The sequence below is a fragment of the Streptomyces sp. NPDC048623 genome (assembly GCF_040650755.1).
Lineage (GTDB): Bacteria > Actinomycetota > Actinomycetes > Streptomycetales > Streptomycetaceae > Streptomyces.
The window spans coordinates 53835-110731 of the sequence record NZ_JBEZHV010000023.1 but is presented as its reverse complement, the minus strand read 5'-3'; the positions used below and the strand labels follow the sequence as shown (position 1 = coordinate 110731).

At 71.1% G+C, this 56897-nt stretch carries 52 protein-coding genes (2 of these 52 cut by a window edge); 23 read left to right on the top strand and 29 right to left on the bottom strand.

The genetic code is table 11. From position 1 onward, the window contains the following. The 4 genes from AB0C73_RS28570 to AB0C73_RS28555 all read right to left on the bottom strand — a co-directional run. Positions 1-281, bottom strand: partial view of a hypothetical protein gene (locus AB0C73_RS28570; protein ID WP_362535758.1) — the start only. Its footprint begins 5254 nt before the window's first position; only the first 281 of its 5535 coding nucleotides appear in the window; the start codon lies at positions 279-281; its stop codon lies beyond the left edge, outside the window. 73 nt (positions 282-354) lie between these two features. Then, positions 355-2049, bottom strand: a complete 1695-nt coding sequence (locus AB0C73_RS28565; protein WP_362535756.1) for a hypothetical protein — start codon at positions 2047-2049, stop codon at positions 355-357. Then, a complete protein-coding gene (locus tag AB0C73_RS28560; protein WP_362535754.1) occupies positions 2049-6377 on the bottom strand; it encodes a protein kinase in 4329 nt (1442 codons plus the stop codon). The genes AB0C73_RS28565 and AB0C73_RS28560 overlap by 1 nt, the downstream gene beginning before the upstream one ends. Before the next feature lie 170 nt (positions 6378-6547). Next, positions 6548-6718 carry a hypothetical protein gene (locus AB0C73_RS28555; RefSeq protein WP_362535753.1) on the bottom strand — a complete coding sequence of 57 codons (171 nt, stop codon included), beginning with the start codon at positions 6716-6718 and terminating at the stop codon, positions 6548-6550. A 473-nt stretch (positions 6719-7191) separates the two neighbouring features. Between AB0C73_RS28555 and AB0C73_RS28550 the strand changes: the two genes are divergently transcribed. Together AB0C73_RS28550 and AB0C73_RS28545 are read left to right on the top strand one after the other, a co-directional pair. Then, positions 7192-8040: a helix-turn-helix transcriptional regulator gene (locus tag AB0C73_RS28550; RefSeq protein ID WP_362535751.1), complete on the top strand. Its 849-nt coding sequence runs from the start codon at positions 7192-7194 to the stop codon at positions 8038-8040. After that, entirely contained in the window at positions 8019-8228 is a 210-nt protein-coding gene (locus AB0C73_RS28545; RefSeq protein ID WP_362535749.1) for a DUF397 domain-containing protein, read from the top strand. The genes AB0C73_RS28550 and AB0C73_RS28545 overlap by 22 nt, the downstream gene beginning before the upstream one ends. A gap of 69 nt (positions 8229-8297) precedes the next feature. Here the strand turns inward: AB0C73_RS28545 and AB0C73_RS28540 are convergent, their stop codons facing one another. The 3 genes from AB0C73_RS28540 to AB0C73_RS28530 all read right to left on the bottom strand — a co-directional run bounded on the left by AB0C73_RS28540 (position 8298) and on the right by AB0C73_RS28530 (position 14290). After that, the gene (locus AB0C73_RS28540) at positions 8298-9722 is read right to left on the bottom strand and encodes a restriction endonuclease subunit S (RefSeq protein ID WP_362535747.1); all 1425 of its coding nucleotides are present in this window, start codon (positions 9720-9722) and stop codon (positions 8298-8300) included. Continuing rightward, positions 9719-11989, bottom strand: a complete 2271-nt coding sequence (locus AB0C73_RS28535; RefSeq protein WP_362535745.1) for an N-6 DNA methylase — start codon at positions 11987-11989, stop codon at positions 9719-9721. Before AB0C73_RS28535 ends, AB0C73_RS28540 begins: the two co-directional genes overlap by 4 nt. A 150-nt stretch (positions 11990-12139) precedes the next feature. Then, positions 12140-14290 carry an AIPR family protein gene (locus AB0C73_RS28530; protein WP_362535744.1) on the bottom strand — a complete coding sequence of 717 codons (2151 nt, stop codon included), beginning with the start codon at positions 14288-14290 and terminating at the stop codon, positions 12140-12142. Positions 14291-14490: 200 nt separating this feature from the next. On the opposite strand from AB0C73_RS28530, the gene AB0C73_RS28525 reads away from it, so the two are divergent. Together AB0C73_RS28525 and AB0C73_RS28520 are read left to right on the top strand one after the other, a co-directional pair. After that, positions 14491-14742 carry a type II toxin-antitoxin system Phd/YefM family antitoxin gene (locus AB0C73_RS28525; protein ID WP_362535742.1) on the top strand — a complete coding sequence of 84 codons (252 nt, stop codon included), beginning with the start codon at positions 14491-14493 and terminating at the stop codon, positions 14740-14742. Beyond that, positions 14739-14990 carry a type II toxin-antitoxin system RelE/ParE family toxin gene (locus AB0C73_RS28520; protein ID WP_362535740.1) on the top strand — a complete coding sequence of 84 codons (252 nt, stop codon included), beginning with the start codon at positions 14739-14741 and terminating at the stop codon, positions 14988-14990. The genes AB0C73_RS28525 and AB0C73_RS28520 overlap by 4 nt, the downstream gene beginning before the upstream one ends. Positions 14991-15054: 64 nt before the next feature. On the opposite strand, the gene AB0C73_RS28515 is transcribed toward AB0C73_RS28520, so the two are convergent. From AB0C73_RS28515 to AB0C73_RS28495, 5 genes are all read right to left on the bottom strand, one after another. Then, positions 15055-15951 (bottom strand): LysR family transcriptional regulator, encoded by an 897-nt coding sequence (locus AB0C73_RS28515; protein ID WP_362535738.1) that lies wholly within the window; start codon positions 15949-15951, stop codon positions 15055-15057. Positions 15952-16140: 189 nt separating this feature from the next. Further along, entirely contained in the window at positions 16141-16806 is a 666-nt protein-coding gene (locus AB0C73_RS28510) for a type 1 glutamine amidotransferase domain-containing protein (RefSeq protein ID WP_362535736.1), read from the bottom strand. Between the two features lie 72 nt (positions 16807-16878). Continuing rightward, on the bottom strand, positions 16879-17610 hold the full coding sequence (locus tag AB0C73_RS28505; RefSeq protein ID WP_362535734.1) for an HAD family hydrolase: 732 nt from the start codon (positions 17608-17610) through the stop codon (positions 16879-16881). A 79-nt stretch (positions 17611-17689) separates the two neighbouring features. After that, positions 17690-18235 carry a DJ-1/PfpI family protein gene (locus tag AB0C73_RS28500; protein ID WP_362535732.1) on the bottom strand — a complete coding sequence of 182 codons (546 nt, stop codon included), beginning with the start codon at positions 18233-18235 and terminating at the stop codon, positions 17690-17692. A 93-nt stretch (positions 18236-18328) separates the two neighbouring features. After that, on the bottom strand, positions 18329-19120 hold the full coding sequence (locus tag AB0C73_RS28495) for a hypothetical protein (RefSeq protein ID WP_362535730.1): 792 nt from the start codon (positions 19118-19120) through the stop codon (positions 18329-18331). Between the two features lie 224 nt (positions 19121-19344). Here AB0C73_RS28495 and AB0C73_RS28490 point away from each other — a divergent pair, with 224 nt between their 5' ends. The 6 genes from AB0C73_RS28490 (at position 19345) to AB0C73_RS28465 (ending at position 24950) form a co-directional block, all read left to right on the top strand. Then, positions 19345-20157: a DJ-1/PfpI family protein gene (locus tag AB0C73_RS28490; protein ID WP_362535728.1), complete on the top strand. Its 813-nt coding sequence runs from the start codon at positions 19345-19347 to the stop codon at positions 20155-20157. Between the two features lie 17 nt (positions 20158-20174). Next, entirely contained in the window at positions 20175-21308 is a 1134-nt protein-coding gene (locus AB0C73_RS28485) for a ferritin-like protein (RefSeq protein WP_362535726.1), read from the top strand. 31 nt (positions 21309-21339) lie between these two features. Beyond that, complete coding sequence (locus AB0C73_RS28480) at positions 21340-22764, top strand: MFS transporter (protein ID WP_362535724.1); 1425 nt, start codon at positions 21340-21342, stop codon at positions 22762-22764. 100 nt (positions 22765-22864) lie between these two features. Continuing rightward, positions 22865-23647: an antibiotic biosynthesis monooxygenase gene (locus tag AB0C73_RS28475; RefSeq protein WP_362535722.1), complete on the top strand. Its 783-nt coding sequence runs from the start codon at positions 22865-22867 to the stop codon at positions 23645-23647. A gap of 11 nt (positions 23648-23658) precedes the next feature. Further along, positions 23659-24237: a VOC family protein gene (locus AB0C73_RS28470; protein ID WP_362535720.1), complete on the top strand. Its 579-nt coding sequence runs from the start codon at positions 23659-23661 to the stop codon at positions 24235-24237. Then, positions 24234-24950, top strand: coding sequence for an SDR family oxidoreductase (locus AB0C73_RS28465; RefSeq protein ID WP_362535718.1), 717 nt, complete (start codon positions 24234-24236; stop codon positions 24948-24950). The genes AB0C73_RS28470 and AB0C73_RS28465 overlap by 4 nt, the downstream gene beginning before the upstream one ends. A gap of 71 nt (positions 24951-25021) precedes the next feature. On the opposite strand, the gene AB0C73_RS28460 is transcribed toward AB0C73_RS28465, so the two are convergent. Then, the gene (locus tag AB0C73_RS28460) at positions 25022-25414 is read right to left on the bottom strand and encodes a hypothetical protein (protein ID WP_362535716.1); all 393 of its coding nucleotides are present in this window, start codon (positions 25412-25414) and stop codon (positions 25022-25024) included. Between the two features lie 121 nt (positions 25415-25535). Here AB0C73_RS28460 and AB0C73_RS28455 point away from each other — a divergent pair, with 121 nt between their 5' ends. Beyond that, on the top strand, positions 25536-26165 hold the full coding sequence (locus AB0C73_RS28455) for an ATP-binding protein (protein WP_362535714.1): 630 nt from the start codon (positions 25536-25538) through the stop codon (positions 26163-26165). Between the two features lie 583 nt (positions 26166-26748). Here the strand turns inward: AB0C73_RS28455 and AB0C73_RS28450 are convergent. After that, positions 26749-27468 carry a SigE family RNA polymerase sigma factor gene (locus tag AB0C73_RS28450; RefSeq protein ID WP_362535713.1) on the bottom strand — a complete coding sequence of 240 codons (720 nt, stop codon included), beginning with the start codon at positions 27466-27468 and terminating at the stop codon, positions 26749-26751. A gap of 311 nt (positions 27469-27779) precedes the next feature. On the opposite strand from AB0C73_RS28450, the gene afsQ1 reads away from it, so the two are divergent. The 5 genes from afsQ1 (at position 27780) to AB0C73_RS28425 (ending at position 32008) form a co-directional block, all read left to right on the top strand. Continuing rightward, on the top strand, positions 27780-28457 hold the full coding sequence (afsQ1, locus tag AB0C73_RS28445; RefSeq protein WP_265869013.1) for a two-component system response regulator AfsQ1: 678 nt from the start codon (positions 27780-27782) through the stop codon (positions 28455-28457). Next, complete coding sequence (locus AB0C73_RS28440) at positions 28454-29953, top strand: HAMP domain-containing sensor histidine kinase (RefSeq protein WP_362535711.1); 1500 nt, start codon at positions 28454-28456, stop codon at positions 29951-29953. The genes afsQ1 and AB0C73_RS28440 overlap by 4 nt, the downstream gene beginning before the upstream one ends. Next, a complete protein-coding gene (locus tag AB0C73_RS28435; protein WP_362535709.1) occupies positions 29950-30591 on the top strand; it encodes a hypothetical protein in 642 nt (213 codons plus the stop codon). Before AB0C73_RS28440 ends, AB0C73_RS28435 begins: the two co-directional genes overlap by 4 nt. Positions 30592-31139: 548 nt before the next feature. After that, positions 31140-31715, top strand: a complete 576-nt coding sequence (locus tag AB0C73_RS28430) for a VanZ family protein (RefSeq protein ID WP_362535707.1) — start codon at positions 31140-31142, stop codon at positions 31713-31715. A gap of 92 nt (positions 31716-31807) precedes the next feature. Then, the gene (locus tag AB0C73_RS28425) at positions 31808-32008 is read left to right on the top strand and encodes a PspC domain-containing protein (RefSeq protein WP_362535705.1); all 201 of its coding nucleotides are present in this window, start codon (positions 31808-31810) and stop codon (positions 32006-32008) included. 114 nt (positions 32009-32122) lie between these two features. Here AB0C73_RS28425 and AB0C73_RS28420 read toward each other — a convergent pair whose 3' ends face one another. Both AB0C73_RS28420 and AB0C73_RS28415 read right to left on the bottom strand, forming a co-directional pair. Further along, positions 32123-32557, bottom strand: coding sequence for a hypothetical protein (locus tag AB0C73_RS28420; protein ID WP_362535703.1), 435 nt, complete (start codon positions 32555-32557; stop codon positions 32123-32125). A gap of 205 nt (positions 32558-32762) precedes the next feature. Then, entirely contained in the window at positions 32763-33917 is a 1155-nt protein-coding gene (locus tag AB0C73_RS28415; protein WP_362535701.1) for an adenosine deaminase, read from the bottom strand. Between the two features lie 172 nt (positions 33918-34089). Here AB0C73_RS28415 and AB0C73_RS28410 point away from each other — a divergent pair, with 172 nt between their 5' ends. Both AB0C73_RS28410 and AB0C73_RS28405 read left to right on the top strand, forming a co-directional pair. Beyond that, positions 34090-34854, top strand: coding sequence for a GNAT family N-acetyltransferase (locus AB0C73_RS28410; RefSeq protein ID WP_362535699.1), 765 nt, complete (start codon positions 34090-34092; stop codon positions 34852-34854). Between the two features lie 97 nt (positions 34855-34951). Continuing rightward, entirely contained in the window at positions 34952-35731 is a 780-nt protein-coding gene (locus tag AB0C73_RS28405) for an alpha/beta hydrolase (RefSeq protein WP_362535698.1), read from the top strand. Positions 35732-36088: 357 nt separating this feature from the next. On the opposite strand, the gene AB0C73_RS28400 is transcribed toward AB0C73_RS28405, so the two are convergent. After that, positions 36089-37042 carry a LysR family transcriptional regulator gene (locus AB0C73_RS28400; RefSeq protein ID WP_362535697.1) on the bottom strand — a complete coding sequence of 318 codons (954 nt, stop codon included), beginning with the start codon at positions 37040-37042 and terminating at the stop codon, positions 36089-36091. A gap of 62 nt (positions 37043-37104) precedes the next feature. On the opposite strand from AB0C73_RS28400, the gene AB0C73_RS28395 reads away from it, so the two are divergent. The 3 genes from AB0C73_RS28395 to AB0C73_RS28385 all read left to right on the top strand — a co-directional run bounded on the left by AB0C73_RS28395 (position 37105) and on the right by AB0C73_RS28385 (position 40342). Beyond that, complete coding sequence (locus AB0C73_RS28395) at positions 37105-38412, top strand: MFS transporter (RefSeq protein WP_362535696.1); 1308 nt, start codon at positions 37105-37107, stop codon at positions 38410-38412. A 128-nt stretch (positions 38413-38540) separates the two neighbouring features. Further along, positions 38541-39251 (top strand): L,D-transpeptidase, encoded by a 711-nt coding sequence (locus AB0C73_RS28390; protein WP_362535695.1) that lies wholly within the window; start codon positions 38541-38543, stop codon positions 39249-39251. Positions 39252-39367: 116 nt separating this feature from the next. Then, on the top strand, positions 39368-40342 hold the full coding sequence (locus AB0C73_RS28385; RefSeq protein ID WP_362535694.1) for a sigma-70 family RNA polymerase sigma factor: 975 nt from the start codon (positions 39368-39370) through the stop codon (positions 40340-40342). Between the two features lie 27 nt (positions 40343-40369). Here the strand turns inward: AB0C73_RS28385 and AB0C73_RS28380 are convergent, their stop codons facing one another. From AB0C73_RS28380 to AB0C73_RS28325, 12 genes are all read right to left on the bottom strand, one after another. Beyond that, positions 40370-40639: an STAS domain-containing protein gene (locus AB0C73_RS28380; protein WP_362535692.1), complete on the bottom strand. Its 270-nt coding sequence runs from the start codon at positions 40637-40639 to the stop codon at positions 40370-40372. 77 nt (positions 40640-40716) lie between these two features. Further along, positions 40717-41994, bottom strand: coding sequence for a thymidine phosphorylase (locus AB0C73_RS28375; protein ID WP_362535691.1), 1278 nt, complete (start codon positions 41992-41994; stop codon positions 40717-40719). An 81-nt stretch (positions 41995-42075) separates the two neighbouring features. After that, entirely contained in the window at positions 42076-42480 is a 405-nt protein-coding gene (locus AB0C73_RS28370; RefSeq protein ID WP_362535689.1) for a cytidine deaminase, read from the bottom strand. Continuing rightward, a complete protein-coding gene (locus tag AB0C73_RS28365) occupies positions 42477-43742 on the bottom strand; it encodes an ABC transporter permease (protein ID WP_362535687.1) in 1266 nt (421 codons plus the stop codon). Before AB0C73_RS28365 ends, AB0C73_RS28370 begins: the two co-directional genes overlap by 4 nt. Next, positions 43739-44857, bottom strand: coding sequence for an ABC transporter permease (locus tag AB0C73_RS28360; protein WP_362535685.1), 1119 nt, complete (start codon positions 44855-44857; stop codon positions 43739-43741). The genes AB0C73_RS28365 and AB0C73_RS28360 overlap by 4 nt, the downstream gene beginning before the upstream one ends. Then, on the bottom strand, positions 44854-46569 hold the full coding sequence (locus AB0C73_RS28355) for an ABC transporter ATP-binding protein (RefSeq protein WP_362535683.1): 1716 nt from the start codon (positions 46567-46569) through the stop codon (positions 44854-44856). Before AB0C73_RS28355 ends, AB0C73_RS28360 begins: the two co-directional genes overlap by 4 nt. 314 nt (positions 46570-46883) lie before the next feature. Continuing rightward, a complete protein-coding gene (locus tag AB0C73_RS28350) occupies positions 46884-47942 on the bottom strand; it encodes a BMP family ABC transporter substrate-binding protein (protein WP_362535681.1) in 1059 nt (352 codons plus the stop codon). Positions 47943-48306: 364 nt separating this feature from the next. Continuing rightward, positions 48307-49539 carry an amidohydrolase gene (locus tag AB0C73_RS28345; protein WP_362535679.1) on the bottom strand — a complete coding sequence of 411 codons (1233 nt, stop codon included), beginning with the start codon at positions 49537-49539 and terminating at the stop codon, positions 48307-48309. A 116-nt stretch (positions 49540-49655) separates the two neighbouring features. After that, complete coding sequence (locus AB0C73_RS28340) at positions 49656-50834, bottom strand: hypothetical protein (protein ID WP_362535780.1); 1179 nt, start codon at positions 50832-50834, stop codon at positions 49656-49658. A gap of 323 nt (positions 50835-51157) precedes the next feature. Then, the gene (locus AB0C73_RS28335) at positions 51158-52054 is read right to left on the bottom strand and encodes an N-acetylneuraminate synthase family protein (RefSeq protein WP_362535677.1); all 897 of its coding nucleotides are present in this window, start codon (positions 52052-52054) and stop codon (positions 51158-51160) included. 83 nt (positions 52055-52137) lie between these two features. Continuing rightward, positions 52138-53352, bottom strand: a complete 1215-nt coding sequence (locus AB0C73_RS28330; protein WP_362535675.1) for an acylneuraminate cytidylyltransferase — start codon at positions 53350-53352, stop codon at positions 52138-52140. After that, positions 53352-54683: a DUF6716 putative glycosyltransferase gene (locus AB0C73_RS28325; protein WP_362535673.1), complete on the bottom strand. Its 1332-nt coding sequence runs from the start codon at positions 54681-54683 to the stop codon at positions 53352-53354. Before AB0C73_RS28325 ends, AB0C73_RS28330 begins: the two co-directional genes overlap by 1 nt. A gap of 199 nt (positions 54684-54882) precedes the next feature. Here AB0C73_RS28325 and AB0C73_RS28320 point away from each other — a divergent pair, with 199 nt between their 5' ends. Continuing rightward, complete coding sequence (locus tag AB0C73_RS28320) at positions 54883-55899, top strand: glycosyltransferase family 2 protein (protein WP_362535671.1); 1017 nt, start codon at positions 54883-54885, stop codon at positions 55897-55899. Then, positions 55896-56897 carry the 5' portion of an alpha-2,8-polysialyltransferase family protein gene (locus AB0C73_RS28315; RefSeq protein ID WP_362535669.1) on the top strand. The gene runs 381 nt beyond the window's last position, so only the first 1002 of its 1383 coding nucleotides appear in the window; the start codon lies at positions 55896-55898; its stop codon lies off the right edge, out of view. Before AB0C73_RS28320 ends, AB0C73_RS28315 begins: the two co-directional genes overlap by 4 nt.

Genomic DNA, 56897 nt, shown 5'->3' with positions numbered 1-56897 from the left:
GGCCTGAGGCGCCCCTGCTCATCAGGGTTGCGCAGCTCGACGAGCTTCGTGCTGGTGATGGACGTGTCGTCGCCGCCATCGACAGGGCCGGCTGCAAGAACGTGTACCTGGGCATCGGGCACGGCGTGACGCAGACCGCGAGTGAGGCGTCCGGCAAGTTCGGTGTCGAGCCCGCCGACGCGCATGCAGTGACCCGCCTCTCTCGTGCGCAACAGGTCGGCGAGGCCCGGCAGTGCGACATGCTCGAGTGCGCGCCGCCATTCGGTTTCGGTGATCTCCACCAGTCCGCGTGTCACAGTCTTGTCTCCCCGTCTCCCTCTGGTCTCCCTGCCCCTGCTGCCTGTGCGCTTCCTGTCACCGTCCGCCGGTTGTCACCGTGCCGTCTTCGGTGAGGGAGAACCTTGGGGTGATCACCTGGGTGAGATAGGCATCCGACAGGTCATCGTAGAATCCGATCTCCCGCATACGCCTGGTGAACGCCTCGGCATTGGCTCTGAGGGCTGGTTCCTCCTCCAGGCCCGCCGGCCCGAATCCGTCTGCCGTCGGCAGACGGTCCACGAACAGCCCATAACGATCGCGCAGCAGGGCAAGGAACTCGTCGAGCCGGAGCGAAACGGTGTGGTGGGTGTACGGGGAAGAGCTGCCACGGGAGTTGAGGCGCAGCAACGCCACCTGGACCAGTACCTCCAGCAGAGCACTGTCCAGGACGAAGCGCCTTCGTCCCCCGTGAGGTTGCGCTATGGCCGCGCCAGGGCGGTTCTTGAGGAGCAGGGAGTCGATGGTCTCGATGATGTATTTGTGGTGATAGGGCCCACGGTAGGCCATCAACAGTTCGAGGTACTTCTCGAAGGGGGCGAGGCCCATGGACTCGTCCAGCAGAGGCCTGACCTCCTCAGGCTGCTCCCCGACAGGGGTGTCGTCGAGGATCGCGGTCAGCCGGGAGCTGAAGAACTCGTCCCGCGCCTTGCCGTAGTCCTCTGTGCCGAAACGGAGCAACTCGGGCACGGTGAAGTACCCGATCTGGGGTCGGCGCTCCTTTCCCTGGCCGACGAGGTGCTCGGCGAATTCGTCCAATTTCCGCACTGTGTAGCCGGCACGCACGAAGTCGGGGATGCGGCGCAGCCAATGCTCGGCGCTCTGCTCGGCAAGCGAAGCGGTGGGGGTACCGGGCACCCCGGCGACATCGACGAAGAGCCCGGCACGGAAGGGGCATCCGGCCAGCGGATCCTGCGCGCCGGCGGAGACCGGACAGCGATCGTGCCCGCAGGCGGGGTCGGCCGCCGACCGCGCCACCGCCTGGGGCAGGAGTTTCATCACCTTGAACTGGCCGAGGGAGAGGTGGAACGCAAAGAGGATCTTCAGATACTCGACCATGGTGATGCGCGGCAGGAGATCTTTCAGGGACAACAGCCTTACAACATCGTCGGCGAGGAGATCGGCCTGCCCCACGCACAGTGGAGGTGCGGAATACCAGCCCTTCATCGTGTGTGGGCTGTCCGCCTTCACTTGGCTGTTGAGGTGCAGCACTGCCTGGGTCTCGATATCCACGGGCGTCGTCTGCGCGGGGGTCGAGGCCGCCGTACCGAGTCCGGTGAAGAAGAACGCGCGCAGCTGCTCCAGTGCCAGAGCGCCCAGAGGGCCGCGAGCGTGCCGCAACATCTCGTACAGCTGGGCGTCGGCGCCGTAGGGGCGGGAGTGGTAGCTGCTGCGGAACTTGTACGTGAGTCCGTGCAACGGGCGTAGGCCTGCCACAGCCTGGGTGGGCCTGCCCCTGTTGACAACGTCCAGGAGCTGGGTTTCCACCCAGCGCCGCGCCATGTCTGGATGGTCGGCGAACCCCTGAAAACGGTCGGCGTTGCCGGCGTCGGTGAACTCGGCGGCGAATTCCTTGGCGGACAGATCGTTGCGTCGCACCAGGCGGCTGGTGAGGCCCTTGTGGTTGAGCCGCATGAGGAACCCGGTGAGCACGCGGTCCATCTGCACGCGTTTGAACTCCAGGTAGGAGACACCGAGATGTTTGAACTCGGTATCCCGGCGGCGCAGCGCCATCAGTGTGCTCCTTCCGAGGCCTGGCTCGTTCTCGAATCGGTGCCCGGGAATGTGTCGGATCGTGCGGCGGGGGCCAGGCGAAGAGCGCCGTCCGGCAGCCGGCACAGCCGGTAGGGCGGCGATCCAGGGGCGTGTAGGAGGACTTCCTGATAGGACGTCGCCGCCAGTGCGTTCTTGAACACGGCCAGCGCGAGGTTTTGGCCCTGGCGGTCTTCGATGCCCGGCTGATGGCCTCGATGCAGCCGGTCAAGCAGCTCGTACAGGTCGAGGCGGACCGTCAACTGAGCACGGTGGGCGCGGCCGTCCTCGGGATGGTGGCGTACGACGAGTTCGCGGGGGCTGGTCTCGACGTAAGGCGAGGCGGGCGGGCCGTCAGCGCTGATGGTGAAGTGCTTGGCAGGAAACAGTCGGTGGCTGCGCACAGTACCGCTCTGAACGGCCCGCACCTGAAGCGCGAGGTCTTGACCCGGGGCATGGCCGAGTCCCCGTGGCATGCCCTCGCCACGGCTGACGGCCTCGATGACGTGTTCCAGTTCCTTGCGGCCCGGATGTCCGCCGGCGAGCAAGCGCAGGAAGTGGTCGGCCGCCTGATAGGGCAGGAGGCGTCGCCAGCGGGTGTCGTCGAGGCTTTCGAAGTAGAAGCGACGCCGGGCCGCGGCAAGGTAGGCGCGGTGGGCGTTGATCTGGGCACGGTCGGCCTGGTGAGTGCGAGGCAGGGCATGGAAAGCCTCGGTGAGCAGCTGTTCGTCGAGGTCACCCCGTTGATCGAAGGAGACGAGACTGTGTCCAGCGGCGGGGCCGGTGTAGTCGAGCCGCCGGTCCAGCTGGGGATCGGGCACAGCGGCGACGTCGAGGTCGCGCAACTGGACGAGGAGGCGATCGCGTTCCCCCAGCCGCGAGGGGCCGATGGGCGTTCGCTCAAGGCGGCTGACGGTCCGCAAGCCCGACACACGGGTACTGGTGCGGGCGCCCGCTTCCACACTCGCCTCGCTGCCCGTGTGGATACCGGCCCAGCTGGTGAAGTACAGGCTGTCGAGGATCTCCTGCGCCGCCTCGGGTTCCTCACGTGCGTACAGAGCATGGATCTGTGCACAGTCACGGCCTGAGGTGAGGGTGTAGGCGAGAGCGGAGCGCAAGTCTCGCAGTGTGATGTGGAGACGCCCCCGCAAGTGGGTCATGCGGTAGAGCGTGGCGAGACGGTCGGTGACCTGGGAACCGGCGGTGGGGTGGGAGAAGCTGCGGGCGTTGTGCAGGGCATAGCAGCGCGGTGCAAGCACGCAGGAACCGCATGCCTGCCAGCGGCGTTCGTCGGTGAGAACGGCGACCATGCGGTGCATGATCGATCCGGTGCCGTCCGGGTCGGCGAGAACATCGCGGGCGTTGAGGTTGACCACAGCGACGCCATGGGCGGCACGGCCGGTCGTCAGCCCTTCCCGCACGGTGTCCGCGAGCAGCGGGTAGCGATCCTGGTGCCGGGTGACGAAGTCGACGAGGCGCCCCTCGTTGACGGCGACGAGTCGGGTGACGTCATCGGGCCAGGCCTCCGCGGTGGCACCCTGGTAAGGGGCGAGGAAGGCGTCGAGGACGGTGTCGTTGTCCGTATCGCCCTCGTCCTGGCTTCCGTCGTGGTTGGTATGGAAGGAGTGGCCGTCGAGGGTGAAGTCGTCACCGTTGGCGCGTGCTGCACCGAAGCGAGCGCCGCGTCGACGGGCCTCGTCGGCGAGGTGCTGGAGAAAGGCGGTCTTGCCGTCTCCGGCATTTCCCGTGATGAGAACGAGGCGATGGCGACCCGCTAGGACGTCGGGGCGCAGTCGGTCGTCCAGGGCGGTGGCGACGTAGAGGGGGTAGGCGGCTGGGTCGAGGCCGCGGGTCCCGGCGTTGGTGCGGGCGCTCTGGCTGTAGAGGGTCTGGAGATGGCCGACGAAGGGATTGGCACCGGCCTGCGCCGCACTGCCCTCGGTGGCTGCGGGCCACCGAGACTCCGCCGGTTCCGGGGTGGGCGGCACAAGCCTGACCTCGCGAACGGCGGCGAGGGCGGCCCGGAACTCGTCGGCATCGCGGTAGCGCTCGTAGCGGCGGGGGGCGAGGGCGCGCAGCAGAACAGCCGTGAAGCCGGGGTCGAGGTCGGTGAGACCGGGGAGCAGCCGCGGGTCGAGGGGCTGCCCGCCACGCGGCGGGGTGCCACGGCCCTGCCATGGGTATCCGCCGGTGAGTGCCTCATAGGCGGTGATGCCGAGGGCGAACAGGTCGAGGTCGGTGAGTTCCTCACGGCTCGGACGGCTGAGAACGGTGGCCTCAGGAGCAAGGTAGCGGGGCGAGCCGAGGGTCGGGGTGAGGGTGGAATCGGCGGAGACCGCCGCGTTGAGATCGAGGATGCGGGCGCCTTCAGCGGTCCACAGAAGGTTGCTGGGCTTGATGTCGCAGTGGAAGACGCCACACGCGTGCAGGTGGGCGAGGCCGGCCAGGCAGTCATCGAGCAGCTTGCGCACATCGGCGGGGCCGAGGGGCCGGCCCTGGTCGAGGACACGCTTGAGGTCCTGCCCCTCGACATGCTCCATACGCAGGTAGGGGAAGCCGCCCTTGGGCAGCCACTCGGCGTCGATGAGACGCACCACGTTGGGGTGCGGGGCGATCCTGCGCAGGATGCGGTACTCGCTCTCCAAACGCTCCCGCACGGACTCCCGGTCCCTCGTGATGATCTTCAAGACCTCGTCGGTGTCGTCGAGAGTGTTGAACACCCGGTAGACGACTCCGAACTGTCCTTGCCCGAGCCGGGAACGCACCCGAAACTTCTCCGTGAGGCGGAACCCTTCGGGCAGGTTGGTGTAGCTGTGCGGGGCGTCCCAGTCGAACGGGTCACCGGACTCCTCTCGCCCGCCACTGCGAACCTGGGCGCGGACGCGGCCCGTATCCGCGCGGGAGAGACGGCGGATGGCCTCGCGGGCGGGCGGTCTGGCGGCCGGATCGGCGGACAGCAGGTCCCGGATGACCGCCTTGAGTTCGGGATCGATCCGGTCGGCGTCACCGAGGCTGTCGATTGACGTGCCGCCCGTGCCGAGCGCGGGCTCCTCGCCGGTGTACAGCTCGTGGAACAGCACCCCGGCCGCATACAGGTCGGTGGCCGGGGAGAAGACCCCGGGCCGGTCATGACACTCGGGGGCGAGATAGGCCGGCGACTGGTGCGCGTACGCCTCGATGCCCCGAGACTCCTCACGTGGCCGTCCCGGCCCTGGATGCGCATAGTCGAAGCCGGTGAGCATGGCGGTGCCGTTGCGCCCGATGAGCACGGTCTCCGGGCTGAGGTAGCGGTGCACCACCCGGTGAGCGTGGGCGACAGCGAGACCGCCGAGCACCCCGTCGACCACACGTCGTCTGGCATCGGCGCCCAGCGCGCCCTGTCCCCGCGCATCGAGCCTGACCCGCAGCGCCTCGGCGAGAACATCCTTGAGAACAACGGCGTACCCATCCCCCTCGTCCAGCGGAAAGGATGTCTCACACGGCACGATGTACGGGCTGGGCGGCAGCTTGCTGAGGGCCTGGACCGGGTTGCCGATGCGTGCGTACGCCGTGGACCGCGCGCCGTCGGGCAGCAGCGGGTCGACGGCGTGCGCCTGGAGGATACGGGTCCCCGACCGCGGCTGGTCGGCCAGCCGCACCCGGTACACCGAGACACGGCGGGCCGGATCCCCGTCCAGGTCGGCGAGGTCGCCGGGGGACGCCTCGTACAGGGTCTCCACGACCTCGTAGTGGCCGAACCTGCGAGGCCCGGAGGGCGGTCGCGTCTCCGCTTGGAAAACGCGGGCGATGTCCTCGCGCAGCGCGGAGATGTCCTCGCCCGGTCGTCTCCCCTGTCCGGGCGGGCGGTGCCGCTTGAGGAAGGGCACCAGGTCATCGAGGTGATGTGTGCTCACCTCGTCGCGACCGTCCGGGTCGTGCAGCGTGGCACCCGGATACGGCAGGATCACCAGCCCCTCGCACCACACCGACCCGAGCCCGGCGCTCGCCGCCCGCGACCGCGCCAGCAGGTCGCCGGCGACCCGCGCGTGATTGCGGATCTTGCGCGCCGGGCTCGGGAACGGAGCTCCCTGGGGATACCAGCGCCCGCCGCGCACCTGAACCCGGCCGTGCACACCCTTGGTGTCGGCCAGGTAGACGGCGTGATCCGCGACGATCGCCAGGTCCACCTCGAACATCGGACGCCCCGGCCCGTACGGCAGCTCGAAGTTGGACACGACGATCCAGTCGTCCGGTGCCGCCTCCCGCAGATGACGCAACACCATGCGCTCGGCCTCGTTGGCCGGCTCCCCGACCGGGATGATCCGCGCCATCGCTCCGCCCCCGCTCCCCGTCCCCTACCGTACGTGCCCAGCACGCTCACGTGTCCGGACTTCCGCACGGCATATGCGTCGACTCCTGTGTCGCGGAACACTCTAGGACGCTCCACTGACAACGTGGCGAAAACCGGTCACACAGTGGTGGTCCGCCGGTCACTCGGCGCTCAGAGAAGCTCCCCTCTGCTCCGGGCGTTGGCGCCGGCGACCCGCGCTCGCAGGAGCACCTCCGCCTGCTCGCTGTCTCCGGGCAGCAGCTGTACGTCGACGGGGTGCGCCGTCCACTCCGTGCCGCCGCCGACCGGGCGCAGCCACACATCCCCATCGAGGTGATCCATGACGACCCCGCGCCTCTCCCGCCGCGTGTCGTGCGCGAGTTGACCGACCGGGAGCAGAGCCTCCGCGCGCCCGGCCGTCCTCTCGGCGGCACACTCATCGGCGTGCGCCTGCGCGGCGGCGGTGACGGCCGCACGGTCGGGACGGAGAGTGCGGGCGGCGCTCGTGATGTAGGTGGTCGCGCCGGTCGTTGTGCGTCCTCGGGATACCAAGGGTGCCTCCTGCGTTCACGGCTGGGGGGTACGCCTCGAGCCGCTCGTTCTGGCTGTTCGCGCTCTCAGCGTCACGGCAGGCGGATGGCACGGGACAGGGTGTCGGCGTTCCGAACCCGGTTACGGAACGGCCCCCACCTGCACCATTTCACCGTTCGCACCCACCATGTCACCGACCGCGACTACCGTGGACGAGGTGACGGCGTCCCACCGGGGATACGGAACGGCACGGCACGCTCGTCCGCTTGCAAGGGAGCCCCACCATGACCCAGCCCACCCACTCCCTCGACCCCGCTCGCTCCGCCCGCGAGCTGTACGGCGTGGAGCTGCGTCGCCAACGGCAGCTCGCCGGCCTGTCGCTGGACCGGTTGTCGGACATCGTCAACTACAGCAAGACGCACCTGCACGGGGTCGAGACGGGCGAACGGCTTCCGCTGCCGCCGATCTCCGAGAAGCTGGATGTGGCCTTCGGGACGGGGGAGTTGTTCCAGGGGCTGTGGGGGACGGTGAAGCGGGAGCATACGCCGAGGCGGTTCGATCTCTGCTTGGAGCTGGAGGCGAAGGCGGCGCGGATTCAGGCGTTCGGAGCGAGCCTCATTCCCGGACTGCTCCAGACAGAGGCGTATATGCGCGCGCTGTTCATCGAAGGAGAGCCGGGAATGAACTCCGGGGAGATTGACGGCCTGGTAGCGGCTCGCCTGGGCCGCCAGGAGATCCTGCGGCGGGACTGCCCGCCGGACTTCTGGTGGATCATCGGCGAAGCAGCCCTGCGGCAGGCTGTAGGCGGTCCGGCCGTGATGCGCGAGCAGCTCGCAACACTGTTGCCCCTGGTGCAAACCCGCCACACAACGATCCAGGTGGCTCCGTTCGACGCGGGCGCATGTGCGCTGATGAACGGCACGCTCATCCTGCTCACGCTCCCGGACGGCTCCACCACCGTGTACCAGGAAGGACCTGGGTACGGAGAGATCTTCGATGACCGGGAAACCGTCACGAAGCGCGTACGAGAGTACGATCGCAAAAAGGCTGGCGCCCTCTCACCACGGGAGTCCGCGGCGTTGATCGAAGCGACGTTGGAGAAGTACGAGCCATGCGAGTCACCCCAGACCTGAGCACCGCCCGCTGGCGCAAGTCCTCCTACAGCGACGGCCAGCAGGGGGGTGAGTGCATCGAGGTCGTCGACGGCTTCCCCAATAGGATCCCCGTCCGCGACAGCAAGAATGCGACCGGACCCGTGCTGATGCTGGGCTGGACAGCGTGGCAGCCGTTCATCAAGTGCGTCAAGGACGGCTCTCTGTAAGCCGCCTGCGCGGAACAGGCCTTGTGATGTGCCAGGACCTGTTCCGGAACAGAGAGTTTGGCGCTTCGCTCAGCCCGTCACGGCCTTCTCCAGCTTCGCAAGGGCCAGGTCCTCCTTGCGGTCGGCCTCGTCACGCTTCTTGTAGGCGGCGCGGACGGTCTCAGCAATGCGGTCACGGTCGGGCTGGGTGAGGACGGGGACAGGAATCGTCCGACACAGGTCAAGATGGATGTCCTGCTGCTTTCCGCCCGTCGAGCAGGCACGCAACAGCCTGAACATCGCCTCAGAGCGAAGCAACGCATACAGGTAGGCGCCGGGGTACTTCGAAGCCCCAGAGCGAATCCGCAGGAAGTCCTCCGAATAGGCAAGGTTGGCCCACTCACCCGTCACGAGGATGGAGCGCCCATACACCTCGTTCTCACCGAGCGTCCCACGAGCAGCCACCAGAAGCGTCTCGTCAGCGGCCAGTACCTCATCCGCCGTGAACGCCTTACTGATCCACCGCCCTTCCGGCCGCAACCAGAAAGCTTGCCGCTGCCCAACGAGTCGGTAGCTGTACGTGTTGCCAGGCTCACCGTCGACGCGCTGAAACCGTACGCCCCGGCTCAACTGTCCGCCCTTGCAAACCTCCCCCAAGGTCGCATGCTCCACAGACGTCAACCGCTCCAGAATCTTCCGGGCCCTCGGCTGAAAGTTGAGCGCCCTCAGACTCGTCGTCGTGAGGCCACGCTGCGCGAACCCTAGGTCCCGACCCTGCTGATGCCACCGCAGGTCCAGCAGATCCTCGATCCCGGCCGCGCGGAACAGATCCAGCGTCGCCGCCTCAAGCCCCGCCTGGAACTCCGCCCGCAGGTTGGCCGCCCCCTGGACGAGTTCGTGGATCTCGTTCTCCACAATGTCCCCGAAGCGCGGCACCCGAATGTCACCGACGTGAGCAGGCGAAATGTGCTTGACCGCCGATCCATAAATCCCGCCCCTGACGAGCACTTCGCCAAACCGGCTGGCCAGGAACGCATACAGGTACCCGGGCTGGATCTTGCCCTGGTCAGGAACAACCTTCATGACGTGTTCCGAGGACCAGAAGCCGGCCATGTCCGGGCGCACGTACGAGCGCCGCCCGGCGTTGAAGCCCGACCGTGAGATCAGCGTCATCATGGGCTTGAGCTCCATGTAGCTCAAGCTAGGTGACTCCGCTTCAGCCCTGCTCAGCCGTGGCAGCGCGCTGAAGTCGGCAACGAGCATGTCCTTGCTGCCCACGAACGGCACGCTGTGCTCCGGGTCAGTGAGGTACACGCGCCGCGATTGCGGACCGTCGAAGATACCCCCCGCGTAACCCGCCGTAAGGTCCTTCAGCGCAACCTTTTCCACCGGCAGCCGCTCCAGCAGCCGCTGCGTGGCGAAGGCCCCCGACAGATAGGGCTTCGCGACAAGCTTCAGCCCCTGCCGGTCCAGCCACCCCCGCCGCGCCGGATTCCCGGGTTCGGCGACCTTCACGCCGTCTCCCCCTTCCGCCACGGAAGCTCGCGCCCGTGCTCCTTGAGGAACTTGCGGTACTCGTCGATGACGTTGGGCCGCTCGTAGTCCTCGGGTCGCTCCCGCAGGTCCATCAGGTCGTTGTCGGGGACACGCTTCCGCCGCTTGATCCGCCGCGGAATGACGACATCCTTGACGTAGATGTCGTCGTCCTCGAACTCCTCACGCCACACGTACTCGCCGCGCGCGTCGCGGACGTACAGCCGGTTGCCGCGCCGGTCGACACCGACCTTTTCTGCGACGGCCATGAACACGGGGTAGTCCTCGCGTCCATGCAGCCGTTCCTCGGTCTTCTCCCGCTCGGTCTTCTTCCGCAGGAAGAGCATGGTGGTGAGGATGTTGACGCCGGCGCCCACCACGAACGGCTCGATGGGCAGTTCGACACTGGCCATCACCCAGCACTCGTCAAGGATGTATTGCCGTACGGCCTCGTCGTCAGGACCGGGGTTGGAGAGGACGCCGTTGGGCAGAACGATCCCCATACGACCGCCCGGCTTGAGCCACTCCACACACTTCTGGACGAACAACCGCTCCGGCGGGATGGACGAGGCGGCCTTGCCGCGCCTGAGCGAGCCGTCTTCCTTGCCCCTGCTCCAGTCGTAGGCGATGCTGGCGGGCTTCTCCCCGCCGAACTCGTCCACCCGGAACAGTTCCAGCGTCGGCCCGGTGACGGGGATATCGGTGCCGAAAGGCGGATTGGTGAACAGGACGTCCACCTCACCGGGGTAAACGCGATCGCGACGCTCCATCGCCAGCGCGTGGCCGGGCTGCTTCTCGCCCATGCGCGGGAACTGAAGGGAGTCCACCTGGAAGGTGTTGCCCCTCTCCTCGGTCAGCATCGTGACACCGAAGGAGGCGGCGCGGGTCAGGAACGGATCGAAGTCCATGCCGAAGACCCGGTCCTTGGCGTACTCAGCCAGGTGCGGACGGTACTCGGTCTCCAGCTCGGCCTTGCGCTTCGCGTTCAGCCCCCGCCCGAAGTTCGGCAGCCCCTCCCGGTGCAGCACGTGCAGCAGAGTCTCGCGTAGGAAACCGCCGGTGCCGCAGCACGGGTCGAGGACAGTCTCGTCGAGCTGCGGATCAAGCAGCTCGACCATGAAGCGGGTCGCGACGTTCGGGGTGAAGTACTGGCCCCGGTCACCGCGCAAGTTGTCTCCTACCAGTTCCTGGTAGGCGGTACCGAGCGCGTCCAGGGAGGTGCCGTGCAGGGTGTACGTGGACAGTTCACCAGTGATGAAGGTGAGCGCGGCGTCGTTGAGGGTGAGCCGGTCGTACTGGGTGAACTGGTCCGCGTGGACTTGCTTGACCTCGTCGAAGAGATCCTTCACGCGCTGGGCGACGGCCGGGCTGCCCGCGTCGTTCTTCGCCAGGGCCGCCAGCTCCGTCGTGTCGACGTAGAAGCGCGGCTCGTGACCCTTCTCCCGGACCAGCTTCTCGTCGTGCAGTTTGGCGAACAGGACATAGAGGAACTGCCAGAACGCGGCGTCCTTGGGCAGGCCCTCGTTGCCGTGGATGAAGTCGTGGCAACGGCGGAACGCGAACCGAAGCATCGTCTCGTCGGCGCTGCGCATGATGCCGAGCGAGGAGATGTTGCCCTGGGCGTCGAACAGGGTCGCGTCGCCGCGCGGCCAGTTCGCCAGCGGCAGGTACGTGTCCTCGAAGCGGGCCGGGTCACGGCGGATGAAGTAGAGGTCCTTGTCGTCCGTCCACATGCCGTACAGGCAGTCCGGGCCGGCCGCGTGCATCAAGTCGGCAACCTCGTCGACCTGCTCCTTGGCCCGCGCGAACGTACGAATCTTGGAGACGGTACGGCTGTCACTGGGGCGTGGCTTGATGACGACGATCCGGCGGATGTTCTGAGCCTCGTGCTCCGCCCGATGCTCGAAGATCGCGATACTCGCCCGCTTCCGCGACTTGCGGCCGGTCTTCCGGTTCTCTACCTGAAGCGGGAAGTCGGCCTCCATGTCGCGCGGGTCAATGCCGTACTGGTGGACGAGCGCCCGGGCGATGCGCTGCCGCACCTCCTCCGCCGCAGTGTGCTTCACCACCTTCTCGCCGGTGATGTAGTCGAAGATCTCGTCGTCCTGGAGCTTGCGCGGCCCCGCGCTCTCCCCCGACACCGGCTCCGCCGGCCCCTTGCCGGACGCCTTGGGCTTCCCCTTGGAGGTCGACTTCGGCCTCTCCTCACCCGCCCCGGGGATGTCGAAGCCCAGCTGTTCCTCACTCATCGCGCCCGCGTCCACCTTGTCCCGTATCGCCACACTTCACCCCGCCTGCTGCATGCGGCGGCACCGCCCAAGCCTAGGGCAGCGTGGAACTGATTCCTCTCCGTTCCCCGCCGCCCACGCTCCGTAGTCTCCATCGAGGCGCCCCAGCCCTTACTCCTCGGCGTCGTCGCCCGCGTCCAGATCATCGACTGCCCGCAGCTCGGCCGCGATGTCCGCCAGCGAGCCCTCGCCCGCCACATGCCAGTACCGAGTGCCCTGGACCTGCTGATGAACCCCCATGGCCTCGCCGCGCATGTGCCGAGTGAGCGTGGAGGGCGCATACGGCTGACCGTCCACTGCCCACACCAGAGGCTTGGTCTTGTTGTTCCGCCACACCGCGCGCGCTCGGCTCGCGTCGGCGGCAAGCCAGCTCGGCAGCCCTCGGCGGTCAGGGCCGGTCACGGGACGGAATTCCAGCACCGTACCGTCGTCGATCTTGCCTGCATCGACGATCACCCGCACCGCGTTCGCAAGCCGACCCGCCTTGCCCTGCGTCTGCTCGGTGACCTGGTAGTCGCTGTAGTCGGGGGCCTTGTCCCCAGAGCTCAGGCGTTCCAGCAGGCGCCGTACGACCACCTGCACCCGTTCGGCCGTGCGCACGGTCGTCGCGTACTGGCTCTTCTCTCCGAAGGCCGTATCGGCGATCGCCACAAACCACCACAGCGCCCGCTCGGTCAGCTCGGGCACCTTGGCCAACCGGGCGTCCCACTCGGCAGCACTCGCCTCGCCGAAATCATCGAGGCCGCTGGTATCCATGGTGTGGAAGATCGCGTGCGTGATGAGCAGATCGGCGTTCCCCGCCGCGCTCGCGACCCGACCGAACAGGTCGACGCGCAGCTTGGACAGGGTTGCACGCACCTCCCACATGAGTCTTACGACGCTCCAGACGCGGGCAGCGCTTGGCCGACGTCCGAAGAGGTCGCGATAATTGCGGTCCTCCCACAGGGCAGACGGGTCCCGCTTGGCCCTGGCGACCATCTCCGGCGACCGGTGAGTCGCGGCGAGCGCGAGGGCGGCCTCTGCCATGGTGCATCCGGCCGTCGGGTGCGGCACCGGTTCTCCTCGCCTGATGACGTAGTTCAGGCCGAGCGACACGCTGAATTCGCCGCGCAGGTCGAACTGAACCTGGTCACGAGACTTGAAGTCGCGCTCCTGCACCGGATTCTGGGTGTTGGCCGCGGTGGTGACCCGGTCACCGAAGTCTTCGGGGCAGTCCTTGAGGGAGATGATCCGCACCAGGACCCGGCCCTGCGACGCGTTCCCCGGGCTCTTCTGCATGGCGCGTGCGATGGCGTTGACCGTCTGCGCGCCATTGACGACGCTGGCACCGTTCAGCCGGAAGCCGACCCCCGCACCCGGCCTGAACTCCCCCTTACCCTTGGGCTCGTAGCTCTCGCACAGCAGCGTGATTCCGTTGCTGAAGTACCAGAAGTGCTCGGGCTCACCGAGGAGGGTGGCCTGGATCTTGGGATTTACGTCGGAAACGTCCAGAGCGTCACGGAGGTTTCGCGAGAACAGATGCGCCCGATTGTCACCCCGGTACCACTCCGCGACCTCGGCCACAGAGACAGTGCCATAGAACGCCTCGTACGGAATCGTTTCCTTGCCCGCGCCTTCGAGCCATACATCAAGCTCGATCTTCCGCTCGGCATGCTCGCCCAGCAGTTCCTGATACAGCCCACGCAGGTCGATGACCTTGTAATCGATCATTCCCGGCAGCCAGCTGCGGGCTTCGATGCCGTCTTCCAGCTCGCGCCTGATGTTGGGGTGCAGGTCGTTCTCCGTGACCAGCGCGAGCACGAGCCGGATGGTGCCTGGGTTGTCGAGCGCCGTCTCCAGCGCCGCCGCGTGGGGTTCGATCCGACTATTGAAACGGTGGAACTCCAGCTCCCGGAGGTCATCCAGGCCACGGAACAGCGCCCTGAGCTCCCCCTCACCGAAACCCGCGTTGCCCTTCTCATTCCACTTCGCCTGCACCAGCGTGATGTGGTAGCGGTCCTCGCCGCGCTCTTCGACCGCGACGGCGTCGATACCCCGGTCCACGAAGTCGTCGATCAAGCCGGCTGCCGCCTGCCCGTCGCTCCACCCGGTCTCGTGCTTGATGGCGAGCGCCGCAACCGCGCGGCTCAGGAACGCCTTTTCCTCTTCCTTGGGAGCCGCCTTGGCCCGGTCCGACATGTCGATGTGCGGCCGAAACCTCTTCTCCAGCCCCTTACGCAGATGCCGCATGTAGTACGGATTGGCCACGGACGAATTGGCCACGGACGGTTCCCCCTGTCTCCCCTGGGTGCAAGGCGGCACGCTGTTTAGAGCGGGCGCCACCGGCGAGGCTATCCCGGCAGGCGGCGAGCGTTCCGCGCGTTTCGGCGGAACAGGTTCTTGCGGCATCATCACGACGGACAAGAGTCTGCATCTAGTCACATTAATTGTTCACAAGAGTAATCATGTGCCATCCTGTGTGCATGGTTGAGATCGCCATCAGTGCCGCCCGCGCCCAGCTCGGCGACCTGGTCCGCCGCGCCGCCCACGGCCGCGAGACCATCGCCCTCACCGACCACGGTCACGTGGCCGCCCTCCTCATCTCGCCCCAGGTGATAGAGGACCTGGAAGACGCCCTTGCGGTGGCCGACTACCAGCTGAGGAAGGAGCGGGGAGAGCTGGGGCCGGGTATCCCGCACGAAGAGGTCGGCCGGATGCTGGGGCTCCGTAAGTGACCTACGAGATCATCTGGGAACCGCGCGCCACGAACGCGGCCACGAGGTTCCTCAAGGAGGATCCGACTGGACTGGCAGCCGTGTACGAGGCCGTGGACGCCCTGGCGACCCAGCCACGCCCGCGCGATTCCATCCCCTACGGATCGCAGGATGTGCGCCGCCTGCACGTCGGTGACTACAGGGTGCTGTACATCGTCGAAGACTCCGTGATCCGCATCCTGGTCACCCACCTCGGCCGAACCGCCTGAAGATCAGCCCGTGCAAGAGGCCGCACGCCTCTCCCTCGGGAGGAGTCGCACCCCGCTCCGCGCCTCAGGTCCATTCCCGGGCCTCGCGGACGAGCAGTTCGTGCAGTTCGGCGAGGCGCGGCTCGGTCAGGGCGCCCGAGCGGGTGGCCAGGTACAGGGTGTTGATGGGCGGGATCTCGGGTTCGACGAGCGGGACGAGGGCTCCCGAGGCGAGTTCGGCCGTGCAGAGATAGGTCGGCAGGACCGAGATGCCCGCCGAGGAGGCCACGGCCGCGATGACCGCGCGCAGGTCGGGGACGACCACGGCGGGCGGATGGCTCGGCAGCGCGTCGAAGACCGTGCGCCAGTAGCGGCGGATGATCGGCAGCGTCTCCGCGTACGCGATCATCGGCAGCTTCTCCAGGACCCTCGGGCCCTCCGCCGCGAGCGCGCCCTCCGGGATGCCGGCGGCGACCTGCGGCGAGGCGAGCAGGGCGAACTCCTCGTCGGTCAGCGGGACATGGTCGATGCCGCGCTGCTTGGGGTGCACGGTGGAGACCACCATGTCGAGGTAGCCGCTCTTGAGGTCGTCGAGCAGCGCCGGGGACTCGCCCAGGCTGATCCGGACGTCGAGGCCGGCCGCGACGAGCCGGCTGATCGAGCCCATGACCCGGGTGGTGACGAGTTCCGCGGGGCCGCCGAGGCGCACGGGCCGGCTCTCCGTGCTCTCGCCGAAGTGGCGGCAGACGGCGGCGTTGATCTCGGCCATCGAGCTCTCGATCTCGTGCGCGAGCGCCTTGCCCTCGGCCGTCGGTGTCGCGCCCTGCGGCGTGCGGTGGAACAGCGGCTTGCCCAGCTCGTTCTCCAGACCGCGGATCTGCTGCGTCACGGCCGGCTGGGTCAGGCCGAGTTGTCGCGCGGCCTTCGTGAACGAGCCCGTATGGCACACGGCGACAAAGGTTTGCAACCATCCCAACTGCATATGCGTACCGGCCCCCCAACCGGATGCCGGCCGGCACGCGTCCCCATCGCGCGCACTACAGCCCAGCATTTTCGAGCCTACCTTCCTCCGCCGCGGGGGTGCGGGACCCAATTTCAAGACATCGCAAAATGCAAAAGTCGCACCGACAGGTCCGTTTGCGCGGACCTGTCGGTACGGGCGGTGGCGCCGTCAGCCGGCGTGCTGGAGCAGCACCAGCTCGGCGACCTTCGCGGCGGAGGCCGGGTTCTGGCCGGTCACCAGGCGCGTGTCCGCCACGGCGTGCTCGGCGAAGTTCTCGGTCTTGGTGAACTTGGCGCCGCGCTCGGTCAGTGCCGTCTCCAGGGCGAAGGGCACGACGTCGGTCAGCCCGACGGCGGCCTCCTCCGCGTCGGTGAACGAGGAGACCTGCTTGCCCGCGACCAGGTGGGACCCGTCCGACAGGGTGAGGTTGACCAGGGCCGCCGGCCCGTGGCAGACCGCGGCGACGATGCCGCCGCGCTCGTACACCCCGGCGGCGAGCCGGGCCAGCGCGGTCGCGCCGGGGAAGTCCCACATGGTGCCGTGGCCGCCCGCGAAGTAGACGGCGTCGTAGTCGGCGGCGTCGAGGGCCTCGGCGGCGGGGGTGGCCGACAGCGCCTCCTCGTGCTCGGCGAGGAACCGCTCGGTCACGGTGTCGCCGGGCTTCACCCCGTCCCGCGGGGGCCGGCCGCCTGCGACGGAGACGAAGGCGACGTCCCAGCCCGCGGCCCGGAAGACCTCGGCGGGGTGGGCGACCTCGGGGACGTAGAAACCGGTGGCGCGGCCGGTGTCGCCGAGCCGGCCGTGCGAGGTGAGGGCGAAGAGAACCTTGGGCATGGTGAATCCTCCGGATGGGTGGACCGAGTCTGATGGGGCGGATGAGTGAGGTGGGGCGGGGCGGGTGAGTCGTCAGGCTTCGAGCGAGGCGAGTTCCGGCAGGTAGACCCGCCGTTGCCGGCGGGCCACGGCCCGCTCGACGTGCTCGGGCGTGTGGTAGCCCCACCACGCCCACAGGCTGGTGGCGCCCGTGTCGCGCACGGCGAGCGCGTTGGTGATGTGGTCGTCGATGAACGTCACCGCGTCCGGCGGCAGCCCGTCGGTCTCGGCGATCCGGCGCACCGCCGTCCGCTTGTCGGAGCATCCGCCGACGACCTGCGCCACGGTGACGTCGAGCCCGTGGTGGGCGAGGATCTCCCACACGCTCCGTGCGTCCTTCGCCGTGACGATCGAGGTGCCCCGGCCCCGGTGGCGGTGGAGCAGGTCCGCGATGCCCGGGTAGAGCGTGTGCAGGGCGAGCCACTCCTCGCGCCGCCGCTCCCGCAGCGCGCCCCGCACCTCGGTCGCGCCCTTGACCAGGGCGGCGAGCCGGGCCGGCGGGACGCGGGCCGCCAGGGCCTCGTAGTCGGCGAGGCCGCGTACCTCACCGGCGGCCGGATCGCGGGCGACCATGAAGTCGCCCAGGGTCCTGGCGTAGGTGCGGACCGTGCGGAAGCGGGCGACGAACGCGGCCGGGAGGGCCTCCGCCAGCGCGGCGACCGGCCGGTCCGCGACGGTGTCCGGGTCCTGGTCGGCGTAGTACGTGACCACGGCGCACTCGGTGAAGGCGTCCGCGATGACGCCGTCGAAGTCGAGTATCAGCAAGGTGCCTCCTCAGGGCTGCGCGCCGGCCGCGGCCGGCCACCGGGGCGGCCGCGGCGGGCGGGGCGGGCGGGCCAGGCGTTCAGGCCGCGGTCGCCCGCTTCGCGGCGACGGTCGCGAAGACCTGCTGCATGAACCGGCCGACGTAGGCGTAGTACGAGCAGGTGATGATGTGGCCGTCGACGATGACGTCGGAGTCGACGACGTCGGCGCCCGCGTTGATGACGTCGTCGCGCAGGCCGATGTACGCACAGGCGCGGCGGCCCTTGAGGACACCGGCGGAGACCATGATCCAGGGGCCGTGGCAGAGGCCCGCCACGACCTTCTCGCGGGCGTCCATGGCGCGCAGGAAGTCGAGGACGTGGGCGTCCTGGCGGACCCGGTCGGGCGCCTCGTGGCCGCCGGTGAGGATCACCGCGTCGTAGGCGTCGGCGTCGAGCTCCTGGAAGGCGACGAGCGGCTTGGCGGTCTTGTCCATGGGCAGCGGGACGCCGTACTTGCCGACGACGTCGGCGCCGTTCTTGGTGGCCACGTCCACGTGCCAGCCCTCTTCGAGGAGCCGGTAGTAGGTGTAGACGACGTCGTGGTCCTGGAATCCGGGGCCGGTGATGATGACGGCACTGGGCATGGGTGTGCTCCTTGTCTGCGGCTGCGACTGCGACTGCGACTGCATCTGCATCTGTGTCTGCGTGCGTTCTGAGATGGGCGGGACGACGTGCCGTCAGCCGCGCGCGAGCGAGAGGTAGTACTGGTCGAGCGAGGGCCGCCGGCCGTCGCCCTGTGCCGGGGCGAGGATGTCGACCTCGCCGGTGACCACGCCGGTCAGACCGAGCGGGATGTGGAACAGGTCCTGTTCCTGGCGCCGGTAGAAGATGTCCGCGCCGGCCCGGATGGAGAAGGCGAACTCCTTCTCCGGAGAGGCGTCCCGCAGCCGCGCCTGCGGCAGATAGGTGACCGGGCGGGCCGGCAGGTCGGGCGCCTCGGCGTGCTCGCTCTCGTACGCCGTCCCCTGGCGGTCGTAGTCGTCGCGCAGCCGGATCAGGTCGAACTTGTTGCGCGGGGCCTCGACCTCGACCAGCCACAGCGGTCCGGGCCCCAGGCTCCGCGAGGAGTGGAAGGCGCCGCCGCCGATCCGCAGGACCGATCCGGTGCTCACCGGGACACTGCCGGTCAGGGTGTCCGTGACGCCCTCACCGGCGAGGCAGAGCAGATAGGTCAGCTTGCGCGGGTGCACATGCATCGACGTGGACTCGCCCGCGTCGATCCTCAGGTTCCAGACGTCGATGAAGTCGTCGACGTAGACCCGGTATTCCATTCCCCAGGGCTTGGGGATGATCTCGTTGAGATGCCCGTCGCCGTCCAGGCTCTCGTTCCCGATCCGCGATCCCTTGCGGACGACCTCGTTCAGTGCGGCGAAATCCCTGGGCCCCGGATCTATCCGGGTCGCCGTTTCGGCACCCCGATTTCCGTTCTGGGTCTTGTTCCGTGTCTTGTTCTGCGTCAGCTCAGACATGTCGATCCCCCAATCGAGCAGTTGAGTTGTCGAGCCGTCGTGTCGTTCCGGCTCGGAATGGACATTAGACACACCGGCACCTGCGACGCGAATAGTCGGCGCCACAGTCCCCGATAACGATCAGCGGGGCCCCACGAAACTAATGCCCCTCCCCCGATCGCTTATTTGAACGGGCCCGGGGGCCGTTGGCAGGCTTTCCGTACCGACACGAAGGGGGAGCAGCTGTGAGTACACGTGGATCCACGGCCGGCGCGCCGGGCCGGATCGAGTCCCGGGGCCGGATCGAGTCGCCGGTCCAGATCGACTCCATCGCCGTCCTGGGGTACGAGGCGTGTTCGGAGCAGGACACGATCACCCCGCTGGAGATCTTCAAGGGCACGGCCATGGTGACCAGCGGGCAGATCGCGCCCTGGCAGCGGGAGGCCGCCGACCGCGAGCTCGACGTGCGCCTGGTCGCCCTGGAGCCCGGGGTGATCAAGATGCAGATGGGCACGAACGTCGTGGCCGACGCGGTCCTCGGCGACGACGACCTGTACGACATCCTCTACATCCCCGGCGGCGTCGGCTCGGGCGCGCTGCTCACCGACGACCGGGTGCACAAGCTGATCCGCCGGCACCACGAGGCCGGCCGGATCATCGCGGCGAACTGCTCGGGCGTGGGCGTCGTCGCCCGCTCCGGGATCGTCAACGACGAGACCCTGACCTGCGTGGCGGCCGTCGCCCGCGGGCTGCGCGAGGACGGCTTCAACGTGCCGGTGGCCCGCCGCATGTGGATCGGCGACACGGCCTCGCGGCTGTGGACGTTCACCGGCTCGTACGGCGTGAACGGCGGCGCGGTGGCCATGGTGGCGCACTACTTCGGCCGCGAGGTCGGCACGATCGTCTCGATGATGTTCGACACCATCGGGGGCATCGGCGACGTGATCTTCGAGGAGACCGGCCCCGAGTTCTACCAGCACCCCGAACTGGAGGAGTCCTTCCAGGACTTCTTCCAGCCGATGCTCTACCCGCCGCGCGACGACGCCGCCCAGGCCTGAGCATCCGGGAGCCTTCGATGCCCACACCGGTCGAGCTCCGGGACCTCGTCTGGATCCGCGGAGCGCTCCAGACGGCGATCGCCCTGGAGCACGCCACCATGCCCCTGTACTGCGCCGCCATGTACTCCCTTGAGGTGCAGAACTATCCGTCGTACAACACCATCCGCAGCGTCCTGATGGAGGAGATGGTCCACATGGCCATCGCCGCCAACATGGTCGCCGCGCTCGGCGGCTCGCCCGCGATCAAGGGCCTGCGGCCGGCGTACGCGGGCCGTACGGGACTTCCCGGCGGGGTCGCCCCTGACCTGCGGCCGCGGCTCGCGAAGCTGTCTGGTCCCGCCCTTGAGGCGTTCATGCGCCTGGAGGCGCCGGACTTCCTGCTCAACTCGCGGCAGCGGGCGGCCGCGTACCCGACCATCGGCTCGTTCTACGCGGCGATCCGGGCGGCCATCGCCCACAACGCCCGCGCGGTCGAGGCGGCCGTGCGCCGGGGCGGGCCGTCCCACCAGGTCGGCGGGAACCTCGGCTACCGGACCTTCGAGCGGGACGACCCGGACCCGGTGGGCTCGTTCCTCGCCGCGCTCGACGTCATCACCGAGCAGGGCGAGGGCGGCGGCCGCGGCACCGTGGAGACGGCCGCCGAGGTCTTCCAGAAGGAGGGCTCGCACTACGCCCGGTTCGCCGAACTGCGGTACGGGCGGCGCTATCTGCCCCGGGAGGGGGTGCCGTTCGCGCGGGAGACGGAGCGGGAGTTCTTCACCGGCGAGGAGATCGCCTGGCCGGTCGTCGTCAACACCCTGGCGGTTCCGGCCGACGGGTACGAGGCGGTCCTCGCCCTCGATCCGCGCGGCCCCGACGTGCGCAAGGAACTCGACGCGTTCGACGAGGCCTACACCCAGATGATGACGGCGCTCGACGCCACCTGGAACGGTCCGGTGGAGATCTGGTGGCCGACGCTCGGCGCGGCGGTGACCCAGATGGACCAGATGCGGGTCCGTTCCTGTTTCACGATCATGCGCAACGAGATTCCGCGGCCGGTCGTCGGCCGGCTGCGGGAGCTCTATCCGGCCGAGTTCCGCGCCCTGGAACGCCACACCGATCTCGACGCGCCGGTCTTCTACGGGCCGCGCTTCCTCAACAACTCCGTGTGAGCCGAAAGGCGCCGGGGGAAACGGGATTCTCATGACATTCGCCAGCGACCGGGCCGGCGACCGGGCGGCCGATACCGTCCGGCGTGCCAAGCCGAAGCCGACGCCGACACCGACACCGACACCGACACCGACACCGAACAGGCGGCTCCTTTTCACTGGAATCGCCGCGGGCAATTTCCTCGTCCTGCTCGACACCTCCATTCTCAATGTGGCGCTGCCCGACGTCCGTTCGGATCTGGGGGCGAGTGCCGCGGCCCTGCCCTGGACGGTCGACGCGTACACGATCGTCTTCGCCGGGCTGCTCCTCGCCTCCGGCGCGGTCGCCGACCGCTTCGGCGCCCGGAGCGTCTACCGGGGGGCGCTGCTCGCCTTCGGTGTCCTGTCGCTGGTCTGCGCCGCGGCCCCGGGCGCCGCCTTCCTGATCGGCGGACGGGCGCTGCTCGGGGTCGCGGCGGCCGGGATGGTGCCGGCGTCCCTGGCGCTGCTCGCCGGTCTGTACGCCGATCCGGGCGAGCGCGCGAAGGCGATCGGCGTCTGGGCGGCCGTCTCCTCCACCGGTCTGATCGCGGGCCCCGTCCTCGGCGGCGCGCTGGTCGAACTGGGCGGCTGGCGGCTGGTGTTCCTGGTCAACCCGGTGCTCGTCCTGGGCACCCTGGTCGCCTCGCGGGGGATTGCCGCGGGCCGGCCGGACTCGGTCCGGGCGGTGGACCGGGCCGGTATCGCGCTCTCGGTCGTGGCGCTCGCGGCGCTCTCCTTCGGGCTCATCGACGCGGGGACCGAGGGGTGGGGGCGGCCGTGGCCGGTGCTCGCCCTGGTCATCGCGGCGGCGGCCTTCGCGGCGCTCTTCGCCGTGGAGCGCCGGGCGGCGGCGCCGATCCTGCCTGGCGCGCTGATGGGGCTGCCCCGGGTGCGGGCGGACATCGTCGCCGGGGCGATGGCCTCGTTCGTCTTCTACGGCGTCCTGTACGCGCTGACGCAGTGGATGGTGAACGAGCGCGGCATGTCGGCCCTGGAGACGGGCGCGGCCTTCCTGCCCATGACCCTGCCGATGTGCGTCATGCCGCTGGTCACCGGGCGTCTGGTGGCACGGATCGGGGCCCGGCGGGTGATCCTCGCCGGTCTGGTCCTGACGACGGCGGCGGGCGCGGTGCTCGCGTTCGCCTCCGACGAGGTGCCGCTCGCCCTGGTCATCGCGGCGCAGGTGACGCTCTCGTTCGGCGCCACGCTCGCGATTCCGGCGGCCACCGCGGACATGGCCATCGCGGCGCCGAAGGAGCTCGCGGCCACCGCCCAGGGCGCCTTCAACGCGGGCCGGCAGGCAGGCAGCGCGCTCGGCGTCGCCGCCCTCGCGCCGCTGACCACGCTGGGGACCTCGGGCGTGGTGCTCGCCTGCGGCGGGCTGCTCGCCCTGCTGCTCGTGGCGGTGGTGCGGCCGTCCGCACCGACGACCACGTGACGCCGGCGGCGACCGCCTGAGGCCGGGCAGCCGCCTGACGTCGGCCGCGAGCCGCGCCCTTCCACCCCTCCACTTCACGTATCTGGGACAGGAGTCTTCCGTGACGATCACCGCGACCGCCCGGCAGCTGGTCAAGCCGGGCTGCGAGAGCCGCCTCGACGCGCTCATGACCGACCTGGAACGCAACATCCGTGCCCACGAGCCCGGTTGTCTGCGGTTCGACTACGTCGTCTCCGCCGACCGGCCGGGCGAGCGCCTGGTCATCGAGGAGTACGCGGACGAGGCCGCCCTCGAGTTCCACAAGCACACCCCGTACCTGGCCGAGTTCATCCCTCAGCTCCTCGACTGCCTGACGGAGCCGCCGCTCCTGGAGTCCTTCCGGCCGGCCGACGGACGGCCCGCGCTGCCCGAGTCCGCCTTCCACATCGGCGTCGTCGTGCCCGACCTGGCCGAGGCCACCGAGCTCTACTCGTCCTGGTTCGGCATCGAGTTCGCCGAGCCGGCCACCTTCGAGATCCCGTACCTGGAGCAGGGCGGGCAGGGCGGCCCCGCCCGGATGACGGCCGTCTTCTCCCGTACGTCGTACCCGCAGTACGAGCTGATCCAGGCGGACGGGGACGGCATCACGTCCCTGGAGCACGCGGGGAAGGTCCTGTACTACGGGGTCTGGGAGGCCGACATGGCGGCGCGGGTGAAGAAGCTGGAGGCCGAGGGCGTCGGCATCGACGCGTACTTCCGCCCCGGCCCCGGCGAGACCCCGTTCGCGGTCATCACCGCGCCGGACCTCCAGGGCGTACGGGTCGAGTACGTCGGCCTGGAGGACCGCCCGGCCATGGACGAGTGGGTGGCCACGGGCCGCTATCCGGGGCTCTCCGGCCGGTAGGGCGGCGCCGGATGTCCTTCTACCACGTGGGGTTCGCCGTACCCGATCTCGCGGCGGCGATGCGCGAACTGCGGGCCGCCGCCGGGATCGGGTGGGCGGAGCCCCGGTCCGGCCGGATCGGGGAGTGGGAGTACCGGATCGTGTTCAGCCGCCCGGGCCCGCCGTTCGTCGAGCTGATCGAGGCGGTGGGCCCGGGCGGTCCGTGGGACGCCTCGGACGGCCCGCGCTTCCACCATCTGGGGTTCTGGTCCGAGGACGCCGAGGCCGGTTCGCGGCGCCTGTCCGAGGGGGGATTTCCGGTCGAGTTCTCGGGTTGCCCCTTCGGCCGGCCGTACGTCTACCACCATCTGAAGGGCCTCGGGGCGCACGTCGAGCTCGTGGACGCCGCTCTCCAGGCCGGCTTCCTGGCCACCTGGCAGCCTGGCGGCCCGCCGATGCCGGCCCTGCCCGAGCCCGTACGGGAACCCGTACTGGAGCCCGTACAGACACAGGCACCCGTACGGGAACCCGTACGAGAAGCACCGCACGCACCACAAGCACCACAAGCACCACGAGCACCGCGAGCAGCACGGAAACAGGAGGATCCATGACCACCACGGACACCACCGGGGCGCCCGTCACCCTGATCACCGGCGGGTCGACCGGGATCGGCGCCGAGACCGTGCGCCGGCTGCTCAAGGCGGGGCACCGGGTCGCCGCCACCGGCCGGGACGCGGGCAAGCTGGAGCGGTTCGCGGCCTCCCTCGGCACCCCGCGCGATTTGCTGCTCCTGCCCGGTGACGCGGCCGACGAGACGGCGGTGGACGGTGCGGTACGGGCCGCGGTGGAGCGGTTCGGGCGCCTCGACCATGTCGTCGCGAACGCCGGGTACTCCACGCACGCGTCGGTCGCGGACGGGGACCCGGAGGCGATGCGGTCGATGCTCCTGACCAACGTCCTCGGCCCGACGCTGCTGATCCGGGCGGCCCTTGAGGAGCTGAAAAGGTCCCGCGGCCGGATCGTCCTCCTTGGCTCGGTCGCCGGCCTCAAGTACGGCCCGGGGAACTTCTACTCGGTCACCAAGTGGGCGGTGCACGCCCTCGCCGAGAACACCCGGATGCTGGTGACGGAGTCGGGCGTGGGCGTGAGCCTGATCGCGCCGGGCAAGGTCGACACCCCGTTCTGGGACTCCCGCGGCGGCACTCCGCCGGGCCCGGCCCTGACGGCCGAGCACGTCGCCGACGCGATCCTGTGGGTGCTCGGGCAGCCGGAGGGCGTCGACGTCACCACCGTCACGGTCCGCCCGACCGGCCAGGTCAACTGAGCCGCCGGACAGGCCCTAGGGGCCCCGACGCCCGGAATTCACCGTGGCCGGGGCCCCTACGCGTATGTCCCCTAGGGCAGCAGGCCCTGCGCCAGCGGCCCCGCCACCGGCAGGTCCGCGAGCGCTCCGCCCTTCGTCACCAGGTCGGTCACCATGGTCGTGCCGACCGGCTTGAAGTCGGCGACCTGAGTGCCGAGGCCGTTGTCGAGCGGGTCCACCCCGGTGTTGGCCAGCGGGTCGATCTGGAGCTGGGTCAGCGGCTTCACGCCCTGGCCGACGCCCTCCAGGGCGGCGGCGCCGTCCGTCTTGGTCAGGCTGTCCAGCGGGAGGGGCACGCCCAGACCGTCGGCGGCCTGGGCCGCGGCGCCCGCGCCGAGCAGGGCGGCGCCGGCCGCCGTCACGGTGAGTCCGGCCTTCAGCAGGGCGCTGCGCCGGGAGGAACGGGGAGCGGCGTGACTCGCCATGAGGGGGGATCCTTCCGAAGGGTGGTCGGGCGGGCACCGACAGTAGTGGAGGTGTGATGCTGGATACCAACGGGTCACCGCGGGGGTCCCCCGATGGGGGAATGGTTCACACTGGTGTCCCGTGAGTTCCCAACCGATCCCGACCCGGGTCGTCCTGCTCGCGGGCCCCTCCGGCTCCGGCAAGTCGTCCCTCGCCGCCCGCACCGGCCTGCCGGTCCTGCGCCTCGACGACTTCTACAAGGAGGGCGACGACCCCTCCCTCCCCTGCGTCGAGGGCAGCTCCGACATCGACTGGGACTCGCCGCTCTCCTGGGACGCGGACGCGGCCGTCGCGGCGATCGTGCAGCTGTGCCGTACGGGACGGACCGACGTGCCGGTGTACGACATCGCCACCAGCTCCCGGACCGATCACGAGGTCCTCGACATCGAGCGCACGCCGCTGTTCGTGGCGGAGGGCATCTTCGCCGCCGACATCGTGGACCGCTGCCGCGAGCTCGGTGTGCTCGCCGACGCGCTGTGTCTGCGCGGCCGGCCCTCGACGACCTTCCGCCGCCGGCTGCTCCGCGACCTCAAGGAGGGCCGCAAGTCGGTGCCGTTCCTGCTGCGCCGCGGCTGGCGTCTGATGCGCGCCGAGCGTTCGATCGTGGCCCGCCAGACCGCCCTGGGCGCCCACCCGTGTGCCAAGGACGAGGCCCTGGGCCGGCTCGCCGCGGCAGCGGCGGGCCGCTGCCGCACGCCGGCAGCGCGCTGAGGAGTCGCGGGCGATCGTCCCGCCGGGCGAAGCTTCGCCGGGCAGGCACCACCCTGACGCACGCCGAGGCGACGCGGGCCGCCGTTCCGCCGGGCGAAGCCCCGCCGGACAGGCACCACCCCGCGCCGGCGGCGCGCTGAGCGGCCGCGGGCCATCGCTCCGCCGGGCGAAACCCCGCCGGACAGGCACCACCCCGACGCACGCCGAGGCGACGCAGGCCATCGCTCCGCCGGGCGAAACCCCGCCGGACAGGCACCACCCCGACGCACGCCGAGGCGACGCAGGCCATCGCTCCGCCAGGCGAAACCCCGCCGGACAGGCACCACCCCGACGCACGCCGAGGCGACGCAGGCCATCGCTCCGCCAGGCGAAGCCCTGGCGGGCGGGCGCAGCCCTCCGGCCGGCCGGCACCAGGAGCCCGTTCACCTCCCGCGCCGCGCGCGCCCACGCACCCGCGCACAACGCGCCGAGGGCCGGGCAGGATCCCCCGATCCTGCCCGGCCCTCGCCGGTTCCCCCGTGCCCCGTACCCCCGTACGGTCCCCCGTGTTCCCCGTTCCCCCCCGTATTTCCCCCGTGTGCCCTCAGGCGACGAGCTCGCCGAAGGACTCCTCCTCGTCACGGCCGAAGCTCAGCACCTCGTCCTCGCGCAGTCGCCGCAGCGAGCGCCAGATGCTCGACTTCACCGTGCCGACACTGATGTCCAGGATCTCCGCGATCTCCGGATCGGTCCGGCCCTCGTAGTAGCGCAGCACCAGCATCGTGCGCTGCAGCTCGGGCAGCCGGGCCAGGGCCTGCCACAGGACCGCGCGCAGCTCGGTGCCGCGCATCGCGTCCGTCTCGCCCACCGTCTCCGGGAGCTCCTCGGTCGGGTACTCGTTGAGCTTGCGCCGGCGCCAGGCGCTGATGTGCAGGTTCGTCATCGTGCGGCGCAGGTAGCCGCCGACCGCGGCCTTGTCGCTGATCCGGTCCCAGGCGCGGTACGTGGAGAACAGCGCGCTCTGGAGCAGGTCCTCGGCCTCGAAACGGTCACCGGTCAGGTGGTAGGCGGTGGCGTACAGGGAGGCCCGGCGCTCCTGGACGTAGGCCGTGAACTCGGCCTCCGAGCAGGAACGCTCCCCCGTGACCTCCCCGTACGCCGCTCCCCCGTCAGCCACGGCGACCATGTACGGCGCCTTGTGCTGACGCCCGACGCTGCGAGCGCACCCCCGCCCGCCCGCTACGCCGGACTTCTCGGTGTTCCGCGTGACGTCGTGGAGACGCGTGACAACTGCGCTTGAGGTGGTGCTGTGCAGTGCGTTCATCTCGCGCCCCCCGTCGGTCGGAATCCGTAGGCCCTTGGTGCAGGTCCTTGATGGGGAAAAGCCTGCCCGGCGCACTTCATCGCGGTGTCCGCCGACTGTCACAGGCGTGTCACAGGCGGGGGCGGCACGGAGACGTGACTGGACGCCGGTCACGAACGGGCGGAGTCCGGCGGAAGTCCCGTCGGAGTCCGGTCGGAGTCCGGTCGGACTCCGCCGGCTGGACGGTCCCACCCGAACGGCCGGAGTCCGCCGGTCGGACAGTCCGACCCGGACGGTCGAACTCGGACGGTCGCATACGACAGAATGAGGCCGTGCCTTTCCTGTTGCTGATCGAGGACGACGACGCCATCCGCACGGCCCTCGAACTCTCCCTGTCACGCCAGGGCCACCGTGTGGCCACCGCGGCGACGGGTGAGGACGGCCTGAAGCTGCTCAAGGAACAGCGGCCGGACCTGGTCGTGCTGGACGTGATGCTGCCCGGCATCGACGGTTTCGAGGTGTGCCGCCGCATCCGGCGCACGGACCAGTTGCCGATCATCCTGCTGACGGCCCGCAGCGACGACATCGACGTGGTCGTGGGCCTGGAGTCCGGTGCCGACGACTACGTCGTGAAGCCCGTGCAGGGCAGGGTGCTCGACGCCCGGATCCGCGCCGTGCTGCGCCGCGGCGAGCGCGAGGCCACCGACTCGGCCACCTTCGGCTCGCTGGTCATCGACCGCTCCGCGATGACGGTGACCAAGAACGGCGAGGACCTCCAGCTCACCCCGACCGAGCTGCGGCTGCTCCTGGAGCTGAGCCGGCGGCCCGGACAGGCCCTGTCGCGGCAGCAGTTGCTGCGCCTGGTCTGGGAACACGACTACCTGGGCGACTCGCGCCTGGTCGACGCCTGTGTGCAGCGGCTGCGCGCCAAGGTCGAGGACGTGCCGTCCTCGCCGACCCTGATCCGTACCGTACGAGGTGTGGGCTACCGGCTGGACGTCCCTGCGTGAGCAAAGGAATCATCACGGCGCTCCGCTTCACCAGTCTGCGGCTCCGCCTCGTCGTCGTCTTCGCCCTGGTCGCGCTCACCGCGGCCGTGTCGGCCTCCGGCATCGCGTACTGGCTCAACCGCGAGGCCGTGCTCAAGCGCACCCAGGACGGGGCGCTCAACGACTTCCGGTCCGAGATGCAGAACCGGGCGGCGACGCTGCCGCTGCGGCCCACCCAGGAGGAGCTGCGGCGCACCGCCGAGCAGATGGCGGCCGGCAGCGCGGGCTACAGCGTGCTGCTCATAGGCGAGCGGGCGGCGGGCAAGCCGATCGTCGGCGCCTCCGACCCGGACACCTTCACCCTCGCCGACGTGCCGCAGTCGCTGCAGACGGCCGTGTCGACCGAGCGGACGCTGACCGACGCCAATCCGTACCGCTACCACCTGGTGTGGCAGCGCACCCAGCGCGGCTCCACGCCGTATCTGGTGGGCGGGACGAAAATCGACGGCGGCGGGCCGACCGGCTACATGTTCAAGTCGCTCGCCGCGGAGAAGGCCGACCTCAACTCGCTGTCCTGGTCGCTCGGCATCGCCACCGGTCTCGCGGTGATCGGCTCGGTGCTGCTCGCACAGGTCGCGGCGACCACCGTGCTCCGCCCGGTGCACCGGCTCGGCGAGGCGGCCCGGCAGCTCGGCGAGGGCAAGCTCGACACCCGGCTCCGCGTCTCCGGGGCCGACGAACTCGCCGACCTCTCCCGTACGTTCAACAGCGCGGCCGAGTCGCTGCAGAAGAAGGTCGCGGACATGAGCGCGCGGGAGGAGGCCAGCCGCCGCTTCGTCGCCGACATGTCGCACGAGCTGCGCACCCCGCTGACCGCGCTGACCGCCGTGACCGAGGTCCTGGAGGACGAGCAGGACGGCCTCGACCCGATGATCGCCCCGGCGGTCGCGCTCGTCGTCAGCGAGACACGGCGGCTCAACGACCTGGTGGAGAACCTGATGGAGGTGACCCGCTTCGACGCGGGCACCGCGCGTCTGGTCCTGGACGACGTGGACATCGCCGACCAGATCACCGCCTGCATCGACGCCCGCGCGTGGCTCGACGCCGTCGACCTGGACGCCGAGCGCGGCATCGTGGCCCGGCTCGACCCGCGCCGCCTGGACGTCGTCCTCGCCAACCTGATCGGCAACGCGCTCAAGCACGGCGGTTCGCCGGTGCGCGTGTCGGTACGGACGGAGGCCACGGAGGCGGGTGGCGAGGAGCTGGTGATCGCCGTGCGCGACCACGGGCCCGGCATCCCGGCGGAGGTCCTGCCGCATGTCTTCGACCGCTTCTACAAGGCCAGCGCCTCGCGCCCGCGGTCGGACGGCAGCGGTCTCGGCCTGTCCATCGCCATGGAGAACGCGCTGATCCACGGCGGTTCGATCACGGCCGCCAACTCCACGGACGCGGACGGTGTGGTGGACGGCGCGGTGTTCGTGCTCCGGCTGCCCCGGGGCGAGGTGGAGGAGAGTTGAGACGTCGGGGTACGTATCCGCGCCGGCCGGGGCCGCTGGTCCTGGGCGCCGCCGCCGTGCTGCTCGCGGGCCTGGTCACGGGCTGTGGCATCCGTACGACCTCGGTGCCGGTCGACGCGGGCGCGGCGCCCTCCCGGGTGCCGTGCGCCGTGCCGGGTTCGCCCTCCGAGACCGGGGTGCAGAGCGGGGTGCCGCTGCATGTCTACCTGCTGTGCGGGGCGCAGTTGGAGGCGGTTGAGCGGCGCTCGCCGCTGCCCGAGGAGAAGGCGGCGGGCGACCCGGTGCGCACCGCGTCCGCGCTGCTCGCCGAGCTGGCGACCGAGCCCTCGGACGAGGAGCGGCGGGCCGGGTTCGGCACGGCGGTGAAGGGCCCGCTGGTGGTGACCGCGCCCCGCAAGGGCGACCCGGCGGGCACGCTGCGCCTCAGCCGCCAGCCGGAGGACCTCCCGCCGACGGCCCTCGCCCAGATCGTGTGCACCTTCGCGGAGAGCACGGCGGGCGAGCCGGAGACCGCCGCGTCCGGCGCCGACTCGGTGATCCTGGGCGGCCCGGGCCCGTACCAGCCACGCCGCTACACCTGCACGAACGCCCTGAAGGAACGCCCGGAGACAGCGGTCCCGTCGACCCCGGCATCCTGACGGGGCGCCGCTCTGGGCACCTGGCAGGCGGCCCGGCCCGCCCTGGCCCGGCCGACCGCGGACGTCGCCGCCGACGCCCTGTCGTGCCCGGCGGGCACGGGCCCGCGGCGCGGGCGGCGTCGCCGGCTGCGGCCCCGGCCTGACCCTGCCTGCTCCGGGCCCTCCAGGCCGGCACGGACCCGGGCCGGCCACGCGGCTCTCCCGGCCCGCCGCCCGCACGGGCCTGCGGCGCGGGCGGCCGTCGCCGGCTGCGTCCATGCCCGGCCGGCGGGGCGGTCTCTCCGCCAGTACGTCGGGCTGACCCCGGGCGGCCCGGAGGGCCGCCACGGGCGGCGCTTCCGCGGACAGCCCGCCCCGCCCCCGCTCGCTCCCGGCTCGCCGCTCCTGCGGGCCGACGGCGGCCGTCGTCGGCTGCGGCCCCGGGCGACTCTGTCGTCTGCGTCACCCGTTCGCACCCCGGCGGAACCGATTCCGCCGGGGTGCGCGTCTTGGGGGGCGTGCAGCGTCAAGGTTCGGGCGGGTCGGGCAGTTCCGGTGGCAGTGTCGCCGTGGTCGTACGCGTGGTGGGGTTCGGTCTTCTCCTCGCGCATCTGCTGCTCGTCGCCTGGGTGACGCTCCGGCCGCGCGACGTGGCCTGGGTGACCGCGCCCAATCTGACCCCGCTGGCCGGGATCCGGGCGGATCTGGCGCTCGGGCCGGCCGAAGCGGTCCGGCGGATCGGCGACGGGCTGCTGCTCCTGGCCCCGCTGGGGCTGCTGCTCCCGATGGCCGACGGGCGGCTCACCGTCTCGCCGTGGGCCTCGCTGGCCCGGACCACGGCGGCCGGGGCGCTGGTGTCGCTCGCGATCGAGCTGTTGCAGACGGCCGTGCCGGGGCAGGTCGTCGACGTGGACTCCGTACTCCTGAACACGACCGGCGTCGCGCTCGCGCATCTGCTGTGCGTGCCCGCCGGACGGGCCCGGCTGCGGCGCGGGACGCGTGGCGGCGGCCGACGGTCCGAGGGCCGGGCGGCCGGCTCCTCCGCCACCCCGGGCGCGGGCCCGGCCTCCTCCTCGGGGAGGACCCCCAGGGTCAGTTCTCAGGGGGCGACCCCGACGATTCCCAGGGTCGGGATCGCCCCGTAGAGGGAGGCTTTGTCCGAGCGTTGGGCGGCACCATGGAGTCATCGGGAGCCGGAGAGACCGGACCCCGGAACCAGCAGACGAAGGAGCCCACCATGGCCGCGATTGTCCGCCCCCGCGAAGGTCGCATGCTCGGCGGAGTGTGCGCGGCGCTGGCGAGGCGCTTCGGCATCTCCACGACGACGATGCGTGTGATCTTCCTGGCCTCGTGCCTGCTGCCCGGGCCGCAGTTCCTGCTCTACCTGGCGCTCTGGGTGCTGCTGCCGGGCGAGAAGACGGCGAGCACGGCCTGGTAGGCCTGGTAGCAGGCAGCAGGTAGCAGGGCAGCGGCGGCTCGATCCGTACGCGTACGCCGAAGGGGCGCCCATCCGGTCCGGGTGGGCGCCCCTTCGGCGTACGTACGGAGCCGCTTACAGCGGCAGGCCCAGGCCGCCGAGCGGGAGGCCGCCCAGGCCGCCGACCGGGAGGCCTCCGAGCAGGCCGGCGGCCTGCCCGAGCGGGGTGGCGGCGAGGCCGCTCTGGGCGCCCTGCAGCGGGAGGTCGCCGGCCTGCTTCTGCACCTCGCCCGGGAGGTTCTGGGCCTGCTCGACGGCGCCCGGGAGGGTGTTGGCACCCTGCTCGACGCCGGTGCCGACGGCGGTCTCGCCGCCGGACAGCGCCTCGCCGGCGCCGGTCGGAAGCGTGGTGAGGTCGTCGCCGACCGGCAGGGTGCTCGTCACCAGGCCGAGCGCGTCGGGGCCGGCCGGCAGCGGGGCCGGGGCGGCGGAGGCCGTACCGGCGGCGACAGCGGCGAAGGCGGCACCGAGGGCGGCGACACCGAGCGTCTTGGCGGCAGACTGCTTCATCAGAGAATCTTCCTCAGGAAATTCGGAAGCGTCGGGAGCTTCGGGAAGCGGAACGGGGAACGGGGAACGCACAGGGAAATGCGGGGAGTGCAGAGAATGCGGGGTGGCTCAGCAAACTAGCCAGCGAACGTCCCGTCCGCAAACACCGAACGGCGGCCGGGCGTGGTGCGCCCAGCCGCCGCAGGCCGTGTCCCGAGGGCGGTGATCAGCCCTTCCGAGCCGAAGAGTCGCTGGTCGTGGCGGTCTGCTGGAACAGCCACTCGGACTTCAGTTCGGCATATCCGGGCTTGATGACGTCGTTGATCATCGCGAGTCGTTCATCGAAAGGAATGAACGCTGATTTCATCGCATTGACCGTGAACCACTGCATGTCGTCGAGCGTGTAGCCGAACGCCTCGACCAGGAATTCGAATTCCCGGCTCATGCTGGTGCCGCTCATCAGCCGGTTGTCCGTGTTGACCGTGGCCCGGAAGTGCAGCTTGCGCAGCAGCCCGATCGGGTGCTCCTTGTACGAGGTCGCGGCCCCGGTCTGCAGGTTGGAGGTCGGGCACATCTCCAGCGGGATGCGCTTGTCCCGGACGTACGCGGCGAGCCGGCCCAGCGTCACCGAGCCGTCGTCGGCGACCTCGATGTCGTCGATGATCCGCACACCGTGGCCGAGCCGGTCGGCGCCGCACCACTGGAGGGCCTGCCAGATCGACGGCAGGCCGAAGGCCTCGCCCGCGTGGATGGTGAAGTGGTTGTTCTCCCGCTTCAGGTACTCGAAGGCGTCGAGGTGGCGGGTGGGCGGGTAGCCGGCCTCCGCGCCCGCGATGTCGAAGCCGACGACGCCGGAGTCGCGGTAGCGGTTGGCGAGTTCGGCGATCTCCAGGGCGCGGGCCGCGTGCCGCATCGCGGTGAGCAGGGCGCCGACCCGGATCCGGTGCCCGGCGGCACGGGCCCGCCGCTCGCCCTCCCGGAAGCCCTCGTTGACCGCCTCGACGACCTCTTCGAGGGTGAGACCGCCCTCCAGATGCTGCTCGGGGGCGTACCGCACCTCGGCGTACACCACGCCGTCCTCGGCGAGGTCGACGGCACACTCGGCGGCGACCCGGAACAGGGCCTCGCGGGTCTGCATGACGGCGCAGGTGTGCGCGAACGTCTCCAGATAGCGCTCCAGAGAGCCGGAGTCGGCGGCCTCCCGGAACCAGATGCCGAGCTTGTCCGGCTCGGTCTCGGGAAGACTGTCATAGCCCTGCTCCTGGGCGAGTTCGATGATCGTGCCGGGGCGCAGCCCGCCGTCGAGGTGGTCGTGCAGCAGGACCTTCGGGGCGCGGCGGATCTGGTCCGCGGAGGGGGTGCTGGGGATCTGGCTCGTCATTGCCGCACTCTAGCCCCTACGCGCGTAGAGCGCGCCTCTTCGGCGCCGGGCGGGACCGCCGGATTTTCCGGTGCGGGCGGCGGATTCGTCGGCCTAACCTGCCGGTATGACGTCTGCCGTGCCCGGTCCCGCCGCATCCGATTCCGCGGATCCCGCCGCGACCGATTCTGGCGTGCCCGGGTCCGAACTGCGCCGCATCCACGCCTTCGTGTCCGCCTTCACCCGCCGGCAGGCGGCGCGGACGGCCGACTTCCCCGGCGGCTTCGCCGCGCTCGACGACGCGTACGCGCTGTCCCGGGGCAACAACCACCTCCTGGTCGACGGCCCGGCCGACCCCGCCGCCCTGCCCGCCCGCGCGGAGGAACTGCTCGGGCATCTGCCGCACCGGGCGGTGTACGTCCTCGGCGAGACGACGGCGGCCGCCTGCGCCGGGCCGCTGCTCGCCGCCGGGTACACCCGCTCGGACTGCGTCGTGATGGCCCGCACCGGCCCGGTGCCACCGCTCGGCGGCGCCCGCGAGGTGGATCTGCCCGCCCTGCGCGTACCGATGGCCGAGAGCTGGCGGCGCTTCCTGCCGGACGTGGAGGAGGAGGTCGTCACCACCCTCGTGGAACGCCGGGCGGCCCGCCGCCGGGGCGCCGACGACGTACGTTTCCTCGCCTCCCACGACGAGTTCGGCGAGGTCGCCTCCTGGGCCGACCTCTATCTCGACCCGGCCACGGGCCTCGCCCAGATCGAGGACCTGGTGACCGCGGAGTCCCATCTCGGCCAGGGCCACGCGGGCGTCGTCCTGGACACCGCCCTCCGCCTCGCCGCCCAGGCCGGCTGCCCGACCGTGTTCCTGCTCGCCTTCGCGGACAACTGGCCGCGGCACTGGTACGCGCGGCGCGGCTTCGTGCCGCTGGGCACGGTGGCCTGTTTCGAACGGGCGTCATAAATCCCGTACGGTCGAGGAACGTTCGGGATCCGGACGATACGTAACAGAGATCGCGCGTATGACTGCCGTACACCTCGCCTTCTGAGACTGTTCCGTCATGGCGCCATTTGCACTCGTGGGTACGACCAACTCCCGGACACCCCGGCTCGGTCGGCCCGTCGCAGCGACGACAGCGGTCACCGAGGCCGGCGGGGTGGTGTTGCTGCTGCCGGACGGGGAGACCGTGTCCGGGCGGGGCGCGTCGGCGCGGGCGCGTCTGGCGATGCTGCCGCTGGGGCGGCGGCTCGCGCGGGCGGGGCGCACGGACGGGCTCGTGGCGCACGTGGTGCGGTACCGGGGGCGCGGCTGGAACGGCGCGGACGCGCAGTTGGCGGAGGACGCCCGGTGGGCGGTCGCCGAGGCGGTACGGCGGTACGGCGACGTGCCGGTCTGCCTGGCCGGGCGCGGGATGGGGGCCCGGGCGGCGCTGCGCGCGGGCGGGCATCCGGCGGTGACGGCGGTGCTCGCGATCGCGCCGTGGCTTCCGGAGGAGGACCGGGCGGCCGAGCCCGAGCCGGTACGGCACCTGGTGGGGCGGCGGGTGTTGCTGGTGCACGGCACCAACGACGCCCGTACGGACCCGGAGTTGTCCTACCGCTTCGCCGAGCGGGCCAAGAAGTCCAACCGGGACACCTGCCGCTTCGAGGTGCACGCGGACGGGCACGCGCTGCGCCAGTACCAGGACGAAGTGCAAGCCCTGGCCGCGGACTTCGTCCTCTCGGCACTCTTCGCGCACCCCCAGAGCCGCCCGCTCGCCGACGCGATGGCGGCGCCGCCGCCGCTGGGCCTGCGGATGCCGCTGGCGGCGGGCTTCGGCACGGGCCGGTCGGGACGGTAGGCGGCGGGGGCCGGGGGGCTGGGACCTGGGCCCGCGGGCGGCCAGGGCCGGGCAGGCGCCCGGTTGGCCTCAAGCACGCGCGTGGCGGCGGCCTCCAGGCCGGTCCCGTACGGCGTACGGGGAGCCGCTGCGCCGCCCGGTAGACCTGGAGCGGGACCAGGAGCGCGCCCGCCGACGGGCCGGTCGCCCTGGCGAGCGCGGTCACCGGCCGCCCACGCCGCCGACGGGCCGGGCAGGTCACGCCACCGCCGGGCCGTCAGACCCGACCGGGCAGGGCACCAGATCGCCGCCGCCGGGGCGGGTTCGGCCGCCTGGCGGTCGGTTGCGCGCCCGACCGCCGTCACCACCGCCCCGCCGTCACTCCGGCAGCAGGCTGCCCCGTTTGCTCAGCAGGAACTTCTTGAAGGCGGCCACCGGCGGGGTGTCCGGGTGGCCGTCCAGCCATGCCACGCCGATCTCGCGTACGGCCCGGGGCGAGGTGACGCCGAGTTCCACCACGCCCGGGCGGGCGACGGCCGGCGGGGGGAGCAGCGCCACGCCCAGGCCCGCCGCGACCAGGCCGCGCAGCGTCTCCGCCTCCTCGCCCTCGAAGGCGACGCGCGGGGTGAAGCCGGCCCGGGCGCACAGGTCGTCGGTGATGCGGCGGAGCCCGTAACCCGGTTCGAGGGTCACGAAGGTCTCGTCGGCGGCCTCGGCGAGCCGGATGCGCTTGCGGGAGGCGAGCCGGTGGTCGTCGGGCACGACGAGCCGCAGGCGCTGCTCGTCGAGCCGGCGACCGACCAGGTCGGGCGCGTCGGGCACGGGCGAGGTGAGGCAGAGGTCGAGGTCGCCGGAGCGGAGGCGTTCGAGCATCGCCTCGCCGTAGTTCTGGACCAGGGTGAAGCGGATCCTGGGGTGGTCGACCCGGAAGGCCCGGATGAGGCCGGGCACGGTCTCGGAGCCCATGGTGTGCAGGAAGCCGAAGGCGACCCGGCCGGCGGTGGGGTCGGCGTCCGCGCGTACGGTGTCGGCGGCCCGCTCGACCTCGGCGAGGGCGCGGTCGGCGGCGGTGAGGAAGCGGCGCCCGGCCGCGGTGAGCGAGACCGTGCGGCCGCGGCGGGCGAACAGCGCGACGCCGAGGTCCTCTTCGAGCCGGACCATGGCCCGCGACAGGGTGGACTGCGGCACGCCCATCTCGGCCGCGGCCCTGGTCACGTGCTCGTGGCGGGCGACGGCGGCGAAGTACGCGAGGCGCGGCGCGAGCAGCAGTCCCATGTCTTCTTCGTTACTGTTCGATGACAGGCGAGCCTGTGACCTGTACTCATGCACCATGGGAACGATTACAGCAGTTCCGTGCATTGGACGCATGAAACGCGGCGTCCTACGTTCGAGGCATGCCTTCCGCCAGTACCAAGGCGGCCGCCACCCGCGCGGTCGCCGACCCGAGCATTGACCCCGCCGACTCCCGCCTCTCCCCCGGCCGACCCGGCTACCGCCGGATGAGCCTCGCGCTGTTCGCCGCCGGAGTGGCCACCTTCGCCCTCCTCTACTCCACCCAGGCCCTCCTCCCGGCCGTCTCGGCCGCGTTCGGCGCCACCGCGTCGGCGGCCTCGTGGACGGTCTCCGCCGCGACCGGCGCGCTCGCCCTGTGCGTCCTCCCCCTCAGCGCGCTCTCCGAGCGCTTCGGGCGCCGCTCGATGATGACGGCCTCGCTCGCCGTCGCGGTCGCGGTCGGCCTGCTCGTGCCGCTCGCGCCCGACCTGGAGACCCTCGTCGCGCTGCGCGCGGTGCAGGGCGCGGCGCTGGCCGGCGTACCGGCCTCGGCGATGGCCTTCCTGGCCGAGGAGGTGCGGCCGCGGGCGCTGGTCGCGGCGATCGGTCTGTTCGTGGCGGGCAACTCGATCGGCGGCATGAGCGGCCGGATCGTGACCGGCTGGGCCGCGCAGCTGTGGGGCTGGCGGGCCGGTCTGGCGGCGGTCGGCCTGATGGCGGCGGCGAGCGCACTCGCGTTCCGTCTCCTCATCCCGAAGGCGCGGCACTTCACGCCGGGCACCCTGAACCCGAAGGCGCTGGCCCGGACCGTGCGCGGGCACCTCGCGGATCCCCTGCTGGTCCGGCTCTACGCGATCGGCGCGCTGTTCATGACGGTGTTCGGCGCGGTGTACACGGTGATCGGCTACCGGCTCGTCGAGGCGCCGTTCTCGCTGCCGCAGGGCGTGGTCGGCTCGGTCTTCCTGGTCTACCTGGTCGGTACGGTCTCCTCGGCGGCGGCCGGCAAGCTGGTCGGGCGGCTCGGCCGGCGCGGGGCGCTGTACCTGGCGGTGTCGACGACGGCGGCCGGTCTGCTGCTCTCCCTCGCCGACACGCTGCCGGCGGTCCTGGCGGGCCTGGTCCTGATCACGGCGGGCTTCTTCGCCGGCCACGCGGTCGCCTCCTCCGCGGTGAGCCGTACGGCGAAGACGGGCCGCGCGCAGGCCTCGGCGCTGTACCAGTCCGCGTACTACCTGGGCAGCAGTGCGGGCGGCACGCTCGGCGCGGTCGCGTTCCACGCGGGCGGCTGGGCCGGCACGGTCGTGATCGGCCTGGTCGCGGTGCTCGGCGTCGTCTCGATCACGCTGTACGGGACGCACAGCGCGCGGGTCGAGGCCCGGCACAGTGCGCGGGTCGCGGCGGCCCGGCGGCCGCGGGTGGCCCGGGCCTGACGCCCGGGTCTGATCGCCTCCGGTGCCGGGCCCCGGCCTCCGGCGCCGGCACGCTCCGCGGTCGCACCGCAACCGTCCGCCCCCTTCGGTCGTCTTAAATGACAGGACTCTAGGGGGAGTTGACGATCATGAAGGCGATGGGAAGCACGGGGCGGAGGAGAGCCGGTATCGGCCTCGCGGTCACGTCCCTGGTGGTGCCGATGACGGTGGCCCTCGGCGCCGCCCCGGCGCAGGCCGCGTCGTACTGCAACACGACGACCGGCCCGTACCAGAAGCAGGTGGAGAAGTTCCTCGGCCGGACGGCCGACGGGCGCCAGTCGCTCGCCGACTGCCGGGCGATCCAGGCCTTCCAGGCCAAGCACGGGATCACCCCGACCGCCGGCTACGCCGGGGTGATCACCTGGCGCACGATGTCGACGATGCTCGCGCAGAAGGCGGCCGGGACCAACCCGAACAAGGACCGCAGGTGTCCGACGAACAAGGGCCGGATCGCCTGTGTCGACCTGACCCGGCAGCTCAGCTGGATCCAGGACGGCGCGCGCCTGAAGTACGGCCCGGTGCCGGTGCGCACCGGACGGGACGGCGCGGAGACCCGTACCGGCGCGAAGAAGATCTACTGGCGCAACATCAACCACTGGTCGACGATCTACCACGTCTCGATGCCGTACTCGCAGTTCTTCGACGGCGGGCAGGCCTTCCACTCGACCACCAAGTCCATGTGGAACCCGCCGGGTTCGGGCGGCTGCGTCAACATGCGTCCGGCGGACGCGAAGGCGTACTGGAACCTGCTCAGGAACGGTGACGACGTGTTCGTGTACGGCCGCAAGCCGGGCACCTGACCGGAACAGCTCACCGGAACAGCTCGCCGGAACAGCCCTCCGCTGTCAGTGCCACGCGATAGCTTCCCCTCATCGGTGCCGAACGGGCGCCGGTGAGGGCGAGCGGGGTGGACGCGATGGACCTGACGGCCGGCGACCTGAAGTCGGACGACCTCGAGAAGTACCGCACGGAGCTGACCGGTTACTGCTACCGGATGCTGGGCTCCGCCTTCGAGGCGGAGGACGCGGTGCAGGACACCATGGTGCGCGCCTGGCGCTCGCTCGGCTCCTTCGAGGGGCGTTCCTCCCTGCGGTCCTGGCTGTACCGGATCGCCACCAACGTGTGCCTGGACTCGCTGAACGCGGGGAACCGGCGGGCCCGGCCGATGGATCTGACCGACCCGACGCCGGTCGCGCAGGCCCGGCTGAACGAGCGGCCCGAGATCACGTGGCTGGAGCCGGTGCCGGACGGGCGGGTGCTGCCTTCGGTGGCGGACCCGGCGGAGACGGCGGTCTCGCGCGAGACGGTGCGGCTCGCCTTCGTGGCCGCGTTGCAGCACCTGCCGCCGAAGCAGCGGGCGGTGCTCATCCTGCGCGAGGTGCTCGCGTGGAAGGCGGCCGAGGTGGCCGAGCTGCTCGGGCTGACCGTCGCCTCGGTCAACAGCGCGCTGCAGCGGGCCAGGGCGACCATCGCCGAGCAGGCGCCGGCGGCCTCGGACGCGGCGGATCCGCTGGACGAGGAGCAGAAGGCGCTCCTGGAGCGTTACGTGGCGGCCTTCGAGGGCTACGACATGCAGGCCCTGACCGCCCTGCTCCACGAGGACGCGACGATGTCCATGCCGCCGTACGACCTGTGGCTGCGCGGCCACGAGGACATCGTGGGCTGGATGCTCGGCGTCGGCGAGGTGTGCCGCGGCTCGAAGCTGCTCCCGACCGTGGCGAACGGCCAGCCGGCCTTCGCGCACTACCACCCGGTCCCGGAGGGCGGGTATGCGCCGTGGGCGCTGATCGTGCTCCAGCTGCACGACGGCAAGGTCGGCGGGATGGACTTCTTCCTGGACACCAAGCGCTGGTTCCCGCTGTTCGACCTCCCGGAGGCGCTGCCGGCCTGACCCTTTTCCGTACCTCTTCCGTACGGCTCACAGCAGGTCGCCGAGCCCGACGAGCCCGAGCACGTCCCTCAGCTCGGGCCCGGCGCCCCGGAACTCCAGCCGGTGCCCGCGCCGCCGCGCGGCGAGCCGCACCCGCGCGAGGGCGTCCACGGCCCCGAGCCCGGCCCGCCCGAGCCCGCCGATCTCGCAGACGACGAGCGCGGGCTCGGCGGCTTCGAGCAGCGCGCAGAGGCGCCGTACGTCCTCCGGAGCGGGCCGCCCGGTGAGCCGCACTTCGATGGTGTGAGAGGTGTCCACACCAGGCAGACCGCCGCCGTACCCGGAACTCATCGCGGCGCGACGAGCGCGGGTACGGGCATGTCCCGCGGGCTGTCTCAGGCGATGCGGTCGAGCACGATCGGGTTCGGCGTGAACGCCGTGCCCGGCTCCGCGATGTCCCACGCGTCCGTCAGGGACTTGAGCGCGTAGTCGAACTTCTCCGGGGTGTCCGTGTGGAGGGTCAGCAGCGGCTGGCCCGCCGTGACCGTGTCGCCCGGCTTCGCGTGCAGTTCGACGCCCGCGCCGGCCTGCACCGGGTCCTCCTTGCGGGCGCGGCCGGCGCCGAGGCGCCAGGCGGCGATGCCGATGTCGTAGGCGTCGAGGCGGGTCAGGACGCCCGTCGACGGGGCGGTGACGACGTGCTGCTCGCGGGCGACCGGGAGGGTCGCGTCCGGGTCGCCGCCCTGGGCGGCGATCATTCGGCGCCAGACGTCCATCGCGGAGCCGTCGGCGAGGGCCTTCGCCGGGTCGGCGTCCTTGACGCCGGCCGCGTCGAGCATCTCGCGGGCGAGCGCGATCGTGAGGTCGACGACGTCCTGCGGGCCGCCGCCGGCCAGGACCTCGACCGACTCGCGCACTTCGAGGGCGTTGCCGGCGGTGAGGCCGAGCGGGGTGGACATGTCGGTGAGCAGCGCGACCGTCTTCACGCCGCTGTCGGTGCCGAGCGCCACCATCGTGGAGGCCAGCTCGCGCGCGTCCTCGATGTTCTTCATGAAGGCGCCGGTGCCGACCTTCACGTCCAGGACCAGCGAGCCGGTGCCCTCGGCGATCTTCTTCGACATGATGGAGGAGGCGATCAGCGGGATGGCCTCGACCGTGCCGGTGACGTCGCGCAGCGCGTAGAGCTTCTTGTCCGCCGGGGCGAGCCCGTCGCCCGCCGCGCAGATCACCGCGCCGGTGGTGTCCAGGACGTGCAGCATCTCCTCGTTGGAAAGCAGCGCGCGCCAGCCGGGGATGGACTCCAGCTTGTCGAGGGTGCCGCCGGTGTGGCCGAGGCCGCGGCCGGAGAGCTGCGGGACGGCCGCGCCGCACGCGGCGACCAGCGGGGCGAGCGGCAGGGTGATCTTGTCGCCGACGCCGCCGGTGGAGTGCTTGTCGGCGGTCGGGCGGGAGAGGGAGGAGAAGTCCATGCGCTCGCCGGAGGCGATCATGGCGGCGGTCCAGCGGGCGATCTCGTCGCGGTTCATGCCGTTGAGCAGGATCGCCATGGCGAGGGCGGACATCTGCTCGTCGGCGACCTCGCCGCGGGTGTAGGCGTCGATGACCCAGTCGATCTGCTCGGGGCTCAGCTCGCCCTTGTCCCGCTTGGTGCGGATGACGGAGATGACGTCCATGGTGGTGCCTCTTTCTACGCGCATAGAGGGGGAAAGGAGGAGCGGCCCTTCCCATCGTGCCGGAAGGGCCGCTCCGAGGTACTACTTGGCGAGGTGGTCCGGGCCGAAGGCCTGCGGCAGCATCTCCGCCAGGGTGACGAACCCTGCGGGCGTCTCCAGGACGAGCTCGGGGCCGCCGAACTCGTACAACAGCTGCCGGCACCGGCCGCACGGCACCAGCGGGCCGCCGCTGCCGTCCACGCACACGAAGTGCGTGAGCCGCCCGCCGCCGGTCGCCTGCAGCTGCGAGACCAGACCGCACTCGGCGCACAGGCCGAGGCCGAACGAGGCGTTCTCGACATTGCAGCCGGAGACCACCCGGCCGTCGTCGACCAGGGCGGCCGCCCCGACCGGGAAGCCGGAGTACGGGGCGTAGGCCTGGGCCATCACCTCGCGGGCGACCTTCCGCAGCAGGTCCCAGTCGGCTCCGGCCGGGGGCGGCGTCACTTGCCCTGGCCCTTCTGGTACGGCAGGCCGTCCGCCTTGGGCATCCGCAGCCGCTGCGCCGACAGGGCGAGCACGAGCAGCGTGGTGATGTACGGGGCGGCGTCCACGAACTGGCTCGGGACCTCGTCGGTGACCGCGTACCAGATGAAGAAGCCGGCCGAGAAGACCGCGGCGATCACGGCCGACACGTACTTCTTCTTGTACAGCTGCCAGACCATCGCGATCACGAGGAGGAAGCCGACGAACAGCAGCAGCGCGTGCACGTTCTCGGCGCCGCCGCGCAGCTTGAGGCTGTCGGTGAAGCCGAACAGGCCGGCGCCCATCGCCATGCCGCCCGGCATCCAGTTGCCGAAGATCATCGCGGCGAGACCGATGTAACCGCGGCCGCCGGTCTGGCCCTCCTGGTAGATGCCGGTGGAGACGATCGCCAGGAACGCGCCGCCGAGGCCCGCGAGGCCGCCGGAGACGGCGACGGCGATGTACTTGTACTTGTAGACGTTGACGCCCAGGGACTCCGCCGCGACCGGGTTCTCACCGCAGGAGCGCAGTCGCAGGCCGAAGGCGGTGCGCCACAGCACCCACCAGGTGGCCGGGATGAGCAGGACGGCCACGACCGTCAGCAGCGACAGGTTGGTGACCAGGCCGCCGAGGATGCCGGCGATGTCCGAGATCAGGAACCAGTGCTTCTGCTGGAGGTCCATCAGCCAGTCCGAGAGTCCCGGGATGGTGATGTCGGTGATCTCGTCGATGCGCGGGGACTGCTTGGAGGAGCCGCCCTCGGCCTTGTCGAAGGTGAAGTTCGACAGGTACTGCGTGAAGCCCACCGCGAGGATGTTGATGGCCACACCGGAGACGATGTGGTTCACGTTGAACGTGACGGTGATGATCGCGTGCAGCAGACCGCCGAGCGCACCGCCGAGGATGCCGACGACGACACCCGTCCAGGGGCCCCACTGGTAGCCGGCCCAGGCACCGAACCAGGTGCCGAGGACCATCATTCCTTCGAGACCGATGTTGACGACGCCCGCGCGCTCGGACCACAGACCGCCGAGACCGGCCATGCCGATCGGCACGGCGAGCTGGAGGGCGCCGGAGACCTGGCCGACCGAGGTCAGGTCGTCGGCCCCGGAGATGACCCGGACCAGCGAGAACAGGACGAGACCGGCCGCGACGATCAGCAGGATCCAGGGCCAGGTCAGCTTGCGGCGGCCGCCCGCCTTCTTGGGCGCGGCGCTCGGCTTGGCAACGGTGCCGGTGCTCATGCCGCAACCTCCTTGTCGGTCTTGATGGCGCCGCCGGCGGCGAGTTCCTCGCCGACCTTCTGCTGCTGGCGGCGGAGGCCGTAACGGCGGACGAGCTCGTAGGAGACGACCACGGCGATCACGATGATGCCCTGCATGATCACGGTGATCTCCTTCGGGTACCCCGCGATGTCCAGGTTGGAGGACGCCTTTTCGAGGAACGCGAAGAGGAGGGCCGAGAAGAGGATGCCGACCGGGTGGTTGCGGCCGAGCAGGGCGACGGTGATGGCGGTGAAGCCGACGTTGACCGGGAAGGCCAGGCTGTACGTGTGCGACTCGCCGAGCAGGATCGGCATGCCGGCCAGACCCGCGAGACCACCCGAGATCAGCATCGCGGTGAGGATCATCTTCTTGGCGTCGACGCCGCTGGCGCGGGCCGCGGACTCGCTCTCGCCGGTGGCCCGCAGGTCGAAGCCGAAGCGGGTCCGGTTGAGGACGAACCAGTAGACGACGCCGAGCGCGAGCGCGACGAAGGTGAACCCGTAGATCTCGCCGTTGCCCTCGCCCATGTTGATGCCGGGGAACCAGCCGGACTCGGAGATCTGACCGGTGGTGAGGTCGTTGGAGCCCTCGGGCTGGACGCCGAAGTTCTTCGGCAGGATCAGCCAGGCCACCAGGGAGGTGGTGATGGCGTTGAGCATGATCGTGGAGACGACCTCGGACACACCGCGGGTGGTCTTCAGGATGCCCGCGATACCGGCCCAGACGGCACCGGTCGCGATGGCGACGAGCACGATGACCAGGATGTGCAGCGGACCGGGCAGCTCGACGGCGGCACCGACGAGGGCCGAGACCATCGCGGCGAGGCGGTACTGGCCCTCGACGCCGATGTTGAAGAGGTTCATCCGGAAGCCGATGGCGACGGCCAGGGCCGCCAGATAGAGGGTTCCGGCGTAGTTGACGATCAGGACCTGGACGTCGGAGTACCCGGCGTTCTCGATCATCAGCCGGATCGGCTCGATCGGGTCCAGGCCCGTCGCGAGCAGCACCAGGACGGTGAGCACGAAGGACGAGACCAGCGCGAGCACAGGGCCGGCGGCCCCGATGATCAGCTTGTCCTTGTCGATTTTCATCATCGGGCGTCACCGTCTTCGGGCTGCTCTTCGGTGCCTTCGAGCCGGCCGGTGGCCGCGCCGGTCATGGCGGAGCCCAGCTGCTCGGGCGTGATGGTCGCGGGGTCGGCCTCGGCGACGAGCTTGCCTCGGTACATGACCCGGAGGGTGTCGGACAGTCCGATCAGCTCGTCGAGGTCGGCGGAGATCAGCAGCACGGCGAGACCCGCGCGGCGGGCGTCCCGGATCGCGTCCCAGATCTGCGCCTGCGCGCCGACGTCCACACCGCGGGTGGGGTGGGCGGCGATCAGGAACTTGGGGCTGTGGCTCATCTCGCGGCCGACGATCAGCTTCTGCTGGTTGCCGCCGGAGAGGGAGGACGCGGTGACCTCGATGCCGGGGGTGCGCACGTCGTACTCGCGCACGATCCGCTCGGTGTCCTTGCGGGCGGCCTTGGGGTCGAGGATGCCGCGCTTGGAGTTGGGCGCCTCGGTGACGTGGCCGAGGATGCGGTTCTCCCAGAGCGGGGCCTCCAGGAGCAGGCCGTGGCGGTGGCGGTCCTCGGGGATGTAGCCGATGCCGCCCTCGCGGCGCCTGCGCACCGAGACCTTGGAGATGTCCTGGCCGTCGAGGGTGATGACGCCCGCGTCGGGGCTGTTCATGCCCATGAGGGCCTCGATGAGCTCGGTCTGGCCGTTGCCCTCGACGCCGGCGATGCCGAGGATCTCGCCCTTGTGGATGGTGAGCGAGATGGCGTCGAGAAGACGGCGGCCGGTGACGGGCTCCTCGTGCACCGTGACCGCCGCGGACGGGTCCGCGGGCGCGGCGGTGGTCAGCGGCGCGGCGGCCGCGGCGCCCGCCTCGGTCAGGGTCAGGCCCTGGACCTGGAGCATCGGCACGTCGGTGACGGTCGACTCGCGGGTCTCCGGCGACGGCAGCTCGGTGCCGACCATCAGCTCGGCGAGCTGCTTGGTGGTGGCGGTCTTCGGGTCGGCGGTGCCGACGGTGGTGCCGCGGCGGATGACGGTGATGTCGTCGGCGACCTTCAGGACCTCACCCAGCTTGTGCGAGATGAAGATGACGGTCAGGCCCTCGGCCTTGAGCCCGCGCAGGTTGTCGAAGAGCGCGTCGACCTCCTGCGGGACGAGCACGGCGGTCGGCTCGTCGAGGATGAGGATCTTGGCGCCGCGGTAGAGGACCTTGAGGATCTCCACGCGCTGCCGGTCGGCGACACCGAGGTCCTCGACGAGGGCGTCGGGGCGGACGCCGAGGCCGTACGCGTCGGAGATCTCCTGGATCTTCCGGCGGGCCTTGGCGCCGATGCCGTAGAGCTTCTCGCCGCCGAGGACGACGTTCTCCAGGACGGTGAGGTTGTCGGCGAGCATGAAGTGCTGGTGCACCATGCCGATGCCGCGGGCGATGGCATCGCCGGGGCTGGAGAAGGTGACCTGTTCCCCGTCGATGGCGATGGTGCCCTCGTCCGGCTTCTGCATGCCGTAGAGGATCTTCATCAGGGTCGACTTGCCGGCACCGTTCTCACCGATGAGGGCGTGCACGGTGCCCTTGCGAACGGTGATCGCGATGTCCTTGTTGGCGACGACGCCGGGGAAGCGCTTGGTGATGCCGTGGAGTTCTACGGCAGGGGGGCTGGACGCGTTGATGGCGCACTCTCCTTGGCCGAAAGGAGTGGGAGCGGACGGGCAGGGCGGGGCGAAGTTATCGTGCCGCTGGGACATCTACACGCGTAGCACTGCCGAAAATTGAAATCCCGTACGGGAATGGGCCCCGTGCCGGGAGGAATGGACCCGGGCCCTGGCGTCAGGGTGGCGCCGTCCGCCCTACGGGCGGGCCGTGCGGCGTCTGGTGCGTGCAGCTGCAAGGCGGAGAAGGAAGTCGACGCGGAGCGTCGGCGACCGACGACAACGCAGCAGATGCGCGTGCCAGGCGTCGCACGGCAGGCGAAACCCTGACGCCAGGGCCCGAAGGCCCGGTCCCAGTGGAGGTGCCACTGGAGCCGGGCCCGCAGGCTCAGGTCAGGACCTCGGTGCCGTTACGGCGTGGTCTTGACGGTGATCTTGCCGTCGATGATGGCCTTCTTCGCCTGGTCCACGGCGGCGACGAGGTCGGTCATGCTGGAGTACGCCGGGTTCGACGTGGCCAGGCCGACGCCGTCGGTCGCGAGACCGTAGCGGACCTCACCGGTCTGCGGCTTGCCGTCCTTGACCGACTTGATCAGGTTGAAGACGGAGCCCTGGACGTTCTTCGTGACCGAGGTCAGGATGTGGTCCTTGTAGGCGGCCAGACCCTTCTGGTTGTACTGGTCCGAGTCCACGCCGATGGCCCACTTGCCGGCCTTGGCGGTGGCCTCGATCGCGCCGGAGCCGGCGAGACCGGCGGCGGCGTAGATCACGTCGGCGCCCTTGTCGAGCTGGCCCTGCGCGGCGGCCTTGCCGAGGTCCGGCTTCGAGAAGCCGTCGAAGTTCGGCGGCTGGGTCAGGTACTGGGTGAGCACCTTCGCCTTGGGGTTGGTGTCCTTGACGCCCTGGGTGAAGCCCGCCTCGAACTTCTTGATCAGCGGAACCTCGACACCGCCGATGAAGCCGACCGTGCCGGTCTTGGACGCCTTGGCGGCGGCGACGCCGGCCAGGTAGGAGCCCTGCTCCTCGTTGAAGACGAGGTTGGCGATGTTCGGGCCGGTCTTCGACGTGTCGTCGATGAGGCCGAAGGTGGTCTTCGGGTAGGACTTGGCGACCTTCTCGATGGCCGGGGCGTAGGCGAAGCCGACACCGATGACCGGGTTGTTCCCGGCGCGGGCCAGCGTGGTGAGGCGCGCGATCTTGTCGGCGTCGCTCTCGCCCTGCGACGGCTCGGCCTCGGTGCCCTTGACGCCGAGCTGGTCCTCGGCCTGCTTCAGGCCCGCGTAGGCGGCGTCGTTGAAGGACTGGTCGCCGCGGCCGCCGATGTCGTAGGCGAGGGCGACCTTGGCGGCACCGGCGCTGGCGCTCGGGCTCGACCCCGTGTCGGTCGACGACTTGCCACACGCGGTGGCGGACAGGGCGAGCGCCGCGGAGGCGATGCCCACGGTGGTGATCCTGGTGATCCGGCGCAAGAGGAGGGTCCCTTCAAGACTGACCGAAAGCGCCTCTTCCGGCGCTGGTTTCGCGGCGATCGTAACGCGCGTAGATGTCAGTTAAAGACCCGTTCATGAGTCGTTATCGGATCGACGCGAACGAGCCAGGGGGCCACCCCCGGCGTCCGGCCCGATACCGCCCGTCATACACGCTGGTACGAGCGTACGGGCCGGGGCCGTATGCGACACGCCGAGGGGTGGGCCGGACGGATGAACGCAGTCCGGCCACCCTATAAGTCGTACTTAAAGTCCGGTTTTTCGGATCCATTGACGGGTTCGAATCCGGACGCCGGATCAGGGCCCCGGATCGGGGCTCGGATCAGGCCCCGGTTCCGGGCTCGGGTCAGGGCTTCGGCGCGGCGTCGAGGAGGGCCGCCGCCGTGAAGAGCTCCACGCCGACCTCGATGGCGTGCTCGTCCACGTCGAAGTCGCCCGCGTGCAGGTCACGGACCCGGGTGTCGCCGGGGGTGCGCACCCCGAGCCGGGCCATGGCGCCGGGGACGTGCTCCAGGTACCAGGAGAAGTCCTCGCCGCCGAGGGACTGCTCGGTGTCCTCGACGGAGAGCGGACCGCGCCGGGCGGTCATGGCGTCGCGGATCAGTTCGGTGACGACCGGGTCGTTGACGACCGGGGGCACGCCACGGACGTACTCGACGGTCGACTTGGCCCGGTGGAGCGTCGCGATCTCGTCGATGGCCGCGTGCACCAGGTCCGGGGCCTCGCGCCAGGTGGGCAGGTCGAGGCAGCGGACGGTGCCGGAGAGCTCGGCGTGCTGCGGGATGACGTTGGGGGCGTGCCCGGACTCGATACGGCCCCAGGTGACCGAGAGCCCGGAGCGGGCGTCGACCCGGCGGGCGAGCACGGCGGGCACGTCGGTCGCGATCCGGGCGGCGGCGGTGACGAGGTCGGTGGTGAGGTGCGGGCGGGCGGTGTGCCCGCCGGGGCCGTCGAGGGTGACCTCCAGGCGGTCGCAGGCCGAGGTGATGGGGCCGGGGCGCAGCCCGATCTTCCCCGCGTCGACCTTGGGGTCGCAGTGCACGGCGATGATCCGCCCGACGCCGTCCAGGACGCCCGCCTCGACGGCGTCGGCGGCGCCGCCGGGCAGGACCTCCTCGGCGGGCTGGAAGAGGAGCCGTACGGCGGCGGGAAGGCGTCCCTGGCGGTCCAGCTCGGCCAGCACGAGGCCGGCTCCCAGGACGGCCGTGGTGTGGACGTCGTGGCCGCAGGCGTGAGCGCGGTTCTGCTCGGTGGAGCGGTACGGGACGGTCTTGACGTCCGGGATCGGCAGCGCGTCCAGATCGGCCCGGATCGCCAGCATGGGCCGCCCGCGGTCCCAGGTCCCGATGTCACAGATGAGCCCCGTCCCGCCCGGCAGGACCCGCGGGCGCAGCCCGGCGGCCTCCAGGCGGGCCTTGACCGCGGCGGTGGTACGGAACTCCTGGTTGCCGAGCTCGGGGTGCATGTGCAAGTCCCTGCGGAACGCGATCAGTTCGGCACGCAGGGGTTCGGACAGCGTTCCGGGCGGCGCTGCGGGCGCCTCCCCGGGGCCGGGCTCACGGGACTTCAACTGGTTCACCTTTTGAAGGGTAGGCCCCCGGAGAGATCAACTGCCCGGTGATCACGAAAAGTTCAGCCCGTTAGGGGAAAAGAATCTCGTTCCGTGGGCATGACGGTCACCCTCTGTGGGTACGCTTACCCGAATTCGAGTCTTTCGGTACCGGTCGCGGTGCCGACGACGCCGGAGAGGAAGCCCTGGGCGCGCGGGGAGGCGTTCTCGCGGAGCCACTCGGGGGCGATCTCGCAGACGGCGACCTTCACGCCGGTGCCGGCCAGGGCCAGCGGCAGGGTGTGCACGACCGTGGACGGAAAGCTGACGACGGTGCGGCCCACGGGGCCGCGGCGGGCGATCAGTTCCAGCGGCAGGTCCGGGCGCACTATCTCCAGGCCGGTCTCGACGGCGATGCGGTGCAGCTTCTCGGTGCTCTCGCGGCGGTGGGCGAAGTAGCGGGTGGCGCCGTGGGTGCGGGCGAGGACGGTGACGGCCCGCAGGTACTCGTCGGGGTCGACGACGCCGGTCTCCACGAGCGAGGTGCCGACCAGGTCGGCGCCCTTGGTGAGCCGGGGCGGGCCGAAGCGGGACCGGGTCCAGGCGAAGTCGTTGACGGTGACGGTCGTGCCCTCGGGCGGCTCGACCGGCAGCGAGGTGAAGATCTCCACGGAGCGGCGGGGGCCCGGCGCGAGCTTGCGGCGCGCCATCCTCGTCACCGGCGCGAGCACCAGCTCGCGCGGGCCCCGGCCGCTGCCCCGCCGGTGCCAGCGCACCAGGCGCTCGCCGCGCGCGAGTTGGGCGGCGAACTCCATGGTGGCGGTGCCGTCGTCGACGACGGTGACCCGGCGGGGGCCGTACAGGGAGAGCAGCAGCTGGACGTACCGCGAGAACGGATCCCCGACGATCACCCGCTCGGCGGCCCGCAACGGCCCCGCGAGCTCCCGCAGCGTCGCCACGACGGCCCCCTTCCCCCCTCGCGCCTCCTGCCACTTCACCGTGACCCCCTCGTCCCGCGCGAGCTGCGCCATCCGGCGCAGCTGCCCGCGGGACATGGGGTCGGTGGGCGACAGGACGACGATGGTGAGGTCGGCGTGCGCGAGGGAGGGAGCGGGGACGGCGGAGCCGTCGGTACGGACCTCCCCGGGGTCGCCCGGGGAGCCGGCGGTGCCGGTGCCGGGCACGGCGCCGGGCGCGGGCGCGCCGAGGCCTGCGGCCTCCAGGTCGGCCGCCGAGGCGGCCTGGACGGGGCCGGGCGGCTGCCCGGCCTCTGCGGAACCGGCCGCACGGTCGGCAGCCGCTGCCGACCCGTCGGCGTCGCCCACACCGGTGCCGGCGTTCGCCGCCGCGCCGAAGGCGTCGGCAGACCCCGAGGCCGACCGGCCGGGTGCGCCGGCCGCCGCGGCCGCGTCGAGGCCTGGGGCCGCCGAGGCGGCCCGGACGGGGCCGGGCTCGGCGGCCGCGTCGGCCGCCCCGGCCGGTGCCGAGGCGGTCAGGCTCCCCTGGGGCGCCCGCCGGGACGGCTGGCGCGGGACCGCGTCCAGGCGGGCGGGGGTGGACGGGGGCGCGGTCCGGAGGATGGACGCGTGGGCCCATTCCAGGACGTTCAGCAGCTGGACCGGGCTCTCGACGAACGCCAGCTGGCTGGTCATGCGGCGACGACGCCCGGAACCCGGCGGAGCTTCTTCATCGGGCCGAGCTCCGACTCGTAGACCTTCTTGACGCCGTCGCCGAGCGCGGTCTCGATCGTGCGGATGTCGCGGACCAGGCGCTGCAGGCCCTGCGGCTCGACGGAGGCGGCCTGGTCGGAGCCCCACATGGCGCGGTCGAGGGTGATGTGGCGCTCGACGAAGGCGGCACCGAGGGCGACCGCGGCGAGGGTGGTCTGGAGGCCGGTCTCGTGGCCGGAGTAGCCGATCGGGACGTTCGGGAACTCGTCCTGGAGCGTCTGGATGACCCGCAGGTTGAGCTCCTCGGCCTTCGCCGGGTACGTGGAGGTGGCGTGGCAGAGCAGGATGTTGTCGCTGCCCAGGACCTCGACCGCGTGGCGGATCTGCTTCGGGGTGGACATGCCGGTGGAGAGGATCACCGTGCGGCCGGTGGCGCGCAGCTCGCGCAGCAGCTCGTCGTCCGTGAGGGAGGCGGAGGCCACCTTGTGGGCGGGGACGTCGAACTTCTCCAGGAAGGCGACGGCCTCGGTGTCCCACGGGGAGGCGAACCACTCGATGCCGCGCTTCTTGCAGTGCTCGTCGATGGCGCGGTACTCGTCCTCGCCGAACTCCACGCGGTGGCGGTAGTCGATGTAGGTCATCCGGCCCCAGGGGGTGTCGCGCTCGATGTCCCACTGGTCGCGCGGGGTGCAGATCTCCGGGGTGCGCTTCTGGAACTTGACGGCGTCACAGCCCGCCTCGGCGGCCACGTCGATGAGCGCGAAGGCGTTGTTCAGGTCGCCGTTGTGGTTGATGCCGATCTCACCCGTGATGTACACGGACTGGCCCGGGCCGGCGGTCTTGCTGCCGAGGGTGCGGAGACGGTTGCTGCTCATGGTGGTGGTTCCTTATGCGTCGGTGATGCGTCGGGGGTTGTGTGACAGGGGGTACGCGTACGGGTAGGGGGTACGCGTACGGGTTACGCGTCAGGGGTGTGGGGCTCCGGGAACTCCGGGATGCGGAGCTCGGGTCCGAGGAGCCAGGCGGCGATCTCGCGGATCGCTCCGGAGCCGCCGGGGGTGTCGGTGACCGCGCGGGCGGCGGCCCGTACGGAGTCGTGGGCGCTGCCCACCGCGACGGGCCAGCCGACGAGGTGGAAGCAGGGCAGGTCGTTGACGTCGTTGCCGGCGTAGAGCACGCGCTGCGGGTCGATGCCCTGCTCGTCGCACCACTGCTTGAGGGCGAGGTCCTTGCGGTCCACGCCGTGCAGGACGGGGATGCGCAGCTTGCGGGCGCGGGCGGCGACGACGGGGTTCTGCTCGGTGGAGAGGATGAGCAGCGGGACGCCGGCCTTGCGCAGGGCGGCGATGCCGAGGCCGTCGCCGCGGTGCACGGAGACGAACTCGCGGCCGTCGGCGTCGATGTGGACGCGGTCGTCGGTCTGGGTGCCGTCGAAGTCGAGGACGACGGCGTCGACGTCGGCGAGGCGCGGGGTGACCGGGTCGTCGAGCAGCGGTGCGAGCGCGCGGGCGCGGGCCAGGTCGTGCGGGTCGTCGATCTCCTGGACCCGGGCGGGGTCGGTCACGACGAACTCGGTGCGGCCGAAGAACCGGTGCCGGTGGGTGCGGAAGCCCTCCGCGGCCATCGCGTAGACGGCGCCGGTCTCCAGGTACTCGGGCTCGCGGTCCTGGCGGCGCGGCCGGTGGGCCTTGTCGTGGTTGACGCCGGTGGCGCCGCCGTCGGTCTCCCGCCACAGAAAGCCGTGGCTGGGCGCGGCGGTGAAGGCGGTGTCGGCGGCGCCCTCGGTGATCCGGCGGGCGGTCTCGGCGACCTCGGCCGCGGTGAGGAAGGGGCTGGTGCACTGCACGAGCAGGACCACGTCGGCGGCGCGGCCGTGGGCGGCCTCGAAGGCGTCCATGGCGTGCAGCACGGCGGACTCGCTGGTGGCGGTGTCTCCAGAGAGCTCGGCGGGGCGCCGTACGGCCTCGGCGCCGAAGGCGCGGGCGGCGTCGGCGATGGCCTGGTCGTCGGTGGAGACCACGACGTCGGTGACCTCGGGGGCGCCGAGGCAGGCCCGGACGGCCCGGCCGACCAGCGGGATCCCGGCGACCGGGGCGAGGTTCTTGGCGGGGACGCCCTTGGAGCCGCCCCGTGCGGGGATGACGGCAAGCACGGTCGGCGTGTCGGTGGGCATCAGAGTTCTCCCAGTCGGCGGATGACGGGGGCCACGCGCTGGACGCCGTGGCGGTAGGCGCCGCGCGCCGCCTCGCGGACGATCCGGCGCACCCCGCTCTCGCGGGGCTCGGGCGCACTGAGGTCGAGTCGGTGGCGGGCGAGGATGCCGGGCAGGTAACCGCCGGCGGTCTCGGCCGTGTAGTACGGGGCGACGGGCGGCAGCGCCGGTCCGGCGAGGAGTGCGGCGACCCGCTCGCGGGCCGCGTCGAAGGCCTTCTCGTACGGGAGCGCGCCGGGCAGTCCCGCGGCGCCGACGCCCTGGCGGGCCAGCCACTCCTCGTCGGGCTCGGGGACGGCGCCCTTGTCGAGCGCGTCGAAGGAGGCGAGCAGCCCGGAGCCGATGAAGTGGTGGTTGCCGAGCGCCTCGCGCACCCCGAGGTCGGTGAGGATCGCGGTGGGGATGCGCCGGTGCAGGGCTTCGAGGGCGGCCGTGGAGGAGACGGTGACCAGGAGGTCGGTGCGGTCCAGGACCTCGCCCATGTGCCCGTACACGAGACGGAAGTTGGGCGGCACGGGGAGGTCGCGCACCAGCTTCTGGTACGGGAACTCCTCCAGGTGCGTGGTGTGTTCACCGGGCTTGGAGCGCAGCTTGAGGAGCACCTCGCGGTCCGGGTGCAGCCGGGCGTGCCCGACGAGCCGGCGCAGGACGTAGGCGCGTTCGGCCTTGGTGACGGGCACCGAGGGCTGGGCGGCGAACACCAGGGTGTCGCGGCCGGGTTCGGGCTTGTGCGGGGCACCGCCGAGGAACGGCAGCGCGGCCTCGACGACCGAGCCCGGGTCGGCGCCGACTCCCTCGTACACGGCGCGGAAACGCTCCGCGTCGTGGCGGGAGTTGGCGAGCACGACGTCCGCGCCGTGGCGCAGGAGCAGTCCGTCGGCGAGCTTCTCGTACACGACGCCGACGTAGCCGGTGACGAGCACCGGGCGGCGCTCCAGTCCGAGGTCGGCGATGCCCTGGAGGACGGCGCGGACGGTGCCGCCGACGAGGGCGAGCACGACGACGTCGTAGCCCTCCCCGCGCTCCGCGGCGTGGCGTACCTCGCGCAGGAACTCCGCTCCGGTCACCTCGCGCGGCACGGTGTCGGACACCGCGGTCTCGGCGAGCTGGCGGGTGGTGGGGGTGGCGCGGCCGCGCAGCACGAATCCCGTGAGAGCGGGGGCCTTTTCGGCACCGCTTTCAGGGCCGCATTCGGGGCTGATTCTGCGTGCGGTGAGCACGCCCCATTTCCACCGGGTGTCGGAGTCGGCGAGAACGGCGACGCGCACCGTTCGATCGGTACGTGATGGCACGTCCAGGACGCTAGGAGGGCTCGGGGATTCACAGCCCAACTGGGCCACAACAAATGGTTAACAGCACCATGACGCAGAACGGTAAACGGACAGAAAGGGGGACCGATCCGGGGTGGTTAAGGGGCTCGCCGCCTCGTGTTCACCGAGCATCCCCTTGCCGGTCAGGACGAATGCCGGGGCGGCGCCTAGCGTCGGCTGCGTGGTCAAGCTCTCCGTCGTCGTGCCGTTCTACAACGTGCAGACATATGCCCCCGACGCCCTCAGAAGCCTGCGCGCGAACGCCCGCGAGGACTTCGAGTTCCTTCTCGTCGACGACTGTTCGACGGACGGGACCCCGGAGCTCCTGGAACGCGCGGAGCGCGAGATCCCGGGGGCGCGGCTGCTGCGGCACGCGCGCAACGAGGGCCTCGCGACCGCCCGCAACACCGGTCTGGACGCGGCCCGCGGCCGGTATCTGGCCTTCCTGGACGGCGACGACTGGCTCTCCCCCGGTTTCTACGGGCGCCTGGTCGCCACCATGGACGAGCTCGGCACCGACTTCCTGCGCACCGACCACGTCCGGGTGACCGGGCGCGGCCGGTCGGTGCGGCAGGTGCCGGTGGGCCGGCGCATGGAGCCGCTGCGGCCGCGCGACGCGATCCTGCCGGCCGACCGGACGACCTCGGTGGACTATCCGTACGCCTGGGCCGGGATGTATCACCGGCGGCTGCTCGACCGGGGTCTTCTGCACTTCCCGCACGGCCTTCGGACGGCCGAGGACCGCCCGTGGATCTGGCGGCTGCACCGTGAGGCGGAATCCTTCGCGGTCACCGGCGAACTCGGAATCTTCTACCGGCGCGGAGTGGCCACCTCGCTCACGCAGATCGGTGACGTACGACAGCTCGATTTCATCCGCGCATTCGATCAGGTGATCGACGAGATCACGACCGATCCGGATGCGGAACGCCTGCTGCCGAAAGCCGTCCGCACCTATTGCGCGGTGATTTCCCACCACATCGGGAACATGGCCAAATTCGAACCGGAGGTCGGCCGCACATTGCGCGCGATGAGCTCCGGCGCGCTGCGCAGGATGCCGCAGGACGTGCTCGCCGACGCGCTGTCGGCGATGGGCGAGGACCGCGCGGGTCCGCTGCGCCGGCTCAAGCGCCGCCGCCCCGCCCCCGCCCCGGCCGCCCCGGCCACGAGCAAGGCCGCTCTGGAGACGAACGCCGCATGAACCGCACCGCCCCGAAGACGCCGCGCAGGACCACCCAGATCTTCTACGCCTCCACCCTGTACGGCGCCGCCACGCTCGCCGCCGCCCTCGACAGCGGCTGCTTCGGCCCGGCGGACCGGCGGGTGCTGCTCGTCTCCACCAACGCCGCCGTCCCCGAGACCACCACCCCGCTCGACCGCATGCCCGGCTTCGAGAAACTGCGCGGCCGCTTCGACGAGATCCTCGACTGGAACGCGACGATCGAGCCGCTGCACCCCGGCGGCTGGACCCCCCGCGCCGACGACCTGCCGCTGCTCCAGCGGCACCTGCGGCGCCTGTGGGGCCTCGGCTCCGACGACCGGACCGCCGACCGGACCGCCGACCGGATCGAACTCGTCGTGGAATCCCTCCAGGTCGCGCCCGCGCTGACCATCGCCCAGCTGCTCCCGGACGCGTCCATCGACGTGTACGCGGACGGGCTGATGAGCTACGGCCCCACCCGCAACAAGATCGACCCGCTGGTCGGCGAGCGGGTGCGCCGGCTGCTCCACCTGGACCTGGTGCCGGGGCTCGCGCCCCTGCTGCTCGCCGAGTTCGGGGCGGTCGCCGAGGTCGTACCGACGGAGGCGTTCACGAAGGTCGTGGAGGAGCTCTCGGGCCCGGCGGCGACCGGGCCCGACGGGGCGGGCGAGCCGGGCCCGGCGCTCCTCCTCGGCCAGTACCTGGCGGCGCTCTCCCTCCTCACCCCCGAGGAGGAGGGCGCACTGCACCTGAAGATGGTCCGCGGCGCGGTCGCCCGCGGCCACCGCCGCCTGGTCTTCAAGCCGCACCCGACAGCCCCCGACGCCTGGTCGAAGGCGCTGGTACGGGAGGCGGCGGCGCTCGGCGCCGAACTCACCGTCGAGGACCGGCCGGTGCTCGCCGAGGTGCTCTACCGCGAGCTGCGGCCGGCGCTCGTGGTGGGCTGCTTCTCGACGGCACTGTTCACGGCGAGCGCGTTCTACGGCATCGAGACGGCG

Bases quoted from the DNA above. Each gene is read 5' to 3' on its own strand.
- AB0C73_RS28565 (WP_362535756.1), bottom strand. From the start codon at position 2,049: ATGGCGCTGCGCCGCCGGGATACCGAGTTCAAACATCTCGGTGTCTCC.
- AB0C73_RS28560 (WP_362535754.1), bottom strand. From the start codon at position 6,377: ATGGCGCGGATCATCCCGGTCGGGGAGCCGGCCAACGAGGCCGAGCGC.
- AB0C73_RS28555 (WP_362535753.1), bottom strand. From the start codon at position 6,718: ATGGATCACCTCGATGGGGATGTGTGGCTGCGCCCGGTCGGCGGCGGC.
- AB0C73_RS28550 (WP_362535751.1), top strand. From the start codon at position 7,192: ATGACCCAGCCCACCCACTCCCTCGACCCCGCTCGCTCCGCCCGCGAG.
- AB0C73_RS28545 (WP_362535749.1), top strand. From the start codon at position 8,019: ATGCGAGTCACCCCAGACCTGAGCACCGCCCGCTGGCGCAAGTCCTCC.
- AB0C73_RS28535 (WP_362535745.1), bottom strand. From the start codon at position 11,989: ATGAGTGAGGAACAGCTGGGCTTCGACATCCCCGGGGCGGGTGAGGAG.
- AB0C73_RS28525 (WP_362535742.1), top strand. From the start codon at position 14,491: ATGGTTGAGATCGCCATCAGTGCCGCCCGCGCCCAGCTCGGCGACCTG.
- AB0C73_RS28515 (WP_362535738.1), bottom strand. From the start codon at position 15,951: ATGCAGTTGGGATGGTTGCAAACCTTTGTCGCCGTGTGCCATACGGGC.
- AB0C73_RS28510 (WP_362535736.1), bottom strand. From the start codon at position 16,806: ATGCCCAAGGTTCTCTTCGCCCTCACCTCGCACGGCCGGCTCGGCGAC.
- AB0C73_RS28500 (WP_362535732.1), bottom strand. From the start codon at position 18,235: ATGCCCAGTGCCGTCATCATCACCGGCCCCGGATTCCAGGACCACGAC.
- AB0C73_RS28495 (WP_362535730.1), bottom strand. From the start codon at position 19,120: ATGTCTGAGCTGACGCAGAACAAGACACGGAACAAGACCCAGAACGGA.
- AB0C73_RS28485 (WP_362535726.1), top strand. From the start codon at position 20,175: ATGCCCACACCGGTCGAGCTCCGGGACCTCGTCTGGATCCGCGGAGCG.
- AB0C73_RS28480 (WP_362535724.1), top strand. From the start codon at position 21,340: ATGACATTCGCCAGCGACCGGGCCGGCGACCGGGCGGCCGATACCGTC.
- AB0C73_RS28470 (WP_362535720.1), top strand. From the start codon at position 23,659: ATGTCCTTCTACCACGTGGGGTTCGCCGTACCCGATCTCGCGGCGGCG.
- AB0C73_RS28465 (WP_362535718.1), top strand. From the start codon at position 24,234: ATGACCACCACGGACACCACCGGGGCGCCCGTCACCCTGATCACCGGC.
- AB0C73_RS28460 (WP_362535716.1), bottom strand. From the start codon at position 25,414: ATGGCGAGTCACGCCGCTCCCCGTTCCTCCCGGCGCAGCGCCCTGCTG.
- AB0C73_RS28450 (WP_362535713.1), bottom strand. From the start codon at position 27,468: ATGAACGCACTGCACAGCACCACCTCAAGCGCAGTTGTCACGCGTCTC.
- AB0C73_RS28425 (WP_362535705.1), top strand. From the start codon at position 31,808: ATGGCCGCGATTGTCCGCCCCCGCGAAGGTCGCATGCTCGGCGGAGTG.
- AB0C73_RS28420 (WP_362535703.1), bottom strand. From the start codon at position 32,557: ATGAAGCAGTCTGCCGCCAAGACGCTCGGTGTCGCCGCCCTCGGTGCC.
- AB0C73_RS28415 (WP_362535701.1), bottom strand. From the start codon at position 33,917: ATGACGAGCCAGATCCCCAGCACCCCCTCCGCGGACCAGATCCGCCGC.
- AB0C73_RS28405 (WP_362535698.1), top strand. From the start codon at position 34,952: ATGGCGCCATTTGCACTCGTGGGTACGACCAACTCCCGGACACCCCGG.
- AB0C73_RS28400 (WP_362535697.1), bottom strand. From the start codon at position 37,042: ATGGTGCATGAGTACAGGTCACAGGCTCGCCTGTCATCGAACAGTAAC.
- AB0C73_RS28395 (WP_362535696.1), top strand. From the start codon at position 37,105: ATGCCTTCCGCCAGTACCAAGGCGGCCGCCACCCGCGCGGTCGCCGAC.
- AB0C73_RS28390 (WP_362535695.1), top strand. From the start codon at position 38,541: ATGAAGGCGATGGGAAGCACGGGGCGGAGGAGAGCCGGTATCGGCCTC.
- AB0C73_RS28385 (WP_362535694.1), top strand. From the start codon at position 39,368: ATGGACCTGACGGCCGGCGACCTGAAGTCGGACGACCTCGAGAAGTAC.
- AB0C73_RS28375 (WP_362535691.1), bottom strand. From the start codon at position 41,994: ATGGACGTCATCTCCGTCATCCGCACCAAGCGGGACAAGGGCGAGCTG.
- AB0C73_RS28365 (WP_362535687.1), bottom strand. From the start codon at position 43,742: ATGAGCACCGGCACCGTTGCCAAGCCGAGCGCCGCGCCCAAGAAGGCG.
- AB0C73_RS28360 (WP_362535685.1), bottom strand. From the start codon at position 44,857: ATGATGAAAATCGACAAGGACAAGCTGATCATCGGGGCCGCCGGCCCT.
- AB0C73_RS28355 (WP_362535683.1), bottom strand. From the start codon at position 46,569: ATGTCCCAGCGGCACGATAACTTCGCCCCGCCCTGCCCGTCCGCTCCC.
- AB0C73_RS28335 (WP_362535677.1), bottom strand. From the start codon at position 52,054: ATGAGCAGCAACCGTCTCCGCACCCTCGGCAGCAAGACCGCCGGCCCG.
- AB0C73_RS28330 (WP_362535675.1), bottom strand. From the start codon at position 53,352: ATGCCCACCGACACGCCGACCGTGCTTGCCGTCATCCCCGCACGGGGC.